The organism is Mesorhizobium sp. WSM3224 (assembly GCF_000427725.1).
Classification (GTDB): Bacteria; Pseudomonadota; Alphaproteobacteria; order Rhizobiales; family Rhizobiaceae; genus Mesorhizobium.
Map to the genome: position 1 here is coordinate 455885 of NZ_ATYO01000002.1, position 56443 is coordinate 512327.

51 protein-coding genes (2 of these 51 cut by a window edge) are annotated in these 56443 nt (G+C 64.3%); 19 read left to right on the forward strand and 32 right to left on the reverse strand.

All coding sequences use genetic code 11. From position 1 onward, the window contains the following. The 5 genes from YU3_RS0105890 to YU3_RS0105910 form a co-directional block, all read left to right on the forward strand. Positions 1 to 636: the 3' portion of an RNA methyltransferase gene (locus YU3_RS0105890; protein ID WP_027165375.1), read on the forward strand. 219 nt of this gene lie to the left of the window's left edge; only the last 636 of its 855 coding nucleotides appear in the window; its start codon lies beyond the left edge, outside the window; the stop codon is at positions 634 to 636. A gap of 10 nt (positions 637 to 646) precedes the next feature. After that, positions 647 to 1135 (forward strand): signal peptidase II, encoded by a 489-nt coding sequence (gene lspA, locus YU3_RS0105895; RefSeq protein ID WP_027165376.1) that lies wholly within the window; start codon positions 647 to 649, stop codon positions 1133 to 1135. A 54-nt stretch (positions 1136 to 1189) separates the two neighbouring features. After that, positions 1190 to 2179, forward strand: a complete 990-nt coding sequence (locus YU3_RS0105900; RefSeq protein WP_027165377.1) for an MDR family oxidoreductase — start codon at positions 1190 to 1192, stop codon at positions 2177 to 2179. Between the two features lie 122 nt (positions 2180 to 2301). Beyond that, positions 2302 to 4581, forward strand: coding sequence for a PAS domain-containing sensor histidine kinase (locus YU3_RS0105905; protein WP_027165378.1), 2280 nt, complete (start codon positions 2302 to 2304; stop codon positions 4579 to 4581). Positions 4582 to 4776: 195 nt separating this feature from the next. After that, complete coding sequence (locus tag YU3_RS0105910; protein WP_036257925.1) at positions 4777 to 5652, forward strand: GNAT family N-acetyltransferase; 876 nt, start codon at positions 4777 to 4779, stop codon at positions 5650 to 5652. 117 nt (positions 5653 to 5769) lie between these two features. Here the strand turns inward: YU3_RS0105910 and YU3_RS0105915 are convergent, their stop codons facing one another. Beyond that, positions 5770 to 6402 (reverse strand): trimeric intracellular cation channel family protein, encoded by a 633-nt coding sequence (locus YU3_RS0105915; RefSeq protein ID WP_027165380.1) that lies wholly within the window; start codon positions 6400 to 6402, stop codon positions 5770 to 5772. A gap of 107 nt (positions 6403 to 6509) precedes the next feature. Continuing rightward, positions 6510 to 7142 carry a nucleotide exchange factor GrpE gene (gene grpE, locus YU3_RS0105920; protein ID WP_027165381.1) on the reverse strand — a complete coding sequence of 211 codons (633 nt, stop codon included), beginning with the start codon at positions 7140 to 7142 and terminating at the stop codon, positions 6510 to 6512. 217 nt (positions 7143 to 7359) lie between these two features. Between grpE and YU3_RS0105925 the strand changes: the two genes are divergently transcribed. Further along, the gene (locus YU3_RS0105925) at positions 7360 to 7569 is read left to right on the forward strand and encodes a hypothetical protein (protein WP_027165382.1); all 210 of its coding nucleotides are present in this window, start codon (positions 7360 to 7362) and stop codon (positions 7567 to 7569) included. Between the two features lie 126 nt (positions 7570 to 7695). Here YU3_RS0105925 and YU3_RS0105930 read toward each other — a convergent pair whose 3' ends face one another. The 6 genes from YU3_RS0105930 to cysG form a co-directional block, all read right to left on the reverse strand. Beyond that, positions 7696 to 8316 carry a DJ-1/PfpI family protein gene (locus YU3_RS0105930; protein ID WP_027165383.1) on the reverse strand — a complete coding sequence of 207 codons (621 nt, stop codon included), beginning with the start codon at positions 8314 to 8316 and terminating at the stop codon, positions 7696 to 7698. Between the two features lie 112 nt (positions 8317 to 8428). Then, complete coding sequence (locus YU3_RS0105935) at positions 8429 to 8962, reverse strand: DUF934 domain-containing protein (protein ID WP_027165384.1); 534 nt, start codon at positions 8960 to 8962, stop codon at positions 8429 to 8431. Positions 8963 to 9056: 94 nt separating this feature from the next. Next, positions 9057 to 9821 carry a phosphoadenylyl-sulfate reductase gene (locus YU3_RS0105940; RefSeq protein ID WP_027165385.1) on the reverse strand — a complete coding sequence of 255 codons (765 nt, stop codon included), beginning with the start codon at positions 9819 to 9821 and terminating at the stop codon, positions 9057 to 9059. Then, the gene (locus tag YU3_RS0105945; RefSeq protein ID WP_027165386.1) at positions 9796 to 11466 is read right to left on the reverse strand and encodes a nitrite/sulfite reductase; all 1671 of its coding nucleotides are present in this window, start codon (positions 11464 to 11466) and stop codon (positions 9796 to 9798) included. Before YU3_RS0105945 ends, YU3_RS0105940 begins: the two co-directional genes overlap by 26 nt. Positions 11467 to 11506: 40 nt before the next feature. Further along, the gene (locus tag YU3_RS0105950) at positions 11507 to 11812 is read right to left on the reverse strand and encodes a DUF2849 domain-containing protein (protein WP_027165387.1); all 306 of its coding nucleotides are present in this window, start codon (positions 11810 to 11812) and stop codon (positions 11507 to 11509) included. Then, complete coding sequence (gene cysG / locus YU3_RS0105955) at positions 11809 to 13257, reverse strand: siroheme synthase CysG (protein ID WP_027165388.1); 1449 nt, start codon at positions 13255 to 13257, stop codon at positions 11809 to 11811. The genes YU3_RS0105950 and cysG overlap by 4 nt, the downstream gene beginning before the upstream one ends. Positions 13258 to 13675: 418 nt before the next feature. On the opposite strand from cysG, the gene YU3_RS0105960 reads away from it, so the two are divergent. Both YU3_RS0105960 and YU3_RS0105965 read left to right on the forward strand, forming a co-directional pair. Beyond that, positions 13676 to 14116, forward strand: coding sequence for a host attachment family protein (locus YU3_RS0105960; RefSeq protein ID WP_027165389.1), 441 nt, complete (start codon positions 13676 to 13678; stop codon positions 14114 to 14116). Positions 14117 to 14320: 204 nt separating this feature from the next. Beyond that, positions 14321 to 16123, forward strand: coding sequence for a cation:proton antiporter (locus tag YU3_RS0105965; RefSeq protein ID WP_027165390.1), 1803 nt, complete (start codon positions 14321 to 14323; stop codon positions 16121 to 16123). Between the two features lie 6 nt (positions 16124 to 16129). Here the strand turns inward: YU3_RS0105965 and YU3_RS0105970 are convergent, their stop codons facing one another. Further along, positions 16130 to 16936 carry a helix-turn-helix transcriptional regulator gene (locus tag YU3_RS0105970; RefSeq protein WP_027165391.1) on the reverse strand — a complete coding sequence of 269 codons (807 nt, stop codon included), beginning with the start codon at positions 16934 to 16936 and terminating at the stop codon, positions 16130 to 16132. 135 nt (positions 16937 to 17071) lie between these two features. Here YU3_RS0105970 and YU3_RS0105975 point away from each other — a divergent pair, with 135 nt between their 5' ends. Next, a complete protein-coding gene (locus YU3_RS0105975; protein WP_027165392.1) occupies positions 17072 to 17989 on the forward strand; it encodes a zinc-binding dehydrogenase in 918 nt (305 codons plus the stop codon). 113 nt (positions 17990 to 18102) lie between these two features. Here YU3_RS0105975 and YU3_RS0105980 read toward each other — a convergent pair whose 3' ends face one another. The 7 genes from YU3_RS0105980 to YU3_RS0106010 all read right to left on the reverse strand — a co-directional run bounded on the left by YU3_RS0105980 (position 18103) and on the right by YU3_RS0106010 (position 26075). After that, a complete protein-coding gene (locus YU3_RS0105980; RefSeq protein WP_027165393.1) occupies positions 18103 to 18852 on the reverse strand; it encodes an SDR family oxidoreductase in 750 nt (249 codons plus the stop codon). Between the two features lie 159 nt (positions 18853 to 19011). After that, entirely contained in the window at positions 19012 to 21270 is a 2259-nt protein-coding gene (locus YU3_RS0105985) for a transglycosylase domain-containing protein (RefSeq protein ID WP_027165394.1), read from the reverse strand. Positions 21271 to 21420: 150 nt separating this feature from the next. Further along, the gene (locus YU3_RS0105990; protein ID WP_280795287.1) at positions 21421 to 23388 is read right to left on the reverse strand and encodes an acyltransferase family protein; all 1968 of its coding nucleotides are present in this window, start codon (positions 23386 to 23388) and stop codon (positions 21421 to 21423) included. Positions 23389 to 23438: 50 nt separating this feature from the next. Beyond that, complete coding sequence (locus tag YU3_RS40400) at positions 23439 to 23585, reverse strand: hypothetical protein (protein ID WP_027165396.1); 147 nt, start codon at positions 23583 to 23585, stop codon at positions 23439 to 23441. 60 nt (positions 23586 to 23645) lie between these two features. Then, on the reverse strand, positions 23646 to 23849 hold the full coding sequence (locus YU3_RS0106000) for a hypothetical protein (protein ID WP_027165397.1): 204 nt from the start codon (positions 23847 to 23849) through the stop codon (positions 23646 to 23648). A 73-nt stretch (positions 23850 to 23922) separates the two neighbouring features. Continuing rightward, positions 23923 to 24543 (reverse strand): ribonuclease D, encoded by a 621-nt coding sequence (locus YU3_RS0106005; RefSeq protein WP_027165398.1) that lies wholly within the window; start codon positions 24541 to 24543, stop codon positions 23923 to 23925. A gap of 146 nt (positions 24544 to 24689) precedes the next feature. Beyond that, positions 24690 to 26075, reverse strand: a complete 1386-nt coding sequence (locus YU3_RS0106010) for a M20/M25/M40 family metallo-hydrolase (protein ID WP_027165399.1) — start codon at positions 26073 to 26075, stop codon at positions 24690 to 24692. 538 nt (positions 26076 to 26613) lie between these two features. Here YU3_RS0106010 and polA point away from each other — a divergent pair. Next, on the forward strand, positions 26614 to 29577 hold the full coding sequence (gene polA, locus YU3_RS0106015) for a DNA polymerase I (RefSeq protein ID WP_027165400.1): 2964 nt from the start codon (positions 26614 to 26616) through the stop codon (positions 29575 to 29577). Positions 29578 to 29813: 236 nt separating this feature from the next. On the opposite strand, the gene YU3_RS0106020 is transcribed toward polA, so the two are convergent. The 8 genes from YU3_RS0106020 to YU3_RS0106055 all read right to left on the reverse strand — a co-directional run bounded on the left by YU3_RS0106020 (position 29814) and on the right by YU3_RS0106055 (position 37769). Then, positions 29814 to 30218, reverse strand: coding sequence for a Fur family transcriptional regulator (locus YU3_RS0106020; RefSeq protein WP_027165401.1), 405 nt, complete (start codon positions 30216 to 30218; stop codon positions 29814 to 29816). Positions 30219 to 30373: 155 nt separating this feature from the next. Further along, a complete protein-coding gene (gene mgrA / locus YU3_RS0106025) occupies positions 30374 to 31420 on the reverse strand; it encodes an L-glyceraldehyde 3-phosphate reductase (protein WP_027165402.1) in 1047 nt (348 codons plus the stop codon). Positions 31421 to 31588: 168 nt separating this feature from the next. Then, positions 31589 to 32731, reverse strand: a complete 1143-nt coding sequence (locus YU3_RS0106030; protein WP_027165403.1) for a Gfo/Idh/MocA family oxidoreductase — start codon at positions 32729 to 32731, stop codon at positions 31589 to 31591. 6 nt (positions 32732 to 32737) lie between these two features. Further along, positions 32738 to 33490: a sugar phosphate isomerase/epimerase gene (locus YU3_RS0106035; protein WP_027165404.1), complete on the reverse strand. Its 753-nt coding sequence runs from the start codon at positions 33488 to 33490 to the stop codon at positions 32738 to 32740. 39 nt (positions 33491 to 33529) lie between these two features. Further along, on the reverse strand, positions 33530 to 34630 hold the full coding sequence (gene ugpC, locus YU3_RS0106040) for a sn-glycerol-3-phosphate ABC transporter ATP-binding protein UgpC (protein ID WP_156913385.1): 1101 nt from the start codon (positions 34628 to 34630) through the stop codon (positions 33530 to 33532). A 2-nt stretch (positions 34631 to 34632) separates the two neighbouring features. Further along, the gene (locus tag YU3_RS0106045; protein ID WP_027165406.1) at positions 34633 to 35565 is read right to left on the reverse strand and encodes a carbohydrate ABC transporter permease; all 933 of its coding nucleotides are present in this window, start codon (positions 35563 to 35565) and stop codon (positions 34633 to 34635) included. Continuing rightward, positions 35558 to 36451, reverse strand: a complete 894-nt coding sequence (locus tag YU3_RS0106050; protein ID WP_027165407.1) for a sugar ABC transporter permease — start codon at positions 36449 to 36451, stop codon at positions 35558 to 35560. The genes YU3_RS0106045 and YU3_RS0106050 overlap by 8 nt, the downstream gene beginning before the upstream one ends. A gap of 79 nt (positions 36452 to 36530) precedes the next feature. Continuing rightward, a complete protein-coding gene (locus tag YU3_RS0106055) occupies positions 36531 to 37769 on the reverse strand; it encodes an ABC transporter substrate-binding protein (RefSeq protein ID WP_027165408.1) in 1239 nt (412 codons plus the stop codon). A gap of 383 nt (positions 37770 to 38152) precedes the next feature. Between YU3_RS0106055 and YU3_RS0106060 the strand changes: the two genes are divergently transcribed. Continuing rightward, positions 38153 to 39196, forward strand: a complete 1044-nt coding sequence (locus tag YU3_RS0106060) for a LacI family transcriptional regulator (RefSeq protein ID WP_027165409.1) — start codon at positions 38153 to 38155, stop codon at positions 39194 to 39196. Here YU3_RS0106060 and gndA read toward each other — a convergent pair. The 7 genes from gndA to YU3_RS0106095 form a co-directional block, all read right to left on the reverse strand. Next, positions 39193 to 40620, reverse strand: coding sequence for an NADP-dependent phosphogluconate dehydrogenase (gene gndA, locus YU3_RS0106065; RefSeq protein ID WP_027165410.1), 1428 nt, complete (start codon positions 40618 to 40620; stop codon positions 39193 to 39195). The genes YU3_RS0106060 and gndA overlap by 4 nt on opposite strands. Positions 40621 to 41066: 446 nt before the next feature. Further along, positions 41067 to 42149, reverse strand: coding sequence for an acetylserotonin O-methyltransferase (locus YU3_RS0106070; RefSeq protein ID WP_245273433.1), 1083 nt, complete (start codon positions 42147 to 42149; stop codon positions 41067 to 41069). A gap of 179 nt (positions 42150 to 42328) precedes the next feature. Further along, on the reverse strand, positions 42329 to 43957 hold the full coding sequence (locus tag YU3_RS0106075) for a copper resistance CopC/CopD family protein (protein WP_027165412.1): 1629 nt from the start codon (positions 43955 to 43957) through the stop codon (positions 42329 to 42331). 54 nt (positions 43958 to 44011) lie between these two features. Continuing rightward, complete coding sequence (locus YU3_RS0106080) at positions 44012 to 44530, reverse strand: YcnI family protein (RefSeq protein ID WP_027165413.1); 519 nt, start codon at positions 44528 to 44530, stop codon at positions 44012 to 44014. 31 nt (positions 44531 to 44561) lie between these two features. Then, positions 44562 to 45122 (reverse strand): copper chaperone PCu(A)C, encoded by a 561-nt coding sequence (locus YU3_RS0106085; RefSeq protein ID WP_027165414.1) that lies wholly within the window; start codon positions 45120 to 45122, stop codon positions 44562 to 44564. A gap of 90 nt (positions 45123 to 45212) precedes the next feature. After that, complete coding sequence (locus YU3_RS0106090; protein WP_027165415.1) at positions 45213 to 45560, reverse strand: DUF2946 family protein; 348 nt, start codon at positions 45558 to 45560, stop codon at positions 45213 to 45215. 147 nt (positions 45561 to 45707) lie between these two features. Then, entirely contained in the window at positions 45708 to 46610 is a 903-nt protein-coding gene (locus YU3_RS0106095; protein WP_027165416.1) for a GntR family transcriptional regulator, read from the reverse strand. 255 nt (positions 46611 to 46865) lie between these two features. Here YU3_RS0106095 and YU3_RS0106100 point away from each other — a divergent pair, with 255 nt between their 5' ends. From YU3_RS0106100 to YU3_RS0106120, 5 genes are all read left to right on the forward strand, one after another. Beyond that, positions 46866 to 48371 (forward strand): altronate dehydratase family protein, encoded by a 1506-nt coding sequence (locus tag YU3_RS0106100; RefSeq protein WP_027165417.1) that lies wholly within the window; start codon positions 46866 to 46868, stop codon positions 48369 to 48371. A 346-nt stretch (positions 48372 to 48717) separates the two neighbouring features. Continuing rightward, the gene (locus YU3_RS0106105; RefSeq protein WP_027165418.1) at positions 48718 to 49713 is read left to right on the forward strand and encodes an ABC transporter substrate-binding protein; all 996 of its coding nucleotides are present in this window, start codon (positions 48718 to 48720) and stop codon (positions 49711 to 49713) included. A 160-nt stretch (positions 49714 to 49873) separates the two neighbouring features. Beyond that, the gene (locus YU3_RS0106110) at positions 49874 to 51427 is read left to right on the forward strand and encodes a sugar ABC transporter ATP-binding protein (protein WP_027165419.1); all 1554 of its coding nucleotides are present in this window, start codon (positions 49874 to 49876) and stop codon (positions 51425 to 51427) included. Beyond that, entirely contained in the window at positions 51424 to 52389 is a 966-nt protein-coding gene (locus YU3_RS0106115; RefSeq protein WP_027165420.1) for an ABC transporter permease, read from the forward strand. Before YU3_RS0106110 ends, YU3_RS0106115 begins: the two co-directional genes overlap by 4 nt. Positions 52390 to 52460: 71 nt before the next feature. Then, positions 52461 to 53477: a zinc-binding alcohol dehydrogenase family protein gene (locus YU3_RS0106120; protein ID WP_027165421.1), complete on the forward strand. Its 1017-nt coding sequence runs from the start codon at positions 52461 to 52463 to the stop codon at positions 53475 to 53477. A 73-nt stretch (positions 53478 to 53550) separates the two neighbouring features. Here the strand turns inward: YU3_RS0106120 and phnF are convergent, their stop codons facing one another. After that, entirely contained in the window at positions 53551 to 54294 is a 744-nt protein-coding gene (gene phnF / locus YU3_RS0106125; protein WP_027165422.1) for a phosphonate metabolism transcriptional regulator PhnF, read from the reverse strand. Positions 54295 to 54418: 124 nt separating this feature from the next. On the opposite strand from phnF, the gene phnG reads away from it, so the two are divergent. The 3 genes in view from phnG to YU3_RS0106140 are tightly spaced (at most 1 nt apart) and all read left to right on the forward strand, a layout consistent with a single transcriptional unit that may run on beyond the window. Further along, entirely contained in the window at positions 54419 to 54880 is a 462-nt protein-coding gene (phnG, locus tag YU3_RS0106130) for a phosphonate C-P lyase system protein PhnG (RefSeq protein ID WP_027165423.1), read from the forward strand. Next, the gene (gene phnH, locus YU3_RS0106135) at positions 54880 to 55491 is read left to right on the forward strand and encodes a phosphonate C-P lyase system protein PhnH (protein WP_027165424.1); all 612 of its coding nucleotides are present in this window, start codon (positions 54880 to 54882) and stop codon (positions 55489 to 55491) included. Before phnG ends, phnH begins: the two co-directional genes overlap by 1 nt. 1 nt (position 55492) lies before the next feature. Continuing rightward, on the forward strand, positions 55493 to 56443 hold the 5' portion of the coding sequence (locus tag YU3_RS0106140) for a carbon-phosphorus lyase complex subunit PhnI (protein WP_027165425.1). The gene runs 165 nt beyond the window's last position; only the first 951 of its 1116 coding nucleotides appear in the window; its start codon is at positions 55493 to 55495; the stop codon falls past the right edge of the window.

The following is a 56443-nucleotide window of genomic DNA, read 5'->3' on the forward strand; positions in this document are numbered from 1 at the left end:
GCGGTCGAAAAGGTCGCCGCGCGCACCGTCGCCGCCGGCGGCACCGTGCTCGAAGTTTCGGAAAAGGTGCTGGCGGCAATCACCCGCCGCGAAAACCCGCAAATGGTGGTCGGTGTCTTTGCGCAGCGGACCGTGCCGCTGAAGGACATCCGCGCCAAGGACGGCGACGTCTGGGTCGCACTCGACAGGGTGCGTGACCCCGGCAACCTCGGCACCGTGATCCGCACCGTCGACGCCGTCGGCGCCAAGGGCGTCATCCTGGTCGGCGACACCACCGACCCGTTTTCGCTGGAAACGGTGCGCGCCACGATGGGCTCGATCTTCGCCGTGCCGGTCGCCAAGGCAACCGAGCCGGCCTTCCTCGCCTGGCGGCGCGATTTTGCGGGTCTCGTCGTTGGAACGCATCTCAAAGGCGCAGTCGACTATCGCTCGGTCGATTTTTCCAGGGGGCCGGTCCTGCTGCTGATGGGCAACGAGCAGCAGGGGCTGCCGGACAGCCTCGCCGAAAGCTGCGATCGCCTGCTCCGGATACCCCAAGCCGGCCGCGCCGATTCGCTCAATCTGGCGGTCGCCACCGGCGTGATGCTGTTCGAAATCCGGCGCGGCGCGTTGAAGCTCGAGCCCGACACACGATGAGGACCGCCAAGTGAAATCCTGGTCCCCCTACATCGTCCTGGTCGTCATCGCCATTGCGCTCGACCAGTGGATCAAGCAGCTGGTCGAGAACGGTCTCGCCTTCCAGGAAAAGGTCGATCTCCTGCCGTTCCTGGCGCTGTTTCGCACCTACAACACCGGCATCGCCTTCTCGATGTTCTCGTCCTTCGGCGATATCGGCCTGGTGGTCATCGCCGTGCTGGTCGTCGCCTTCGTGCTCTATCTCGCCACGCGCACGCCGGCCGGCCATTTCATCGCCCGAACCGGCTTTGCCCTGATCATCGGCGGCGCGCTCGGCAATCTCATCGACCGCGCCATCTACGGCCACGTCATCGACTACATCCTGTTCCACACGCCGGTCTGGTCCTTCGCGGTGTTCAACCTCGCCGACGCCTTCATTTCGATCGGCGCAGCGCTTGTCGTCTTCGACGAGCTGATCGGCTGGCGGCGCGAGGTGAAACCCCAGGATCCCGGCAATTGACCTCACGCGGTTGAAACCGCAGACTTCTCACCAGCCAGAACCGAGGAGAAAAACATGCCCGACACCTTCAAAGCCATCCTCGTTTCGCGCGATGCGGAGAAGAAGCAGTCGGTCGACGTCGTCGACCTCACCGAGGCCGATCTGATGGAAGGCGATGTCACCGTCGCCGTCGAGGCGACGACGGTGAACTACAAGGACGGGCTCGCCATCACCGGCAAGGCGCCGGTCGTGCGTCGCTGGCCGCTGGTTCCGGGCATCGATTTTGCCGGCACGGTGATCTCCTCTTCGCATGCCGACTGGCGCAAGGGCGATAAGGTGATCCTCAACGGCTGGGGCGTCGGCGAGACGCATTACGGCGCCTATGCGGGCCGCGCACGCGTCAAGGGCGACTGGCTGGTGCCGCTGCCCGAAGGCATGAGCGCGCATGACGCGATGGCCGTTGGCACCGCGGGCTACACGGCAATGCTCTGCGTCATGGCGCTGGAGCGGCATGGCATCGTGCCGGACCGCGGCCCGGTGGTGGTGACGGGTGCTGCCGGCGGCGTCGGCTCGGTCGCCATCTCGATCCTCTCCAGCCTCGGCTACCATGTCGTCGCCTCGACCGGCCGCAACGCCGAGAGCCCCTATCTGATCGACCTCGGCGCGGCGGAGGTGATCTCGCGCGAGGAACTCAGCCAGCCGGCAAAGCCGCTTGCCAAGGAGCGCTGGGCGGGCGGCGTCGACTCGGTCGGAAGCCATACCTTGGCCAATGTGCTGTCGATGACCTCCTATGGCGGCGCGATCGCGGCCTGCGGCCTGGCCGGCGGCATGGACCTGCCGTCGAGCGTGGCGCCCTTCATCCTGCGTGGCGTCTCGCTGCTCGGCATCGATTCGGTGATGGCGCCGAAGCCGGTCCGGCTCGAAGCATGGCGCCGCATCGGCGCCGACCTCGACCTCAAGAAGCTGTCGACATTGTCACGCACGATCGGTTTCGACGGCATTGTCGGTGCCGCGCGCGACATCGTCGAAGGCAAGGTCCGGGGCCGCGTGGTCGTCGATATGTAGCTGAAAGCGACGTCACAAAGCGACTGCCGTCCGCGACCGCGGCCGACCGGAATGCGCGCAATCGCTAAAATTCGAACGATCCGTCCCAGTCTTCCATAATTTCTGTCTGGCATGGTTCGCGCATGGTCGCGGACTCCGACATCAGGCAGGACAGCAAAGCCGCGGGTGCTGACGGGCTCGGCCCCGATGCGTCGAAGCGGCAGGTGCTCGTCGCGCCACCGCTGGCTCCTGAATTGCCGGCGGCCAGCCACGAAGGTTTGCCGTTCCTGACGATCGTCGCTATCGCCGTCCTGGCCGGGTTGGCGCATCTCACAGGAGCGCCGATCATCATTACCGTCGGCCTCGCCGCCGCGGCGCTTGCCGGCCTTGCCATGTATCTGCGCAGCCGGCGCGACGAGCGGCGCACCGCCGCCCTGCTCGACGAGACCGCCGCCCGCAGCCGTGCCGAGATCGAGACCCTCGCCGACCGCATGTGGGAGATGCAGGAGAGCGAGGAGCGCTTCCGCGGCCTGATCGACGCGCTCGGCGATCTCGTGGTCCATCGCGATCGCGATGGCCATATCGTTTATGCCAACAGTGTCTTTGCCTCGCTTGTCGAGATCGACCCGCGCGATCTCGCAGGCAAGACCCTGTCCGAGCTCGGCATCGATGTCGGCATCGTTCCCGACGCCGCCTTCTCCGACCATGAATGCCTGAGCTCCACCGATGTCGCGATCCGCACGCCGAACGGGCCGCGCTGGTTCTCCTGGATCGAATTGTCGGTGCGCGACAAGGACACGGGCGCGGTCTCGCACCGGGCGATCGCCCGCGACATCACCGCCCGCAAGCGCGCCGAATCCTCGCTGATCACCGCGCGTGAACGAGCCGAATATGCGAGCCAGGCCAAGTCGCGCTTCCTCGCCACCGTCAGCCACGAGATCCGCACGCCGATGAACGGCATCATGGGCATGGCGAAGCTGCTTGCCGATACCGACCTGTCGCCCGAACAGCGCACCTATGTCGGCGCTGTCTCCACCTCGGCCAGCGCGCTGCTCGCGCTCATCGAGGACCTGCTCGACTATTCCAAGATCGAGGCCGGCCGTTTCGAACCCGAGCCGCAGCCGACTTCGCTGCGCGAAATCGCCGACAACATCATCGAGCTTCTGGCCGCGAAGGCCTTCGCCAAGAACATCGGCCTCGGCTGCCATGTCGAACCCGACGTGCCGCAGATGATCACCGCCGACCCCGGCCGCGTGCGCCAGGTGCTGCTCAACCTCATCGGCAACGCGGTGAAGTTCACCGATACGGGCGGCGTGCTGCTCACCGTGGCGCGCGCCCGCACCGAAACCACCGACACCATCTGCTTCACTGTCGCCGACACCGGCCCGGGACTGCGTGAAGAGGACATGGAGCGCATCTTCGAGGAGTTCGAGCAGTCCGACGGCACCTCGACCAGGGTGCATGGCGGCGCTGGCCTCGGCCTTGCGATCTCGAAGCGGCTGGCGGCGGCGATGGGCGGCACGATCTCGGTTTCGAGCCGGCTCGGCGAAGGATCCGAATTCGTCCTCGAGATCCCGGCGGTCGCGGCCACCGAACCGCCGCCGCACCGGCACAATATCCTTGCCGACCGGCGGGCGGTGATCGTGTCGAAAAACGCCATCGAGGCCGATGCCATCGCCCGCACGATCAGGGCCCATGGCGGTACCGTCGAGGTCGCGGCGACGCCAAGCCAGGCCGCTCCGTTCGCCGCCGGCTGCAACGTGCTACTGATCGACGCCGCGCTCGAAAACAGCGACGGGAGGCTGCTCAGGCGGCTGCGCGACTCAGGCTTTGTGGATTGTGAAGCCATCACCCTGATTGCGCCGACGGACCGCGGCATGCTCGGCGAATTCCGCGCCAGCGGCTACGCCACCTTCCTCGCCCGGCCGGTGCGCGGCGAGACCCTTTTGCGGGTGCTGTTGACCAGCCATGGCTCCCCGCTCGCTCAGCCGCAGCCGGCGCCGCGCGGCGCCTCCTCGGCGCGCAGGCGCGAGCAGGGCCTGTCGGTGCTGATCGCCGAGGACAATGACATCAACGCCATGCTCGCCCGCGCCACGCTGCTCAAGGCCGGGCATCGCGTCAAGATCGTCGGCAACGGCAAGGCCGCGGTCGAGGCCGTTACCGACGCCGGCCTCAAGTTCCGCTTCGATGTGGTGCTGATGGACCTGCATATGCCTGTCATGGACGGCCTGGATGCGATCGCCGCCATCCGCCGCCATGAAGAGTCTCTCGCGATGCCGCCGATCCCGATCATGGTGCTTTCGGCCGACAGCCAGGAAAAGACCCGGCATGCCGTGCTCGCCCATGGCGCCAGCGGCTTCGTGACCAAACCGCTCGATCCCGAAGCGCTCGTCCAGGCGGTTGAGGGCCAGGTTGCCGCCTGATGAAATTTTTACCCCTTGAAAACCTGGGGTTGCCTGGCTTTCGCGGCCGTAAGATAGCCGGTTGAGGGTATTGTCCAGCCGACAAAGTATTGCCCGCCACGTCGTATCACGGTACTGTCACAATCCTGTTGCACCTACACCGTATCCCCGTGCCAAGAGGGATGGCTCGAAGGAGAATCACTCGTGCATACAGTCATGCCTGAATGTGACACTCGGCCGAATGCCGGCGGCGCCCTTCTCGCCGCCCGTAGCGCCGACGCCGTCGCAAGCGGTGCTCCGCTGGGCCGCATCGGCAACCTTGAAGTGCGGCTCGCCCGCAACGAGGCTGAGATCGCCGCCGCCCAGGAAGTCCGCTATCGGGTGTTCTATGACGAGCTTGGCGCGAGGAAGGACCTGTTCCAGGCGCAGGATCGGCGCGACGCCGACCGTTTCGACCCGCTCTGCGATCACCTTCTTGTGCTCGACACTTCCCTTCCCGGCCCCGAGCACCGCCGCATCGTCGGCACCTACCGTTTGCTGCGGCAGGAGATCGCCGCGACTGCCGGCGGCTTCTATTCCGAGGGCGAGTTCGAGCTCACCAAGCTGATCGCGCGGCATCCCGGCCAGCGCTTCCTCGAGCTCGGCCGTTCCTGCGTTTTGCCGGAATACCGCTCCAAGCGCACCATCGAGGCGCTCTGGCAGGGCATCTGGGCCTATATCAACCACTACAGCATCGGCGTGATGACCGGCTGCGCCTCTTTCCATGGCATCGTGCCGGCGGCGCATGCCGAGGCGCTGACCTATCTCGCCCATCATTGCCGCACCAACTCCGCCTGGGATGTTCGCGCAGTTCCGGGACGCTACTGTTCCATGGACCTGATGCCGATCGAGGCGGTGAACACCAAGGCGGCGATCGCCGCCATGCCGCCGCTGGTCAAGGGCTATCTGCGCGTCGGCGCCCGCATCGGCGATGGCTGTGTCATTGACCACGAATTCTCGACCGTCGACGTCTTCGTGGTCATGCCGGTCAAGGAGATCGGCGCCCGCTACGTCAACTACTATGGCGGCGAAGGCCAGCGTTTCGCTGCGTGAGTAGTGAGTAGTGAGTAGTGAGTAGTGAGTAGTGAGTAGTGAGTAGTGGTGAATACCAAGACCGCGCTCTTGTTACTACTGACTACTCACTAACCCTACTCCCTGACCCCTACTCCCTCACGGAATATCCTCCGGCCTTCGCCCCGGCCGGCTCTTATAGGCTGGAAACGACCAGCCGAACTTAAGCGCACCGCCACGCACGATGAATGCGCCAGCAAAGCCGAGCAGGCTGGACGCCAGCGCCGGCAGGCCGGCAAGATCGCCAAGGGTGAAGATGGTGGCGCCGGCAAGGGCGGCCGTGACATAGATTTCAGGCCTGAGCAGAACCGAAGGCTCGCCGGCAAGCAGGTCGCGCAAAATGCCGCCGAAGGTCGCCGTCAACACGCCCGTGATGACCGACACGACTGGCGAGCCGGTGATCGCCAACCCCTTCGCCGCGCCCATCACCGCGAAGGCGGCGAGGCCGACGGCGTCGAGCCACAGCAACAGCTTGTAGCGGGATTCGACGCGGTGGGCGCCGAAGAAGACCAGCACCGCGACGACGGCGCAGATCAGCACATAGCCGCTGTTGGCGACCCAGAACACCGGCAGGTTGAGGATAACGTCGCGCAGCGTTCCGCCGCCGATGCCTGTGACGCTGGCCAGGAACAGGAAACCGATAATGTCGAGCTGCTTGCGCGATGCGGCAAGCGCGCCCGTCGCCGCGAAGACGGCGACGCCGGCATAGTCGAGCAGCGCGATGGGGTTCATGAGTGAGCGAATAGTGAGTAGCGAACAGCGAGTAGCGAGTAGTAGTGAATACCACGAAGCTGTGCGGTTGGTAGCCAGCTTCCCTATTCGCTACTCACTACTCGCTATCAAGCATCCTTTTCGGCCTGCTCGTTCACCGGGCCCGGCTCGACCTTCGCCTCTGCGGCCGCCTTCGGGCCACCCTTGGCGACACCGACCATCGCCGGCCGCAGCACGCGCTCGCCGATCGAATAGCCGGGCTGCACCACCTGGACGACGGTGCCGGCCGGAACCTCCGGATTGGGCACCTCGTACATCGCCTGGTGGAAATTCGGATCGAACTTCTCGCCTTCTGGCGCGAGTTTCTTCACGCCGTGACGCTCCAGCGCGGCAAGCATGGCGCGCTCGGTAAGGTCGACACCTTCGATCAGTGACTTGAAGCCGGCGTCGCCGCCGGTCTTCGCATCGGCCGGGATCGCGTCCAGCGCCCGACGCAGATTGTCGGACACCGACAGCATGTCACGTGCGAAATTGGCGACAGCGTAGGCACGGGCGTCCTGCACGTCGCGCGCGGTGCGCCGCCGCAAATTCTCCATTTCGGCCGCGACGCGCAGCGCGCGGTCCTTCAATTCCTCGTTTTCCTTCAGCAGCCGCACAAGCGCCTCGTAGTCGCCATCGACGCCACCTTCCGCACGCTCCGCGGACGCCTCGGTTGCTTCCATATCTTCGGGCGTGCGTTCGTCTTTTGTCTGGTCGCTCATCGCGTTTCCCGTCATTCGGATTGGTCTGGATTTGCGCCCGATATCGAGGTTTGGAGGCCAAAAATCAAGGGGTAAGCGCTGGTGGTCGATGCAAGACTATCGTTTCAAGTTAATTCAAATTTTACCGTACCGGGCAGCTTTGCTTGCACTTGAGCGCTCGTGCGGGAACCATGGACGGGCTGCGGGAGTTTCGAAGCCGACACAGGATTTTGGGACGATGACCGGCAACAACGGCAAACGGCGCGCCGACCTCGCCAACGATATTAGGCGGCAGGCGGGCAGCGAAGCGACAAAGCGCTTGCTGCGCACCTTGCCGGCATTTCGCCTGGAAAAAGATGTGCCCAAGCGGTTGCGCGACCTGCTTGACCGCCTGGACCGCGCCGAGGCGAAGACTGCGGGCGGCATCGGCAGCCGCACGCCGCGATAGAGCAATTCCAGGAAAATGCGTAGCGGCTGGGCTCGGCGACTTCGCCGAAGCCTTCCGTCCGGAATTGCGTAGACACAAAGAGCTGGAGCAAGCCAGCGATCAAACACCGGACTGCTCCAGCGAAGCCTAAGCCGCCTTCCTGTCGTCGCGCATCAGCGCCTCGCCGTGGCGGATTTCGGTGCCGAGCACCTTCAGGCATTCCCGCATGAAGCCGGCAAGGCCAGGCCAGCCCTTGGCTGAAACCAGATTGCCGTCGACATGCGCACCGGTCGGGGCGACATCGATATAGATGCCGCCGGCAAGCGTCACTTCCGGCTCGCAATAATGCAGCGCCGCGACTTCCCTGCCGCGCACCACGCCATCGACCGCGATCAGGATCTGCACGCCGTGGCAGATGGTGAAGATCGGCTTGCCGGTCTCATGGAAATGCCTGACCAGCGCCTGCACGCGCTTGTCGATGCGGATATATTCCGGCCCGCGCCCGCCGGCCGCGTAGACCGCGTCGTAGTCGGCCGGATTCACTTCGGCGAAGGTCTTGTTGAGGATGTAATCGTGGCCGGGCTTTTCGGTATAGGTCTGGTGACCCTCGAAGTCGTGCAACGAGGTCTTCAGCACATCGCCCGCTTTCTTGTCGGGACACACGACATGGACTGTGTGGCCGACCGCATGCATGGCCTGCTCAAAGACGAAAATCTCGTATTCCTCGCTGAACTCGCCAACGAGCATCAGTATTTTCTTGCCTGCCATGCCGATTTCCTCCCTTAGCTGTTTATTTATTTCGGGGCGCGAAATAATAATCCTATCCTAAGGGCAAGATGGCCGGAGGGGAAGTGCAAACCGCCTAAGTGGTCTGACCAGATCAGCCGGGGCGCTTGCGCCGCCAGGAATATTTCGGCCCCTTGGGCTCCGGCTCCACGGCCGGCTGGTAATAGACCGGCAGGCCGCCGGTGCGGCCTTCCTCCAGGCGCTTCAACAGCACCGGATTGGAGACCTCGAACTCGTCGAAGCCAAGCCGCAGCATATGCGGCAGCTGATCGACCAGCACTTGGCCGGTGGCCCGCACCGCACCCTTGAAATTATGCCGGGCGCGCAGCAATTCACCCTTGGAAAAAGAACGGCCGTCATTAAAAGCCGGGAAGGCGAGCGCGACCAGCGACAGCTGATCCAACAGGCCGGTTATCTTGTCCAGCTCATCGCCGGGCTGCAGCAGCACGCCGATGCGCTCGCGCGCCGACTTGCGGACCTCTTCATCGAGCCCGAGAAAAGCCTGCAGCGGCAGGATGAAGCGGCCATTGCCGGCAAGCGCCTCGGCGCCTTCGGCGTGGATCCACTCATCCTCGCGAAAGCCGTCCGGAGTCCAGAGGCGGGTCCCCGCTGTCGTCGATCCAGTCATCAAAGATCCTAAAGTTCCAAAGAGTCCCAAGCGAGCCGGCAAGCGGCCAGCAGCCGTCGCTTGCCGGCCGGCATCACGTGAATAGCGATATACCCTAAAGCGAGGCGTCGGTCAGCGACTTCTCCAGCCCCGACAAGTGAATGCCGCACTCGGTCTTGGCGTGCCCTGCCCAGCGGCCGCTGCGTGCATCCTCGCCGGGCTGCACCGGCTGCGTGCAGGGGAAGCAGCCGATCGACAGATAACCGTAGGCGACCAGCGGATTTTCGCGCAACGCATGCCCGCGCATGTAGGCGGCCTGGTCCGATGTCGTCCAATGCGCCAGCGGATTGATGCGGATGCGCGAGCCGACCGCCTCGAAGACCGGCAGTGCCTGGCGCGTCGAAGCCTGGAAGCGCTTGCGCCCGGTGAACCAGGCGCGGAACGGTTCGACGCCGCGTGCCAGCGGCTCGACCTTGCGCACGTTGCAGCAGGCGTCGGTGTCGGTTTCGTGCAGCCTGCCGGTCGGGTCGACGCGTTCGAGCGCCGCTTCCTCCGGCTTGATCACCCTGACGTCCGTCAGGCCGAAATCGGCCACCAGCGCGTCGCGGTAGCCCAGCGTTTCCTCGAAATGCTTGCCGGTGTCGAGGAAGATAACCGGCAGCGAGCGGTCGATCTCCGAAATCATGTGCAAGAGCACCGCCGAGTCCGCGCCGAAGGACGACACGGCGGCAACCTCGCCGCGGAAGGATTCGCGTGCCGCGCGTTCGATGATCTCGATCGGCTTCAGATGGCCGAGCAGCGCGTCGAGCCCCGCCGCTTCGGCGGCAACGCCGGCTTCGACGTCGTCAATACGGTCAAGCGGCCTTGGTTTCGCCAGCATAGAGCGCCTCCTTGAACGGCGCGGGACCGACACGGCGGTAGGCGTCGATAAAACGTTCATCGGGATTGAGCCGAAGGCCGAGATAGGTATCGACGATCTGCTCGATGGCATCGGTGATCTCTTCCGAGGAAAAGCCGCGGCCGATGATCTCGCCCACGGACGTGTTCTCGTCGGCCGAGCCGCCGAGCGTCACCTGGTAGAGTTCGGTGCCCTTCTTCTCGACGCCGAGGATGCCGATATGGCCGACATGATGGTGGCCGCAGGCGTTGATGCAGCCGGAGATCTTGAGCTTCAATTCGCCGATCTCGCGTTGCCGCTCCAGCGAAGCGAAACGGCGCGAGATTTCCTGCGCCACGGGGATGGAACGCGCCGTGGCCAGCGCGCAATAGTCGAGGCCCGGGCAAGAGATGATGTCGCTGATCAGGTTGGAATTGGCCGTCGCCAGCCCGATCTCGACCAACGCGTCGTAGACCGTCTTGAGGTCGGCGCGCGCCACATGCGGCAGGATCAGGTTCTGTTCGTGGCTGACGCGCAGCTCGTCGAAGGCGTATTTCTCGGCGATGTCGGCGACCGCTTCCATCTGGCTGTCGGAGGCGTCGCCCGGCACCTCGCCGATGCCCTTGAGCGAGATCGTCACCGCCGCATAGTCGGGATGGCGGTGCGTCTCCACGTTCTGGTCTAGCCATTCCGAGAAGCTTTTGGAATCGAGCCGCGCCTGCTTCACCGCCGCATCGCCTTCCGGCCGGTCGCGCAGCGCTGGCGGCGCGAAATAGGCATTGATCGCCTGGATGTCGGCTTCCGGCAGCTTCAGCTCGGCGTCCTTCAGTTCCTGCCACTCGGCTTCGACCTGGCGCGTGATCTCCTCGACGCCGGTCTCATGGACCAGGATCTTGATGCGTGCCTTGAACTTGTTGTCGCGGCGGCCATAGAGGTTGTACACGCGCAGGATCGCCGTGCAGTAGGACAGAAGGTCTGCTTCCGGCAGGAAGTCGCGGATTTTTTTCGCCACCATCGGCGTACGACCCTGGCCGCCGCCGACATAGACGGCGAAGCCAAGCTCGCCGGCGGCGTTCTTCTTCAGATGCAGGCCGATATCGTGCGTCTGGATGGCGGCGCGGTCGCGCTCGGCGCCGGTCACCGCGATCTTGAACTTGCGGGGCAGGTACGAAAACTCCGGATGCACCGACGACCACTGGCGCAGGATTTCCGCATAGGGGCGAGGATCTGCGACCTCGTCGGCGGCCGCCCCGGCGAAATGGTCGGCGGTGACGTTGCGGATGCAGTTGCCGCTGGTCTGGATGGCGTGCATCTCGACGCTGGCGAGATCGGCCAGGATCGCCGGAATGTCGGACAGCGCCGGCCAGTTGAACTGGATGTTCTGGCGCGTGGTGAAGTGACCGTAGCCCTTGTCGTATTTGCGCGCGATATGGCCGAGCATGCGCAGTTGCCGGCTGTTCAGCGTGCCGTAGGGCACGGCGATGCGCAGCATATAGGCATGCAATTGCAGGTAGACGCCGTTCATCAGCCTGAGCGGCCGGAACTGGTCCTCGGTGATCTCGCCGGCAAGCCGGCGCTGCACCTGGTCGCTGAACTCGGCGACACGGGCCTTCACGAAATCCTGGTCGAACTCGTCGTAACGGTACATGCTTCGTCTTTCCGGGCGCGTCCGCCCGTTTTCCTGTGTTCTATGCCGCGCGGGCGGGTTGCGGGTTCGCCTGCTTGCCGATGTCGGTGCGGATGGTGGGACCTGCGGCGCGGATCTTCTCGCGCAGCCGCACCGGTTCGGCCAAACCATCGACCACTGTGACGTCGATCAGGTTGACGTCGACCACCTCATTGTTGGCGCCGGCCGCGGCGCCGATCGCTTCCAGCCGGTCCTCCGCCGCCTTGTCATGGGCAATGTCGGCATGGCCGACCGTTTCCGCCCAGCCGCCATCGGCGTACCAGACGGCGATGCCGTCGGAGAGCCTGTTCGCGGTCAGAACCTTCATTGCTCAACTCCTTCGGCGACGGCCGAAGCCGCGCCCTCATGCTTACGTGCCGCGAGCGGCTCGGATTGTTCGAAGTTCGCGCCGGCGACGGCGTCGCCGATGATGGTCATCACCGGACCGGTGAGGTCGGCGCGCTCCTCCAGCGACGGCAGGTCGGCAAGCGTGCCGTGGAAACGGCGGCGGCTGCCGAGGCTGGCATTCTCGACGACGGCGACCGCGGTGTCCGGCGACAGCCCCGCTTCGATCAGCCGGCCGGCGACTTCGGCAGCGACCGAACGGCCCATATAGACGGCGACGGTCGCGCCCGAGATAGCGAGCTTGGCCCAGTCAGGCAGCGAGTTGCCCTTGAGGTCGTGGCCGGTGGTGAACACCATCGAGGACGAAACACCGCGCAGCGTCAGCGGCAGTTCGAAATCGGCGGCGGCGGCAAAGGCGGCGGTGACGCCTGGAACCACCTCATAGGCGATCCCTGCCTCGCGCAGTGCGGCCATTTCCTCGCCGGCGCGGCCGAACACCAGCGGATCGCCGGACTTGAGCCTCACCACGCGCTTGCCGGCGCGGCCAAGCTCGATGAGCAGTGCGTTGATCTCTTCCTGGCTCTTGGTTTGGCAACCTTTGCGCTTGCCGACTGGCAGGCGCTCGGCGTCGCGACGGCCCATGGCGACGATCGCCTCCGGCACCAACGCATCGTAGACGATGGCATCGGCTTCCATCAGCAGGCGATGCGCGCGCAGCGTCAAAAGATCCTCGGCGCCCGGACCGGCGCCGACCAGCGCGATGTGGCCCTCGGCCGGTGCATTGGCATTCAGAAGATCGAGCGCGGCACCGTGCGCCTCGGCGAATTCCCCTGCTTCGATTGCCTTGGCCGGCGCACCGGCGAAGAAATCGCTCCAGAACCGCCGGCGGCGATTGCCCCTCGGCAGCGTCTCGGCAGCGGCGCGGAAGGACGCGGCAAGGGCTGCCAGCCGGCCGAGCGAGGGTGACAGCATGCGGTCGATACGCCCGCGCAGCATCTGCGCCAGGACTGGCCCGGCCCCTTCGGTGCCGATCGCGATGGCGACTGGCGCCCGGTTGACCAGCGCCGGCGTGAAGAAATCGCAGAGTTCCGGCCGGTCAACTGCATTGACCGGGATGCCGAGCCGGCGCGCATCCTCGACGACGCGGCGATCGAGTGCCTCATCAGCGCTGGCTGCAAACACGAGCGCCGAACCTTGGAGATGTGCGGCCTCGTAGGGAGCCTCGATATGAACGGCGCCGGTCGACGCGATGAAATCCAGCAGGCCGCGGTCGGCATTGTCGGCCACGATGCGCAGCACCGCGCTCGATTGCGAAAGCAGCCGCGCCTTGGCAAGCGCTTCCTCGCCATTGCCGACGATGGCCACGGCTTCGCCGTCGACCCGCATGAAGACGGGAAAGGCATTGAGCTTGGCGTTGGCTGGCGACATGACAATAAGCAATAGTGGAACAGTTTGGCAGTTTTACGCGTGCGCGCCAAAAACCAGAAGGCAAGCACTCGCGCGTCCTTCGGGGGCAGGCAATCGCTTTTTCGCAACTGCGAAAGGCGGGAGAAAAAAATTCTATTTTGTGGCAAAGACCGCCGGGGCGCCTCGTGTAAGCGCCTTGATCCGTCGCAATTTTTAGCGCAATGCCCAACAGGTGGCAAAATAGTTTTTTCTAAATTCTACTAAGTTAGTAGATTAAAGCCGCCTCCGGTTGAATCGCGGATCAATGAGCCTGCGCGCGGGGGGGCAAGTGGCCCTTTGCCGTTATCTGGAACAATCACGCTTCGCGGCACGTTGGGCTACCGATCTATTCTGTCGATCGAGCCTCGATCGACAGCCAGGCAAGCAAAGGAGGAGCGCCATGAGCATCAAGCTGAAACGCGGATTGTGGGTCGTAGTGGCCGATGGCGAAAAGGCGCTCTTCCTGCGCAACCAGGGCGGCAACAAGTTCCCGAATTTGGAAGTGGTGCAGGAGATGGAGCAGGACAATCCTGCCACGCGCGAGCAAGGCACGGACAAGCCGGGCCGATACGGCAACGAGGGACCTCGCAGCGCCATCGAGGAGACCGATTGGCATCGCCTGAACAAGGAACGTTTCGCTGTCGACATTGCCGACCGGCTCTACAAGCTCGCGCATCGCGGCGAGTTCGACGCGGTCGTGCTGATTGCGCCGCCGCAGGTTCTTGGCGAGATGCGCCAGAAACTGCACAAGGAGGTCGGCGAGAAAGTGCAGGCCGAAATCCCCAAGACGCTCACCAACCACACGATTTCGGATATCGAGAACCTGCTGCAGACGGCGTAAGCGACAAGCCGCGCCCCAGGCTGGATCGTGTCTCGCGGCCATCCCTTTGGCGGGGCGCCGATTCTCCGTTGCGCGCCACCGGCAGCGTCGATTTCTGCACGACCGCGGTTGCATCATCGCCGCCCCCTCCACCATATTGCCGAAGGCGACAGCCTCGGCAGGCGCCCATCCGACATCCCGATTTGGAAAGGCGCTCCATAGACAATGCCGCATGACACGCCCCTTATCGCCACCATTGTCGCCGGTCTGGGGCTGGCTTTCGTCTTCGGAGCCTTAGCCAACCGCTTCCGCATCCCGCCGCTTGTCGGTTATCTTGTCGCCGGCGTGCTTGTCGGCCCGAACACGCCGGGCTTCGTCGCCGACACCGGCCTTGCCAATGAGCTCGCGGAAATCGGCGTCATCCTGTTGATGTTTGGCGTCGGCCTGCATTTTTCGCTGAAGGACCTGCTGTCCGTGCGTGCCATCGCCGTGCCGGGCGCCATCGTCCAGATCGGCTTTGCGACGCTGCTGGGCGTCGGGCTTGCCTGGTTGCTCGGCTGGTCGCCGGGCGCCGGCCTGGTCTTCGGCCTGGCGCTTTCGGTTGCCTCGACCGTGGTGCTTTTGCGCGCCTTGCAGGAGCGGCGGCTGATCGAGACAGAACGCGGCCGCATCGCCGTCGGCTGGCTGATCGTCGAGGATCTCGCCATGGTGCTGGCGCTGGTGCTTTTGCCGGCGCTCGCCGGTGTGCTCGGCGGCCAGCCGCAGGTCGATGACCATGCGAGCCTGCTCTCGCTGCCAGCCAGCTACGGCATATGGGGCGTGGTCGGCATCACGCTCGCCAAAGTCGCCGCCTTCGTCGTCGTCATGCTGGTGGTCGGCCGCAGGGTCATTCCGTGGATCCTGCATTACGTCGCCCACACAGGCTCCCGGGAACTGTTCCGGCTGGCGGTGCTGGCCATCGCGCTCGGCGTCGCCTTCGGCGCGGCAAAGCTGTTCGGCGTCTCGCTGGCGCTGGGCGCCTTCTTCGCCGGCATGATCATGAGCGAGTCTGAGCTCAGCCACCGCGCGGCGGAGGAATCGCTGCCGCTGCGCGATGCCTTCTCGGTACTGTTCTTCGTCTCCGTCGGTATGCTGTTCGACCCGTTCAGCCTGATCAGCAATAGTTGGCCGATCCTGGCGACGCTGGCCATCATCGTCATCGGCAAGTCGATCGCGGCTTTCATCATCGTCGTCACCTTCCGCTATCCGATCGCGACGGCGCTGATGATTTCGGCGAGCCTTGCCCAGATTGGCGAATTCTCCTTCATCCTGGCCGAGCTTGGCGTCGGCCTGAAACTGCTGCCCGAGCAGGGCCGCGACCTGATCCTCGCGGGCGCCATCCTGTCGATCCTGCTCAATCCGCTGATGTTCCTGATCGTCGACTGGATGAAGCCGTGGCTCGAAACACGCGCCGGCAAGGCAGTGCCGGTCGAAGAGGCAAGGCCTATCGGCCCAGCGACCGAGCCCGGCCAGGTCGCGTCGGTCCAGGCCGTTCCGGGAAAGGAAGACGGACCGCCGCCAAAGACGGCGCTTGCCGGCCATTCCATCCTGATCGGTTATGGCCGCGTCGGCAGCCTCGTAGGCGCCGCGCTGAAGGAAGCCGCCCTGCCCTTCCTGGTCATCGAGGATGCCGACAAGACGCTGGCGAAGCTGAAGGCCGATGGCGTGGAAACCGTCGCCGGCAACGCCGCCAATGCGGACGTCTTCTCGGCCGCGAATCCGGAAGGCGCGAAGCGGCTGATCCTCGCCATCCCCAACGCCTTCGAGGCGGGGCAGGTCGTGCTCAGGGCCCGCGCGGCCAATCCGGGGATCAATGTCATTGCGCGCGCCCATTCCGACGCCGAGGTCGACCACCTGAAAGGCCTGGGGGCCGACACCGTGATCATGGGCGAGCGCGAGATCGCCCGCGGCATCGTCGAGGTGGTGACCGGCAAACCCAACGATCCTCCGGCCGAGCCTGCCATGGCGATCGGTCCGCAGCCCGCCTGATGTTTGTCAAGCGACGAAGGCGGAACCGCCGTTTTGCGAGATGTCGCTGAGATATCTTGCCGGCGGCTTGCCCAGCGCTTTTTTGAACATGGTGATGAAGGCGGTGACGGATTCATAGCCGAGATCGCCCGACACCTGCTGCACGCTGGCGCCGGCGGACAGTTCCCTAAGCGCGACGATCAGATGCAGTTGCTGGCGCCAGCGCCCGAAGCTCAAGCCGGTCTCTTTCACGACAAGGCGCGCCAGGCTGCTCTCGCTGAGCGCGACACGGTCTGCCCATTGCGCCAGGGTGCTGCGATTGGCGGGATCGTCGGCCAGCGCCTCGGCGATCCGCCTTAGCCGCGGCTCGGCCGAAAGCGGCAGGTGCAATTGCTGAACAGGCATAAGCGGCAGCTCGGCGAGCACGACCTTTCCCAGGAACTCGCACCTGGCATCATCCGGCGCGCAATCCGACAGTTCGATGATGAGTTCGCGCAACAGCGGCGAGATCGACAGCGTGCAGCACCGATCCGGCAGGTCGGCCGCGCCCGGCTCGATGTAGACGAAGAAAATCCGGGCATTGGCCGTTGCGACGTTGCTGTGTTGCATGCCGCCGGGAATCCACACGCCGCAATGCGGCGGCACCATCCAAAGCCCGCTCGGAACGCGGCAGGTGACGCCGCCGCCGAGCGCGAAGACGAGCTGCCCTTTGCGATGCCAGTGCTCGGGCACTTCTGCCCTGGTCTCGGTCACGTCGACGCCAACGGCGATCGCCGGCGACAGCACGTCATCGACATCGAAGTCCAGCCAGGGCCAGCGGAGCGGTTGTCTCATGATTGACTGCCTTTAGCTATTGAATGCCATGATAGCTAAATTCTTCGGTCTGGGAAGTCGATAGTCTCCGGCTTGCGCAATGGCGGCGCCAGCCGATCGCGTTGCCGGCTGCGCAAGCAACAAGAGGTACGATCCATGCTCGCCCTGGTCACATCTCCCGATAGCGCCGCCGGTCTGAGGCTCACCGAGTTCGAGGAACCTCGACCCATGGCCAACGAGGCGCTTGTCTCGGTTCACGCAACGTCGCTGAACCGCGGCGAACTGCGCCTGCTCGCCATCCGTCCGGATGGCTTCGTACCCGGCCAGGACATCGTCGGCATTGTCGAACGCGCGGCAGCCGATGGTTCCGGCCCGGCCGCAGGCGCCCGTGTTGCGGCCTTGGTCGACCAGGCCGGCTGGGCCGAACGTGTTGCCGTTCCGACCGACCGCCTTGCCGCAATACCCGACGGAGTCAGCTTCGCCTCCGCCGCCACGCTTCCGGTGGCGGGCACGACGGCGCTGAGAACCTTGCGCCATGGCGGAGACCTGGCCGGCCAGCGGGTCCTGATCACCGGCGCGAGCGGCGCGGTCGGCCGCTTCCAGATCCAGATCGCCCGCGAGCAGGGCGCTTCGGTGACGGCGGTCGCATCAGCCCGGCACCACGATGATCTTCGCAATCTGGGCGCCGGCCAGGTCGCCGAGTCGATCGAACTGGCCGAGGGGCCGTTTTCGCTGATCACGGAGTCGGTCGGCGGCAAAAGCCTCGCTGAGGCGATTGAACATGTCGCGCCCGGCGGAACCATCGTCATGTTCGGCTCGAGCAGCGGCGAGCTCACGCCGATCGGATTCCGTCAGTTTGTTCCGGGTCACGAGGGCGCGAGGCTTCAGACCTTCGCCTACTACACGTCCGGTTTAGCCATCGGCACCGACATTGCCTGGCTGCTTGGCTTAGTCGCGGCCGGCCGGCTGGAAACCCGTGTGGCGATGACCATGCCATGGACGAGCATCGGACAAGCCCTGGACGCGCTGCGGCAGCGCAGCTTCAGCGGCAAGGCTGTTCTCACCTTGGCCTGAAGCTAATGCATGTCGCCCAAAAGTGCGCAGCGGTTTTGGGACAACGACATGCACAAACAAAGAGCTAAAGCGCGTCGCCCTGAATCCCGTTCAGCGCGACGCGCTTTAGCCGCTCACACGTGCTGGCCGCCATTGATGTGGATTTCCGAGCCGGTCACGTAGGACGCCTGGCCGGAGCACAGGAAGAAGATGATGTCGGCGACTTCCGAAGTGGCGCCGAGCCGCCGCAGCGGGATCGTTTCGACGATTTTGTCGGTGCCGGGCGACAGGATCGCGGTGTCGATCTCGCCCGGCGCGATCGCGTTGACCCGGATGCCGTGCGGGCCGAAGTCATGCGCCATCTCGCGCGTCAGCGAGCCGAGCGCCGCCTTCGATGTCGCATAGGCCGTGCCGGCGAAGGGATGCACTCTGGTGCCGGCGATCGAGGTGACGTTGACGATCGAACCCTTGGCGGCGGCGAGTTCCTTGAACAGCCCCCTCGCCAGCATGATCGGCGCGAAGAAATTGACCTGGAAGACATCGCGCCAGACATGCATCGGCGTCTCGATCGAATCCATGCGGCTGCCGGTCCTGAGCTTCGGCGAGATACCGGCATTGTTGACCAGCGCGTGCAATTGCCCGCCATGCGCCTCCAGCCGATGGCGGATTTCCGAAACGGCAATCCCGACATCCTCCTGGTCGGCGAGATCGACCTTGATGTGGTCTTCCGGTCCGGCCGGCCACGGGCAGTCCTCGGCGAAAGCCTGGCGTGAGCAGGTGATGACGCGCCAGCCCTCGCGCGAAAAACGCTTCACGGTGGCATGGCCGATGCCACGGCTGGCGCCGGTGAGCACGATGGTTTTTCTGCTGTCGGTTTCGGCCATGGGCTTGGTCTCCGGCCGGACATGTAGCCGAAGGCGCTTGCCATTACGAGAGGTGAAGTTGCCGCCGCAACCATGATCCCGGAAAGTGGGTTCCGGTTTCCGGAAAAGATCATGGTCAAAAAAGAAGCTGAAACCATTCCTATCCCATCGGAATGGGCGTCAGCCGCCGCCGAGGATATCGAGGATCGAGGTCTGCCGCTTTTTCGCCGGGCCGCCGACATTGCCGGGCGGCACAGGATGCTTGATCGAGCCGGTTTCCCCGCTGTCGCTCGGCATGCCAAAGCCGCCGGCATCGACCGTTTCGGCCGGGGCCCGCACCTGGCGCGGCGCCGGCGCCTGGGCGACAGGCCGTGACTGGCCAACGGCGGCCGGCGGCGCTGGCGGCGGCTGCGAGGCGTCCGCAGACGGGATCTCGTCCGGCACGATCGTATCGGACGGCGTCGACTTCCACGTGCCGGGCAGCGGCCGCACAGGCACGCCCTCATGCGCCGCGACCATGAATTCGTGCCAGGCTTGCGCCGGCAACGCGCCGCCGGTGACCTTCTTCATCGGGCTGCCGTCGTCATTGCCGAACCACACGCCCGTGGTGAGGTTGGCGGTGTAGCCGACAAACCAGGCGTCGCGCGAGTTCTGGCTGGTGCCGGTCTTGCCGGCCGAGGGCCAGTTGAACGCCGCCTTCTTGGCGGTGCCGACCTCGACGGTGCCCGTCATCATCGAATTCATCATGCCGACGATGTCCGCCTTGACGACGCGCGGCGCGCCGCCGCCACTGTTCTCGTAGAGCACCTTGCCGCTGGCGGTGGTGATGCGCTGGATGAAGTGGATATCCGGCTTGTAGCCGCCATTGGCGAAAGGCACATAGGCCGAGGTCAATTCCAGCGGCGTCACTTCCGAAGTGCCGAGGGCGATCGAGGTGTTGGACTGGAGATCCGACTGGATGCCCATGCGGTGCGCTGCTTCCACCACGGCGTCGGGCCCGACCTCCATGGTGAGCTGCGCCGCCACCGAGTTGAGCGACTTGGCCAGGGCCGTCGCCAACGTGACCTTGCCGTAGTACTTGCCGCCGTAATTGTCGGGCGTCCATTTGCCTATTTTGATCGGAGCGTCGTTGCGCACGCTGTCCGGCGTGCGTCCGGCTTCGAGCGCCGCCATGTAGACGAAGGGTTTGAAGGCCGAACCGGGCTGCCGGCGCGCTTCGGACGCGCGGTCGAACTGGCTGGTCGAATAGTCGTAGCCGCCGACCATGGCGCGCACCGCCCCGGAATCGTCGATCGATACCAGCGCCCCTTGCGTGACGTTGAGCTTCTTACCGCTCTCGTCGATCAGCCGGCGGATCGACTGTTCGGCAAGCTTCTGCAGGTTCAGGTCCACGGTGGTGTCGATGACGATGTCGCCGCGCACATCGCCGATAAGATCGGGCAGTTCCTCCATGACCGTGTCGGCGACATAGTTTTCGGAACCGGTCCAGTAGGAAGGCGCGCGCGTCGCCGGCGCGCTCAGCGCCACCTTGTATTCCTTGTCGCTGATCTTGCCTTCCCCGCGCATGGCCGCGAGCACGAGCTGCGCGCGTTCCTCGGCCGCCTTCGGGTCGCGCGCCGGCGAAAGCTTGGACGGCGCCTTGAGCAGGCCCGCCAGAAGTGCAGCCTCCGACAGGGTCACGTCGCGCGAGCTCTTGCCGAAATAGCGCCGCGAAGCCGCCTCCACGCCATAGGCGCCCGAACCGAAATAAACCCGGTTGAGGTACATTTCGAGGATCTGGTCCTTGCTGTGCTTATGCTCCAGCCACAGCGCCAGGAGCACTTCCTGCACCTTGCGCTCCAGCGTGCGGTCCGGCGTCAGGAACAGGTTCTTCGCCAGCTGCTGGGTCAGCGTCGAGCCGCCCTGCGAGAAATGCCGGCCGATGAGGTTGGTGACCATGGCGCGCGACAGCCCGATCGGATCGATGCCGAAATGCGAATAGAAGCGGCGGTCCTCGATGGCCACGACGGCCTCGGGGATATAGGGCGACATTTCATGCAGGCCGACGGCCTCGCCGCCCGACATGCCGCGATTGGCGATCAGCCCGCCATCGACCGAGACGATCTTGATGTTGGGCGCGCGGTCCGGGATCGACCATGTGGTGGCCGCCGGCATCTTGGCGCCGTAATAGACGACGATGCCGGCCGCCGCGATGCCGCCCCAGATGCACAGCACGAAGCACCAATAGACCAGACGGGTGGCAACACCGAGCAGCCCCCGCCGGTTGCGATCGCGGCCACGACCGCGTGATTTCGCCTTGGCGGACTTGCCTTTTGCAGGGGATTTACGGGCACGCGGCACGACGCGATCCTCCTCGCTCACCGAAAAGCCATCGGAGGATTTCGCCCGCGGCGAGCCCTCGAAGCTCGGTTCGATGCGACTGTCTCTGCGGTTCGCCATGCGCTCTTGCTTGCCTGCCCCGGTGCCGATGGCGTTCGGGTTGCAGAGTAGATGCGGCAGTTTAAAGGCGCGTTAAAGCAGGGTTTATGCAGCCTTTTGAAATTCCTTACGATTTTCTGAATCCGCTAGGTTGGCGGCGGCCGGCGCGGCTCAAAGGCCCGCGGCCTTGGCGAGATAGGGTGCAAGCGCCAACGCATAGGTGGCCGTAAGATGATGATTGTCGCGCAGGACGACGACGTTGCCGACCACCGCGGAGCAGCTGTCCTTGCCGCATAGCGCATCGTTCATGTCGACCATGGTCACCCCCGCTACGGACCGGGCGGCGAGCGCGTAGATGTTTTCCCGTTCGACCTCGCTGCGTGGATTGACACATTTGCCGGGATCGGTTCCGAGGCAATTGCGTGGATCGAACAGGCTGAAGGGCGTGTTGCGGATCGCGATGACGCGCACGCCCTGCCCGGCCAGCTCGTTCCAGACGCTGCGCAACCCCTCGATCATCGCATCCTGTGTAACGCTGGCGTAGTTGCTCTGGCTGGTGATCGCGAAATCGGGCTTCAACTTCGCGATTTCGGCGAGAACCCTCTCCCGCCATATCGCGCATTGCTCATACGGCTTGCCGTCGTCAAGGAAGGCAACTCGGGTTACCGGGCATGCCGCCTTGGTGAAGGTGACGAGCTTCCACTTCCTGTCTTTGGCGATTTTGTCCACTGCCGGTATCCATTGCGCCGCGTGGGAGTCGCCCATCACGACAATGGTCCTCGTGCCCGCCGGGTCCCCGAGCAGGCAACCGGTCGCGTCGGTCCCCTTCTGCTCCTGATGACACTTCATCCGGTAGATGACGGGCACGTCGGCGCCGATCTTGCTGAGGGGAGGCAGTGGTTTGACGCCCTCGGGGACGGCAGCGTTGGCCAGCAAGGCGGCAGGTCCCGGATAATTGATCGTTCCGATCAGGCTGACGTCGATGGGCTGCTGGTCGATCGCGTAGACCAGCCCGCCGGCCACCGCCACGCACAGCCCCACCGCCACCGTGCCGTCGATCAGCGGCCGCCATTCCGTGGATGAACGCGAATGGCGATAGGGCTGTTCGACGAAGCGATAGGAAAGACCGGAAACGAGCAGGGTGGCGCTGATCAGCAGAAGACCATCGACCAGGCCGATCGAGCCTCGCTGCGCCACATAGAATATGATCAGCGGCCAATGCCACAGATAGATCGAATAGGAGCGGTCGCCGATATAGCGCAGCGCGGCCGTATCCGGGCCGCGGAAGCGACCGATGCGTATGCCGCCGGCCGCAATGATCAGGGCCGTGCCGAGCGTCGGCAGCAGCGCATTGAAGCCCGGGAAGTCGGTCGACCTTGAAAACAGGATCGCCGATGCAAATACCGCCAACAAGCCGGCGATAGCCATCGCTGTGCGCACACGCCGGTTCGGCTGGAACCGGTCGAGGGTCAGCGCCAGGAGTCCGCCAAGGGCCAATTCCCACATCCGAGTGTGGGTGACGAAATAGGCCCATGCCGGATCGGATCGGGTGAGAGCGACGGAAGCCGCGAGCGAACCGGCCAAGACCAAGCCGAGCACGGTAATGAGCGTCTGGATTGGTGAATACCCGCGACGCCTGGCCCTCCAAAGCGCCCCGATCATCAGCACCGGCCAGACGATGTAGAACTGCTCCTCGATCGACAGCGACCAGAAGTGCTGCACGGGGCTCGGCGCGTCCTCGGCGCCGAGATAATCCACGGCCTGCTCGGCAAGCCGCCAGTTCTGCACGTAGAGCGCGCTCGCCATCACCTGTTTGGCGGTTTCTTCCCACCATGCGTCCGACACGAACAGCAGCGTTCCCGCGAGCGTGACCAAGAGCGCGACGATCGCCGCCGGCAGCAACCGCCTGACCCGGCGGCTGTAAAAGCCGACAAGCGAGATGCCGCCATCGCTGAGCGCCATGCGGGCGAGCATACCGGTGATGAGGAAGCCGGATATGACGAAGAAGATATCGACGCCGACATAGCCGCCGGGAAGCGCTGCCGGCCAGATGTGGAAGATCACCACAAAAGCCACGGCGAGCCCGCGCAGTCCCTGTATCTCCGGCCGAAATCCCCCCGGCGCAGTATCGTCTCGCAAAGCCAGTCTAGCCCCTCACAGCACCAGCCTGTCCCGGCCGGCCACCGTGCTCAATTCTGCTGGATCGAAATACCCTTGTCGTCGATCTTGAGCTCGACGCCTTTCGGCCTGGTCTGCTCGCGATAGACGTAGATGCCGAGCGCGATGACAACCACGATCAGCGCCCCGATGATGAGATAGAGCGTGTTCTGCCTCATTGCGCCCCCTTGTTGCGGCCGAGCCTAACACCCGCTTTGAAACGACCAGGCAGCGGATCGCTACTGGTCGTCATTGCCATCCGATGCGGGACGCCAGCTCGTCGGATCGACCTTCTTTTGCGTATCGCTGTCGGTATAGACCCACCAGCCGCCGTCGCGATACTGGCCGATGGATTCGTTGACGACGCCGTCGCCGTCCTTCCATAGGATGCTGACCTTCGAGCCGTCCTTCGGCGCGCTTTCTATCGATTTGCGCTCTGCCATCTCATTCCCTCCATGAACCGGCCCCTTCGTGAACCGGCCCCTCCATGAACCGGCAAGAACGCACCGGGTTCCGTCAGCTATGCGCGAAGATGTCTTCCTCAGCCCAGCCCATCAGGTCGAGCTTGGCGCGCGTCGGCAGGAAACGGAAGCAGGCGTCGGCCTCCTTGATACGGTTTTCGCGCGCCAGCCGCGCGGCCAGCACCTCGCGCAGCCGGTGCAGGTAAAGCACGTCGGAGGCGGCATATTCGAGCTGTTCGGGCGAGAGCGTCTCCGCCGCCCAGTCCGAGGATTGCTGCGCCTTGGACAGGCCGATGCCGAGCAGCTCGTTGCACAGATCCTTCAGCCCATGCCGGTCGGTGTAGGTGCGGGTCAATCGAGAGGCGATCTTGGTGCAGAACACCGGCTCCGCCATCACCCCGAAGGCGTTGTAGAGCACGGCGATGTCGAAGCGGCCGTAATGGAACAGCTTGGTGATCGCGCGGTTCCGGAGCAGGCTGACGAGGTTCGGCGCCTTCTTCTGGCCAGGCGCGATCTGGATGACATCGGCGCTGCCGTCGCCAGGCGAAATCTGCACCACGCAAAGCCGGTCGCGATGCGGGTTGAGCCCCAGCGTTTCCGTGTCGATGGCCACCGCCCCGACATTGTAGCGGGACAGGTCAGGCAAGTCGTTTTTATGGAAACGAATATCGGTCATTCTCTTCTCCGGATCGCGGCCTGCAGCGCCACGCATCCCTAGGGATGCGTAAGGACGCTGCATATTGCGCTAGAAAGCTCGTCCTCGCCGCGATCCGGAGAAAAATCAACAGAAAGTTGAATCTCACGTCTTTCGTGATTTTCGGCTCAGCGGGTCAGCGCGTCGAGAATGCGCGCCCAGGACCGCTGCCCCTTGTGGAAGGAGGTCAGCTCGTATTTCTCGTTCGGCGAATGGATGCGGTCGTCGTCGAGGCCGAAACCGACCAGGAGCGATTCCATGCCGAGATAGGTCTGGAAGTCGCCGACCACGGGAATGGAGCCGCCGCCGCCGGTGGTGACGGCCTGCTTTTCCCATTCGTCGGATAATGCGTCCTTTGCCTTGGTCAGGAACGGCGAGTCGTAGGAAAGCTGGATCGCCGGCGAGCCGCCATGCGGGTGGAATTCGACCGAGCAGTCGCCGGGGATGCGTTCGCGCACGAAGGCCTGGAAGGCGGCGCGGATCTTCTTCGGATCCTGCTTGTGAACGAGCCGGAACGACACTTTCGCCGACGCTTCCGCGGCGATCACCGTCTTGAAACCCTTGCCGGTATAGCCGCCGATGATGCCGTTGAATTCCGCGGTCGGCCGCGCCCAGGTGAGCTCGAGCACCGAGCGCCCCTTTTCGCCGGCCGGAATGGAAAGCCCGACCGTTCCGAGGAAGGTCTCGGCCGTCTCGCCGAGCCCTTCCCAGGACTTCAGCACCTGCGAAGGCGTCTCTTCGACGCCGTCATAGAAACCCGGAATGGTGACGTGGCCATCCTTGTCGTGAATATCGGCGAGCACCTTGGCCAGGATGCGGATCGGATTGGCGGCCGCGCCGCCATAGAGGCCCGAATGCAGGTCGCGGTTGGCGGCCTTGACGGTGACCTCCTCGCCGACCATGCCGCGCAGCGAAACGCAGATCGATGGCGTCTCGCGGTTCCACATGCTGGTGTCGCAGACCAAAGCGAAATCCGCCTTCAGCTCGGCGGCGTTCGCTTCGAGGAAGGGCTTGAGCGAGGGCGAGCCGGATTCCTCCTCGCCTTCGAACAGGATGGTGATGCGGCACGGCAGATTGCCATGCACCTGTTTCCACGCCCGGCAGGCCTCGACGAAGGTCATCAACTGCCCCTTGTCGTCGGCCGAGCCGCGGCCGGTGATCACCTTGCGGCCGGGCTCGATCTCCTTGATCGACGGCGCGAACGGGTCGTTTTCCCACAGCTCGATCGGGTCGACCGGCTGCACGTCGTAGTGGCCGTAGAACAGCACATGCGGCGCGCCCGCCGGTCCCTCGTGATGCGCCACCACCATCGGATGTCCGGGCGTGTCCCGGATGCTGGCGTCGAAGCCGATCAGCTTGAGCTCCGCGACCAGCCATTCGGCCCCCTTGCGGCAATCGGCGGCAAAGGCGGGATCGGTGGAAATAGACTTGATGCCGAGCAGGCCGAAAAGCCGCTCCAGGCTTTGGTCGAGATTCTGGTCGAGACGATCGAGGACGGGGGAAATTCTGGACATTTTTGCAGCCTTTCGATTCTCGCCCGAGCCTAAAGCATGTCTCCCGAAGGTGGGAACCGGTTTCGGGATAAGACATGCGTAAAATCAGAACCCTAAAGCGCATAGAGCGAATCTGAAGGATCGCGAACGCTTTAAAGGGACGAGCGGAAAACGGGAAGTCGTGATCGTTGGACCACAGACTTCGGCGCAGGCGACACGCGGGCTGCGGGGCAAAAGAAAACCGCCGTGGTGGAGGGGGAACCACGGCGGTCTTTACTCGAAATGATGCGGCAGCCCGGAGAGGGGGATAGGCTGCCGCAGTTTGCCCGGGATAGGCGGGGGACGGGCCTTACTCCGGACTTCGGCGAAAAATTGCCGATGCTCGGTATTTGGGTCTGTGAACGTGGCGATTCAAGGGCACGAAGATTACACTTTTGTAACATGCCCGTGAGCGGCGCGATTTGCCCGAGACAGTGTCTGTCAGGGGTGTTGCCGGAACTGGTGGTTTGCGCAGCCTTTGGCATGGACCGCGAAGCTTGGCCGCGCTATCCCTGCCGGCATGAAAAAAGGCGATCACCTCTTCCTCGTCGACGGCTCCGGCTACATTTTCCGCGCCTACCACGCGCTGCCGCCGCTCAGCCGCAAGTCCGATGGCCTGCCGACCAGCGCCGTGCTCGGCTTCTGCAACATGGTGTGGAAGCTGATGCAGGATGCCCGCAACACCGATGTCGGCATCGCGCCGACGCATTTCGCCGTCATCTTCGACTATTCCTCGAGAACCTTCCGCAACGAGCTCTATCCCGAATACAAGGCCAACCGCTCAGCGCCGCCGGAAGACCTTATCCCGCAATTCGGTCTGATCCGCCAGGCGACCGCGGCTTTCAATGTTCCTTGCATCGAGACGGAAGGATTTGAGGCCGACGACATCATCGCCACCTATAGCCGGTTGGCCAGCGAAGTCGGCGCCGACACCACCATCGTCTCTTCCGACAAGGACCTGATGCAGCTGGTCGGCGCCATGGTCAGCATGTACGACCCGATGAAGGATCGCCATATCGGCATTCCCCAGGTGGTCGAGAAATGGGGCGTGCCGCCAGAAAAGATGATCGACCTGCAGGCGCTGACCGGCGACTCGGTCGACAACGTGCCCGGCGTGCCCGGCATCGGCCCTAAGACCGCGGCGCAGCTTTTGGAGCAGTTCGGCGACCTTGACGGGCTGCTCGCGCGCGCCTCCGAGATCAAGCAGGACAAGCGGCGCGAATCGATCATCGCCAACGCCGACAAGGCGCGCATCTCGCGCGAGCTGGTGACGCTGAAGAACGACGTGCCGCTGAAAGAGGGGCTGGACGAGCTCGTCCTGCATGCGCCGGACGGGCCGAAGCTCATCGGCTTCCTCAAAACGATGGAATTCACCACGCTGACCCGCCGCGTCGCCGAGGCGACCGGAACCGACATTGGCGACGTCCAGGCGACCGCCGTCGCCATCGAGCGCGCCGATACTGCGCATGGCCCCGACGTCGGCGCCGGCGCGCCATCGGCGCCGAGGCCGGCCGGCACACCGAACGACGGCGCAAAACCGGCTGTGCCGGTCAGGGGCGAGGACACGCCGCCACAAGGCGACACCCCTTCCCTGCTCTCAGCGCTTCGCCTGGAACAGGCGTCGGCGCGCAAGATCGACCCTTCGGCCTATGCCGCCATTCGCGATGCGGCGGCGCTCAAAGCCTGGATTGCCGAAGCCCGCGAAGCCGGCATTCTTGCGCTGGACGCCGAGACCACCTCGTCCGACCCGATGCAGGCCGACCTGATCGGATTTTCCATGGCAGTCGCGCCCGGCCGCGCCGTTTATGTGCCGCTCGTCCACAAGAGCGGCAATGGCGACCTGCTTGGCGGCGGCCCGGTGGCGGACCAGATCCCGGTCCGCGAGGTGCTGGCGCTGCTCAAGCCGCTGCTCGAGGACCGGTCGGTCCTCAAGATCGTGCAGGACACGAAATACGACATCGTCGTGCTGAGCCGGCACGGCATCGAGGTCGCCCCGTTCGACGACACGATGCTGATCTCCTATGTGCTCGATGCGGGCACGTCGGGCGGCCATGACCTCGTCTCGCTGTCGGAGAAGTGGCTGGGCCACGCGCCTGCATCGAAGAAGGAGCTTGCCGGCTCGGGAAGGAACGCCGTCGGTTTCGACCAGGTCGATATCGAGCGCGCGACCGCCTATGCCGGCGAGCAGGCCGACATCACGCTGCGGCTCTGGCAGGTGCTGAAGCCGAGGCTCGCGGCCAAGGGCCTCGTTTCCGTCTACGAGCGGCTTGAAAGGCCGCTGGTGCCGGTGCTTGCCCGCATGGAGCAGCGTGGCATCTCGGTCGACCGCCAGATCCTGTCGCGGCTGTCGGGCGAATTAGCGCAGGGCGCCGCCCGCGTCGAGGAGGAAATCTACGGGATCGTCGGCGAGCGCATCAACATCGGCTCGCCGAAACAGCTCGGCGACATCCTGTTCGGCAAGATGGGGCTGCCGGGTGGTTCGAAGACCAAGACCGGCCAATGGTCGACGTCGGCGCAGCTTTTGGAAGATCTCGCCGCCGAAGGCCACGAGCTGCCGCGCAAGATCGTCGACTGGCGTCAGCTCACCAAGCTGAAATCGACCTACACCGACGCGCTGCCCGGCTTCATCAACCCCGGCACCAACCGCGTCCATACCTCATACGCGCTCGCCGCGACCACGACCGGACGGCTGTCGTCTTCCGATCCCAACCTGCAGAACATCCCGGTGCGCACGGCCGAGGGCCGCAAGATCAGAACCGCATTCATCGCCGAAAAGGGCCACAAGCTGGTCTCGGCCGACTACAGCCAGATCGAGCTGCGCGTGCTGGCCCATGTCGCCGAGATCCCGCAGCTCAAGCAGGCTTTCGCCGACGGCGCCGACATCCATGCCATCACCGCGTCGGAAATGTTCAACGTGCCGGTCGAGGGCATGCCCTCGGAGGTGCGCCGGCGCGCCAAGGCGATCAATTTCGGCATCATCTACGGCATCTCGGCCTTCGGCCTCGCCAACCAGCTGTCGATCCCGCGCGACGAGGCCGGCGCCTACATCAAGCGCTATTTCGAGCGCTTCCCGGGCATCCGCGACTATATCGAGGAAACCAAGGCCTACGCGCGCGAGCACGGCTTCGTCGAAACCATCTTCGGCCGCCGCATCCACTATCCGGAGATAAGGGCCTCCAACCCCTCGGTCCGCGCCTTCAACGAGCGCGCCTCGATCAACGCCAGGCTGCAAGGCACCGCAGCCGACATCATCCGCCGCGCCATGGTGCATATGGAAGAGGCGCTGGACAAGGCAAAGCTGTCCGCTCGCATGCTGTTGCAGGTGCATGACGAGCTGATCTTCGAAACGGTGGAAGCGGAGGTCGAGGCGACTATTCCCGTCGTGCGCCGCGTGATGGAAAACGCGCCGATGCCGGCGGTCTCGATGTCGGTGCCGCTGCATGTCGACGCTCGGGCCGCCAACAACTGGGACGAGGCGCATTAAGCTAAAAAACTAACATCCAGCCGTCGCGATCCTTCACACCCCCCTCTGCCCTGCCGGGCATCTCCCCCGCATGGGGGGAGATTGGCAGCTTCAGCGCTCCGCTCATTCCTGCAACGCTGAAAATTGGCGAAATCCGATATGACGGCCAATCTCCCCCCATGCGGGGGAGATGTCCGGCAGGACAGAGGGGGGTGCTGTCCCGCCAGCATCAACTGGTTAGCTGGCCTAGCCTACCCTCAGGCAGCTTCCGCCCGGCATTTGGCACACACCCCCCGAAACTCGATCACCGCCTTCTTGGCCGCGAATCCCGTCGAGCGCACCCACTCGTCCAGACGATGGTCGACATCATGGTCGGACATCTCGGTCACCTGGCCGCAATTGTCGCAGATGGCGAAGGCCGTCATCGAATGGCTGTGGTCGTGGGGCTCGGCGCAGGCGACGAAGGAGTTGAGGCTTTCCAGCCGATGCACGAAGCCGGACTTCACCAGCGTGTCCAGCGCGCGATAGACCTGCAGCGGCGCGCGAAAACCGCGCTCGCGCAGCTGGTCGAGCAGCGTATAGGCGCTGAGCGGCCCGCTGGACGCCTCGAGCTTCTCGAGCACGCAGAGCTGGTTCTTGGTCAGCGTATCCCTTGCCGTCATGTTGCCGGTCCATTCATGGCGCAGTTCGCATGCGGTGGTTTGCACATGCGAACGATCTCAAGGCACTGAGATAGCGACGAATGAACGCTTTTGCCACTGTTTCCGCTTCGCCCTTCGCGCGCGCCTGAGCACCGTTCGTGCCGCGCCGCCAATCGCTACTTGCGCGGCGGCCCCCGGCGTTCGGCCGAAGCGGCCCACAGGTTGATGTCGGACTCGCGTGCGTAGCTGTCGATCTCGGCAAGCTCGGCGTCGCTGAACTCGAGCGCCTTGAGCGCGCCGACGCAATCCTCGACCTGTTCCGGCCGGCTGGCGCCGATCAGCGCCGTTGTCACCCTGCCCTTGCGCAGCACCCAGGCCAGCGCCATCTGCGCCAGAGTCTGGCCGCGGCGGCCGGCGATGGCATTGAGCGCCTTGATGTTGGCGATCGACTGGTCGTTGATGAAGGCTGGCCTCAGCGACTTGCCCTGGCTGGCTCGGCTGCCTTCGGGAATGCCGCCGAGATATTTGTCGCTCAGCATGCCTTGCGCCAGCGGCGAGAACACGATCGAGCCGATGCCCAGCCCCTCCAGCGTGTCGAGCAGCCCGTCTTCCTCGACCCAGCGGTTGAGCATCGAATAACTCGGCTGGTGGATAAGGCAGGGCGTGCCGAGCCGCCTCAATATATCGGCGGCCTCGCGCGTGCGCTGCGAATTGTAGGAAGAAATGCCGGCATAGAGCGCCTTGCCGGAGCGCACGGCGTGGTCGAGCGCGCCCATCGTCTCTTCCAACGGCGTCTCGGGGTCGAAGCGGTGGGAATAGAAGATGTCGACATAATCGAGCCCCATGCGCTTCAGGCTCTGGTCGAGGCTCGCCAGCATGTATTTGCGGCTGCCCCATTCGCCGTAGGGGCCGGCCCACATCTCGTAGCCCGCCTTGGTCGAGATGATCATCTCGTCGCGGTAGCCGGCAAAATCGGTGCGCATGATCTCGCCGAACGCGGTCTCGGCCGAGCCGGGCGGCGGACCGTAATTGTTGGCGAGGTCGAAATGCGTGATGCCGAGGTCAAGGGCCTTGCGCACGATCGCCTGCTTGGTCCGGTGCGGCGTATCGTTGCCGAAATTGTGCCACAGCCCGAGCGAGATCGCCGGCAGCTTCAGGCCGGACGTTCCGCAGCGGTTGTAGATCATCTTCTCGTAGCGGTTCTCGGCGGCGACATAGGGCATGGGAATCCTCGGGATCGGAGCGGCGCGGCGATCGCCGCTAGAGCATGATGCCGAAAAGTGTGGAGCGGTTTTCGGTCGACATCATGCTCTGCTCTCGTGTGAAATTGAATCGATGCTTGCCCCATATCCTTACCCTCTCCCCGCCGAAACGGGGAGAGGGGTTGCCACCTAGTTTTTCTTGGCCAGCAGCGCCTTCGCGTCCTTGACGCCGAGTGCGGCCGGCCGCTCGCAGGTTGTCTGCATGGCGACATATTCGCCGCTTGCGCCGGAGCGCAGGATGCCGGTCATGACGTCGACGGCATGCAGCGCCAGTTCCATCGAGCAGCGATGCGGCCGCCCCTCGGCGATCGCGATCGCCATGTCGGCAAGGCCGGCGGTGCGGTAATTGGCCATCATGCCTTGACCATGCATTTCGTTCGGCACGCCGAACGGATGGTTCCACTTGGGCAGCTTCTTCACCGGCTTGGCGCTGTTGGTGAAGCGCACCTCGCCGCCGAAGAAGTTCGGGTCCGGCACGAAGACGGTGCCCAGTTCGCCATAGAGTTCCATCGGCGCGTGGCCATGGCTCCAGACGTCCCAGGAGGTGTTGAGCGTGATCACCGCGCCATTGGCGAATTCGAGCAGCGCATGGATCGTGGTCGGCGTATTCACCGGGATCTTTTCGCCCGCCCGCGGCTTCGACGAGATCGTCCGCTCCTTCGCCGGCGTCGTCGCGAAAGCCGCCACCTGTTTCACCGGCCCGATCAGCTGGATCAGGTTGGTGACATAGTAAGGCCCGATGTCGAGCACCGGACCGGCGCCCGGCTGGAAGAAGAAATCCGGGTTGGGATGCCAATGCTCCATGCCGTGGCCCATCACGTGGCAGGTGCCGCTGGTGATCTGGCCGAGCTTGCCGCTGTCGATCAGATCGCGGACCAGCTGGTGCGCGCCGCCGAGGAAGGTGTCCGGCGCCGAACCGATGCGCAGGCCCTTTTTCTCGGCCCGCTTCTTCAGGTCGAGCCCTTCCTCGATCGACAGCACGAACGGCTTTTCCGAATAGACATGCTTGCCGGCGTCGAGCACCGCTTTCGAGATTTCATAGTGCACGGCCGGGATGGTCAGGTTGACGATGATGTCGATCTCGTCGTCCTTGAGCAGCTCGTCGACCGTCGCGGCGCGAAGCTTGAACTCCTTTGCCCGCGCTTTCGCCGCATCCATGTTGATATCGGCGCAGGCGCGCATCTTGATGCCGCGGAACAGCGGCGCCAGCGAGAAATACGCCTTCGAGATGTTGCCGCAGCCGATGACGCCGACGCCAAGCTTGTTTGCCATTTTCGATTACTCCTGCCAGCTCTTGGCTGCCGCGATCGAGCGCCGGGCATAGCGTTCGATGTCGTTCGGGTTGTCCTGTTCCATGATGAAATACTGCGCCGAGCTCTTGGCGCGCAATGTCTTGAACAGGCCCGCCCAGTCGATTGTGCCGTGACCGACGTCGGACCAGCCGTCCTCGTCCAGCCCTTCGCCCGGCTTGGCCATGTCCTTCACGTGGACGGCGCTGATGCGCTTGCCGTGCTTTTCGATCCAGGGCAGCGGATCGGCGCCGCCGCGCACGACCCAGGCGACGTCCATCTCCCAGCCGATGTCCGGCGCCGAGGACATGATGTGGTCCTGCGGCAGCGAGCCGTCGGCAAGCGCCTTGAACTCGAAATCATGGTTGTGCCAGGCAAAGCCGTATCCGGCGTTCTTCGCGGTCTCGCCGACCTTGGCCAGGCGCTCGCCGAAGCCGCGCCAGCCGGCGGCATCGCCCGGCCGCGCATCGGGCATCAGGTAGGGGCAGATCAAGAGCGTGATGCCTAGTGTGTCGGCGATTTTGCGCACGCCGTCGAAATCATTTTCCAGCGCGTCTATCGAGAAATGCCCTGTCGGCATGGCAAGCCCGTTCTTGTCGAGCTCGGCGCGGAAGGCTTTAGGGTCGTCATAGACGCCGCCAAAGCCTTCGACCTGGCTGTAGCCGAGCTCGCCGAGCATTTTCACCACGCCGTTCCAAGGTTGGAAATTGCGGGCGCTGTAGAGTTGGAATGACCAGTTCATCTGTCCTGTCCGTTCTGCTTGGGGAATGGTCTTTCGGGGTTAGATGCGGCTGCCGTTTTCGGCATCGAAGAGCGAAGCGCGCATCGGGTCGAAGCCCACCGTCACCGCGTCATCGTTTTTAGGTGTACGTTCCGAGGTGACCCGGACGCTGAATTTCTGCTGCGCAAGCTGCAGCCATACCAGCGTGTCGGAACCCATCGGTTCGACCACCTCGACATTGGCCGCTGTCGAGAACGGCCAGCCCGTGCCGCTGTTCAGGCTGACATGCTCAGGCCTGATGCCGAACACGGCTGGGCCGGCTTCCGGTTGCCCGTCGAACTGATACGTGCCGAGCGGAATCTTGAGATCGTCGGCCACAAAGGACCAGCCATCGCCGTTCTTCTCCAGCCGCCCCTTGAGGAAATTCATCGCCGGCGAACCGAGGAAGCCGGCGACAAACCGGTTGACCGGCCGGTTATAGATGGTCTGCGGCGCATCGAGCTGCTGGATCACGCCGCCCTTCATCACCGCGATGCGGTCGGCCAGCGTCATCGCCTCGATCTGGTCGTGGGTGACGTAGATCATGGTGTTCTCGAGCCTGCGGTGCAGCAGCTTGATCTCGACGCGCAGTTCCGCGCGCAGCTTGGCGTCGAGATTGGAGAGCGGCTCGTCGAACAGGAAGACATCGACATCGCGCACCAGCGCGCGCCCGATCGCCACGCGCTGGCGCTGGCCGCCCGAAAGCGCCGACGGCTTCCTCTGCAACAGCGGCTCGATCTGCAGGATCTCGGCGGCGCGCGCGATGCGTTTGGCGATCTCGTCCTTCGGCACGCCGGCCACACGCAAGCCGAAGGAGAGGTTCTTCTCCACCGTCATCTGCGGGTAGAGCGCGTAGGACTGGAACACCATGCCGATGCCGCGATCCTTCGGCTCCTCCCAGGTGACGTTCTTGCCCTTGATGAAGATACGGCCTTCCGAGATGTCGAGCAGGCCGGCGATGCAGTTGAGCAAGGTCGACTTGCCGCAGCCGGACGGTCCGAGCAGCACGATGAACTCGCCCTCGGCGACATCCAGATTGAGCGTCTGCAGCACCGAGACGGCGCCGAAATTGAGCGACAGGTCCTGGATCGAAACGCTGGGTTTGGCGATTTCAGCTGCCATCATCATCCTTTCACCGCACCGGCGGCGATGCCGCGCACGAAGAGCTTGCCGGAAATGAAGTAGACGATAAGCGGAACGAGGCCAGTCAGGATGGTCGCTGCCATGTTGACGTTGTATTCCTTCACGCCTTGCACCGAGTTGACGATGTTGTTGAGCTGAACCGTCATCGGATAGGTGTCGGGTCGCGTGTAGACGACGCCGAACAGGAAGTCGTTCCAGATGCCGGTCACCTGCAGGATGATCGCGACGACGAAGATCGGCAGCGACATCGGCAGCATGATGCGCAGGTAAATTCCCCAGAAGCCGGCGCCGTCGACGCGCGCGGCGCGGAACAGCTCCTCCGGCATCGATGTGAAATAGTTGCGGAAGAGCAGCGTCAGGATCGGCATGCCGAAGATCGAATGGACGATCACCAGGCCGGTCAGCGTGCCGTAGATGCCGATTTCGCGCAGGATGATGACGATCGGATAGATCATCACCTGATAGGGAATGAAGGCGCCGACGATCAGGATGACGAAGAAGGTGTCGGCGCCCTTGAAGCGCCAGTTGGCCAAAGCGTAGCCGTTCACCGAGGCGATGGCGATCGACAACAGCACCGACGGCACGGTGATGCGCACCGAGTTCCAGAAGCCGCGCGAGAGCCCGTCGCAATTAAGCCCGGTGCAGGCGGTCGCCCATGCCTTCACCCAGGGCTCGAAGGTGATTTCCACCGGCGGCGAGAAAATGTTGCCGAGGCGGATTTCCGGCATGCCCTTCAACGACGTGACGATCATCACATAGAGCGGCAAAAGGTAATAGACCGCCATAACGATCAGCGTGCCGTAAAGGAAGATATTGCGGCGCGACAGCACGTGCCGCGGCCTCGGCCCGCTCGGGCCGGCGGCATCGCGCCGCCGTGCTTCGGTGCCGGCGGACAGGGAGGCGACGTCAACCACGCTTGCGGCCTCCGAATTCGAGATAGGCCCACGGCACGATGACGATCACCACCGACAGCAGCATCATGGTCGAGGCGGCGAAACCCTGGCCGAGATTCTGGGCGAAGAACATGTAGTCGTAGACATATTTCGCCGGCACTTCCGAGGCGATGCCCGGCCCGCCGCTGGTCTGCGCCACGACCAGGTCATAGACCTTGACGATGCCGGCGGCGATGATCACCAGCGTGGTGATGAAGACCGGCCGCATCATCGGGATGACGATAAAGAGATAGGTTTTCCACATCGGTATCCCGTCCACCCGCGCCGCCTTCCAGATGTCCTCGTCGATGCCGCGCAGGCCGGCGAGCATCAGGCACATGATCAGTCCTGTGCCTTGCCAGAGCGCCGCGATCGAGATGCCGTAGATGACGATGCTGGAATTGTAGAGCGGATCGAAGCTGAAACTCGTCCAGCCGAGATCGCGCACGACGCGCTGGATGCCGAAATCCGGATTGAGCAGCCATTGCCACACCAGCCCGGTGACGATGAAGGACAGCGCGAAGGGATAGAGGAAGATGGTGCGGAACGTATCCTCGAAGCGGATCTTCTGGTCGAGAAGGGCGGCAAGCAGGAAACCGATGACCAGCGAGAAAACCAGCGAGATCGCGCCGTAGATCAAAAGGTTCTCGATCGACACCAGCCATCGCGATGTCGACCAGAGCCGGTGATACTGGTCTAGCCCGACGAAGTGGAGCCGCGGCAAGAGCTTCGAATTGGTGAAGGAGTAGAGCACCGTCCACGCCGTGCCGCCGACGAACACCACAAGCGCGGTCAGGATCATCGGGATCGATGCGACCTTGGCGTTGAGGTTGCGGAAAAGCTTACTCGGGCGTTGGCTGCTGCTCATCTCGGCCGGTCGGGGAAGAGGACATCGAGCTCCCGACCCCGGATAGGCGGGGGTCGGGAACTGGCGGGGGCGCCGGCAGTCAGTCGGCCGAAGCGATGATGTCGGCGAAGCGCTTCTGCGCCTCTTCGAGCGACATGTCCGGCTTGGCGAAGAATTCGGAGAACAAGTCCTCCTTCTGCTTCTGGGTGTCCTGCGAGAGCAGCTGATCCGTCCACGGCATCACGGCGCCCTTGGCAAGGATGGCGAGACCCTTCTTCATGCAGTCGTTCGCCGCGTTGAGGTCGACGTCGCCGCGCACCGGCAGCGAGCCTTTCTTGAGGTTGAAGGCGACCTGCGTCTTGGGATCGAGCAGCGTCTCGGCCAGGACACCCTGCGCCTTGGACTTCGCCTCGTCCTTGAGCAACGGGAAGTAGAAGGCGTCGCCGCCGGTGGCGATGACCTCGTTCAGGCCGAGGCCGGGCAGGCAGGTATAGTCCTTGCCGGCGGTCTTGCCGGCGACCTGGAACTCGCCCTGCGCCCAGTCGCCCATGATCTGGCCGCCGGCCTTGCCGGTGATGACCAGATTGGTCGCCTGGTTCCAGTCCTGCACATTGGTGTTCTTGGCCATCTTGCGGGCATCGTCCGCCGCCTTGAACACCTTGGCGACTTCCGGGCCGCCTGCGAATTTCGCGTCCTTGTCCTTGTAGACCTTGAGGAAGGTGTCGGTGCCGCCGACAGCGGCCATCAGCACGTCGAAGGCGCCGGAAGCCTGCCAGGGCTGCCCGCCGACGGCCAGCGGGATGATGCCCGCTTTTTCAAGCGCGGGAGCAGCGGCCACGTATTCGTTCCAGTCCTTCGGCAACGGCACGCCGGCCTTCTGGAAGGCCTCGTTCGACAGCCACAGCCACTGCCAGGAATGGATGTTGACCGGCACGCAATAGATCTTGCCGTCGATGGTGCAACTGTCGAGCAGGCTCTTCGGCCGCACGACCTCCGTCCACTTGTCCTTGGTGGCGATGTCGGTGAGGTCGCGCATCAGCCCGGCCTGCACCAGTTCCTCCGCCTGGCGCCCGTGGTTGAACTGGGTAGCGCCCATCGGATCGCCGCCGGTGATGCGGCTGATCATGATCGGTCGTGCCGTGCCGCCGGAACCGGCAATGGCGCCGTCGACCCAGTGATTGCCGGTCGCGTCGAACGCCTTGGCGAGTTCCGCCACCGCCGCCGCCTCGCCGCCCGAAGTCCACCAATGGGTGACTTCCAGGTCGGTCGCGGACGCCGGGCCGGCGAAGTTCAGTGCAGCCGTCACGGCCAACGCGGCGGTCAGGAATTTATATCGCATTTCGGTTCCTCCCAGAATCTGAAACGTTACAGATTTTCGATACGGCAAATGATCCGCGTAGGCAACCCCTCGCCTCAAAGCCGATGGAAATTTTTTCGAGGCGCGAACAAAACCTTTCTTCCTCGGCGGCGATATCGGCGCCGGAGCGGGCGATTGATGCCAAAACTGGACCTAAACCAATATTTCTTTGTGATTTCAGTGGCTTTCGGCGCAGATCCACACCCGGAACACGGAGGTCGTGCTTCGCCGGCCAATCACGAATATTGGCAATCTGTAACGTTTCAGTATAGTGAACCATTCGCACGCTGAAGTTCGCGCGAATGTCAACGCCGCACGATTGCCGGTCAGCCCTGCGGCTGCTATGCGCCTGATGGGCGGGACGAATGGATAGACGGGTAACGAAGAAAGACGACGGCACGTCGGGCAAGGAGCGGCCGACGCTGAAGACGCTTGCCTTCATGACCGGGCTTGGCGTCACGACAGTGTCGCGCGCCCTGAAGGACGCGCCTGAGATCGGCGCCGAGACCAGGCGCCGCGTGCAGCTCGTCGCCAAGCAGATCGGCTACCGTCCGAACCGCGCCGGCGTACGCCTGAGAACAGGCAAGACCAACGTCATCTCCCTTGTGCTGAACACCGAGCACGAGCTGATGAGCTTCGTTTCCGACATCATCTACGGCGTCACCGAGGTGATCGCCGACACGCCCTACCATTTGATCGTTACACCCTATTCGCGCTCGCAGGACCCGCTGGACCCGGTGCGCTATCTGGTCGAGACGGGCTCGGCCGACGGGGTGATCATCTCGCGAGCGCAGCCCAACGATCCGCGGGCGCGCTACATGCTGGAGCGCGGCATTCCCTTTGCCACGCATGGCCGCACCGACATGGGGCTGGTGCATCCCTATCACGACTTCGACAATTACGCCTTTGCCGGTGAGGCCGTCCGCTATCTCGCCGGCAGGGGCCGTAGCCGGCTTGCCCTTGTGACGCCGCCGGTTGGCCTCACCTATCACGGCCATACCGTGAACGGCTTTGCCGATGCGCTGAGCGAGGTGGGCGCCAGCGAGGTGCCGTTCAACACCGTCTCCATCGATCAGTCGATCGAGCAGATCAGGATGCGGACCGCGCAACTGATGCGGCGTAAGGACCGCCCTGACGGTTTTGTCAGCAGCGCCGCCGCCGCGACGCTCGCCATCGTGGCCGGCATCGAGGATGCCGGGCTGAAGCTCGGCCGCGACGTCGACGTGGTGTCGAAACAGTCCTCGGAGCTGCTGCATTTGTTCCGGCGGGAACTGCTCGTCGTCAACGAAGACTTCCGGCTGGCCGGCTCCGAGCTCGCCCGCGCGGTGCTCGGCTGGATCGGCGGCGCCGACCCAGGCTCGCTGCAGTCGCTCAGCACGCCGAGCGAGGTTTTGGCCTATCGCGGTTAATGCCCTGAACCGCTGCCCCAGGGTCCGTGGAAGGCACCCTGCTCGCCGATCCGCTCAAAACCGTGCGCGCCGAAGAAGTCGCGCTGCGCCTGGATGAGGTTCGAGGTGCCACGCCCCTGGCGGTAGCTGTCGAAATAGGCGAGTGCCGAAGACAGCGCCGGCACCGGCGAGCCGGCTTCGGAGGCGCGCGCAACGATACGCCTGAGCGACGGATGCGCTTCCTTCATCATGGCGATGAAGGCCGGCGCCATCAGGAGATTGCTCGAAGCGCCGCCAGAACCGAAAGCCTCGGCCATCGTGTCCAGCATTTGCGAGCGGATGATACAGCCGGCGCGCCAGATCTTGGCGATGGTCGGCATCGGCAGGTTCCAGTTGAATTCCTTGGAGGCGCCACTCATCACCGCGAACCCTTGCGCGTAAGCCGCGATCTTGCCGGCGAACAGCGCCAGCTCCAGATCCTTGAGCAGCGCGGCCTTGTCGCCGGAGATCTTCTCGACACCGATATTGCCGTAGGCTTTTTCCGCCGCCTGCCGCTCATCCTTGATCGAGGACAGCACGCGCGCCGCCACCGCCGCCTCGATGGCGGTCGCCGGAATGCCGAGCTGCTGCGCCTCGATGACCGACCATTTGCCGGTGCCCTTCTGTCCGGCGCGGTCGAGGATGATGTCGACCACCGGCTTGCCGGTCTTCGGATCGTCGGCGGCCAGAACCTTGGCGGTGATCTCGATCAAATAGGAGTTGAGCCGGCCTCTATTCCAGGTTTCGAAGACCTTGCCGATCTCCTTCGGCGCCATGCCGAGGCCGTCGCGCAGGATGCCGTATATCTCGGCGATCATCTGCATGTCGGCGTATTCGATGCCGTTGTGGATGGTCTTGACGAAATGGCCGGCGCCGTCGGTGCCGAGCCAGGCGGCGCAAGGCTCGTCCTTGAACTTGGCCGAGATCGCCGTCAGCACCTTCTCGACGCGCTTCCAGGACTCTTCGATGCCGCCGACCATGATCGACGGACCGTGGCGCGCGCCCTCCTCGCCACCGGACACACCCATGCCGATGAAGGTCAGCCCGGAGCCGGAGAGCTCGGAGAAACGCCGCATCGTGTCGCGGAAATTGGCGTTGCCGGCGTCGATGACGATGTCGTTGTCGGAGAGCACGCCGCGCAGTGCCGCGATCTGCTCGTCCACCGGCTTGCCGGCCAGCACCATGATGATGATCGGCCTTGGCGGCCGGATCGCCGCGGCGAGTTCCTCCAGGCTGTAGCAGGGAACGACCATGTCCTTCAGCGAACCGGCGCTCTCGACAAAGGCGTCGGTGCGCGCCCTGGTGCGGTTGAAGACGGCGATGCGGTGCCCGTGCTCTGCGATGTTGAGCGCCAGGTTGGAACCCATCGTGCCAAGGCCGATCAGGCCGATTTCGGCTCTTTCCATCGTTTCTTCCCTGCTTTCGGATCTTTTGTTGGGGCCGCGTTCTGCTGGGATGCCCCATTTCTTCCCAAGATGGCATTTGTTCCGGAGATGAATGACGGGCCTTCGCGACGGCGTCAACCGCCTCGCCGAATTGTGTCACTGAGAGAACGGCGGACTAAAGCATGTCGCCCAGAACTGCGCTGCGGTTCTGGGACAACGACATGCATCAAAACAATGACTTAAAAGCGCGTCGCCTGAATCCGTTTCAGCGCAACGCGCCTTAAGGCCTGTTGAGACGGCTGCTGCGAGATGGATGATGGCATGGATCTTTGGTCGATTTGTCGGCGCGCATGGCGATGCGCTTGAACTCCTTGAGAAGAAGTTCTCAATGAGATGACGCCATTTCGTATATCTCGTTGTATATCTCGGCGTCGACCGCAGGGCGCCTATTCCACTCCGCTTGCGCCTTATGGCTTGCGGCCGATCACGGCGCCGTTCGCGGCGGGTGCGTCGAACCAGATCGTCTCGATGTGCCGGAATCCGGCTTCCTCGAGCCACGCCGAATATTCGGCCGGCGTGTAGTTTCGCCCTTCCGTCTCGATCAGCATGTTGAGGCTCATCAGCGCGGCCGGCGCCGGTCCGGTCTTTTCGTCATTGACGAGAAGCTCGCTGATGACGACCGCGCCGCCGCTCGGCAAAGCCTCGAACGACCGGCGCAGCAGGGCGCGGTCCTTCGCCTCGTCCCAATCGTGCATGATCATCGACAGGAGGTGCACGTCGTGATCCCCGGGAAGCTGCTCGAAGAAGTCGCCGCCGGCGGTTTCGATGCGGTCGGTCAAGCCGGCCTCGGCAATCTTTCCCACGGCGATCGCGGCCACATGCGGCAATTCAAACACGGTCGCACGCAGCGTCCCATACTGTTTGCAGAGCTCGATGTCGTACGCGCCCGATCCGCCGCCGATGTCCAGGAGGCGGCGGAAACGGCTGAGATCGACGGCTTCGCCGAGCTTGCGCGCGGTCATCGTGGAGAGCGAATGCATCGCCTCCCAGAAAAGTGCCAGCACCAACGGATCCTCGCCGTCGAACATCGAGGGTTGCACTGCCGGGTCCCATGTGGTTGGCCGGTTCGTGCGCAGCGCTTCGGCAAGTTTGCCCCAGCCCGCGTAGAGCCGCTTGTCGGCCATCTGCACGAAGCCGCCGAAGTAATACGGCTTGCCCTTCACGAGATAGGCTTCGCTTAAGGGCGTATTGCGATAACGGCCGTCCGTTTTCTCCAGAAGGCCGAGTGCGGCGCAGCCGGTCAACAGCATCTCGGCCGGGCGTGGATACAGGCCGAGCGCTTCCGCCATCTCCGCAACCGTAGTGCCGGCGCCGCCCGCAAGGTGACTGAACAGGCCCAGTTCGTGTGCTGCAGCAAGGGTCTTGAAAGCCCAGAAGCCCGTCGAAAGCGCCATCAGCGGGACGGCGGAAGGAAGCTCCTGCGTGGTGACGATCGGCTGGACGCTTGCATGCTTGGCCCGAGACACTGTCTGCGAAAGCTGACTAGTCATGATCACCTCTCTTTCACGGCAAGCCACAACCGCAAACCGGCTGGCTTGTGGCCATCCACCGGCGCGTTGTGGCTACCCGTCTGCTGAGGTGCGAATCTGGCGGTGCAGGGTTACGCTACGATTTCAGAAGGAGAAAATTCGGTTACAGTTGAAACTTGTATTATTTGGCCGGAGCCGGCCTACTCGGACCGAATTTCGATCGGCGCTTCGATCTTCACCACCTCGAAATCCGAAACCAGGATGTCGAGCCTGGCGTTCCATCGGCCGGGCAGCGGGATGACGAGATTGTCGATGCGCCATGTGCCGTCGCCAGGTTTCGTCGCCGGCCGCTTGATCGACTCGATGCCGGAATCCGGCTTCGACAGCACCAGCGTCACCTGCTTGGCGTCCAGCGGACCGAAATCGCCCGTCATGATCATCATCGAAGCGGCGACCTCGCCGGCATGGCCCGGCGTGATGCTGAGATCGGCCATCGCCTTCAGCGTGTGGATATGGATCGACACCGGCTGCGCGGCGGCGATGGCCAGCGCGCGCGGCGGCGGGGTGAAGCGCCAGCCGGCGGCGACGCCGAAGATGGCGAGCGCGATCAGCATCTCGATGCCGATCGAGCGCACCATCCGCCGTTGCACCTCGGTATCGCCGGCCTTGGCCGGCGCTGTCAGCGTCCAGCGGTTGACCGCGGCAAGCGTGAACAGGAAAAGCAGCAAAGCCAGCTTGAGCAGCAGCAAGCGGCCATAGGCCGTGTGGACGAGTGCTGCCGGCTGCCGCACCTGGATGATCGCCAGCACGATGCCGCTGGCGGCAAGCACGGCGACGACCGGCAGGATCGCGCGCGAAAACCGGCCGAGGAACGCACGCGCATCGGCCGGCTGCTGCCGCAGCGCAAGGCCGAGCGGTGCCAGCGCCCCGACCCAAAAGGCGATTGCGGCGCTGTGCGCAAACACCAGTGGCCGCGTCAGCCATAGCGGTTCGGCGGCACTGGCGTGGCCGCTCGCGGCGAGGGCGGCGCCGACACCGAGCAGCGCGGCACTTGCCGACAGCTTGCGAAGACTGGGCGGCCCGGCAAGCGACAGCAGACCCAGACCAAGCGCGATCAGGCCGATCAGCACCGTCCAGACGAAGCTCGTCTCCAGCGCGGTCTTCCACACCGTCGGCGCCGCAAACCGGGCGAGCGGCGCGCCAAGCCCATCCAAGCCCTGCAGGCCGAGCGACACCGGTGCCCCGACGAGGCCGAGAAGCAGAGCTGAGGCAACAAAGCGTTGGCCACAGCGCCGGTCGTCGGCCAGCCAGGCGAGCGCGAACGCGCCGCCGACGCCGAGAAAGAGGCCGGCATAAAGAAACAGCTTGGCTGCCCAGATCGCCGCGCGCAGCGTCCAATCGACGGCTTCGCCCGCCACCGGCGCAGCACTTGGCGCGCCTATGGAAAACAGCGCCGAACCGCCGACCGGATGACCGTCGACCGACACCACCCGCCAACTCAGCACATGCGTGCCGGATTTGAGCGTTTCGGGATTGTCGATCTCGACCGTCTGGTCCTTGAGACGGAAAGATGTCAGCGCAAGCTGCGAGCCGTCGGGCCGCACAAGCGTCAGGACCAGCGGCGAGACCGGTTCGCTGAAGGTCAGCGAAAATCGCGCGGGACTTTGCGTCAGCACGGCGCCATCGGCCGGGTCGGTCGCGACGAGCGCCGCGTGCGCGAAAGCACGGCCCGGCAGGACCAGCACGGCGACCAGCACCAAAGCGGCCAAGAGGCGGCTGATGCGGGGACCGTTCACGAAAGCGGTCGATGGCAAGGATGCTGCGTTCATACCCGTTGTGTCGAATGGAAGTGGCGCGCCCCGTCGGAGCGCGCCACCAGGAGATCATTTCTTCGGCAGCAATTTGATGCCGGGCGCCGGAGTTTCCAAGGCGTCCTCGTCCTGGCCGGCCGCTGGAATCTCGATCCAGCGGTCGGTGGCGTCGCCGCATTCCTGCACCACCGGGAAATAGAGCATCTGGCCGGCCGGCAGATCGGCCGCCAGCGACGCTCGGAAGACGAACTCGTCATAGAACTCGTCGGGCAGGTTGCCGCCGCTCCAGTCCACTTCCTTCACGCCGGTGGCCAGCGTCTCGCCATAGAGCTGGTAGGATTTCTCGTACCTGCCCTTCTTGGTCTGCAGCGTCCAGCCGGGCTTGGGCATCGGCTTCACCGCAATGACGCCTTCGGGGATCTGCACGCGTACGGCGGTGGTCGCCTTGCCTTCGCAGCCGTGCGGCACGCGCAGGACGGCCTTGTAGGTGGAGCCGACAGCCGCTTCCTGCGTTTCGAGCGTGATGTGGGCGAGCGCGGCATTGGTCCCGAGCGCGCAAAGCGCGCCCGCCGCCAAAAGATACGTCTTCATGGATTGTCCCTCTGATTTCGATTTTGGCGGATTACTCGGCGTGATCCATGTCCATGTCGCCCATTTCGCCACCGCCCGTCTCGCCCATGCCTTCGACGAGGAACTCGACTTTGACGCTGCCGGCCTTCTCGAAGGTCAGCGTCGCGGGGAATTTCTCGCCTTGCTTCGGCTGCCGCTTCAGGCCGGTGAACATCAGGTGGTAGGCGCCCGGCTTCAGCGCGACCTTGCCGCCGGCCGGGATCTCCAGCCCGCCGCTGACCGGCCGCATGGTCATGACGCCGTCCTTGACGCCCATCGCATGCAGTTCGGCCTTGTCGGAGATATCGGAGGAAATCGACAGCAGTCGGTCCGGCGCGCTGCCCTTGTTGGTCACGGTGAAGTAGCCGCCGGCCACCTTGGCGCCGGGCGGCGTCGCCCGCGACCAGGGATGCTCGATCTCGAGATCGCCGACCTTGAATTCATGCGCGCGGGCGCCGGGAATGCAGGCAAGCAGGAGAAGGAGAACGAACACGGCGAGGCCGAGACGTTGCAGGCCGAGCGGCGGCGCGTCGCGAAAAGCACAGGCCCGCGCTCTGGGGAAAAGATTGGACATGGTTGCTCCATGAAGTTGAGGATCGCGCCGCTTTGCGGCCGCGAGCAGTCTAGTCTTTGGATGAATGCGCCTGCGAAAAGTTTCCGCGGATCAGACTATCGTCGGCGGCGCACGCGGATTCGCCGGAGAACGATCGCGGGCGAAGTCCTGGTGCCTAAAGGCCGGAAGCTGGAAGGCGACGGCCTCAAAAGCCTGGATTCTGGTGATCGCGCCGGCAACCGGCGGCGGCAGATGCGCCGTCGAAACCATGTTGCAGCCGAGCGAACAGCAGGCCGGCATATGCTGTTGGTGCGGATCGCCGCCCGGGGGTTTTGCGGCTCCTTCATGCGTGCAGATGACGTTGCCGAATGCATCGAGCTGCGACGGCGCGCCGAAGGCAAAGGCGCCGAGAGAAGACTGAAGCAACAACAGCAGCGCCGCGACGAACGCGGCCGGCATGCTCCATCGTCTCAGCCTGATATCCAACGGAAGCCTCTCACAGAACGCATCGACCGTAACACGGACGATGCGGCCGGAAAATCGGCAAAACCGCGCTGCGGCAACGCGGCGCTATATCCGCCAAACACGTCCTGGCAAAATGTGCCGTCAGGCGGGCTGCGCCTGCCGTCCTTCGGGAATGGAGCTCAGCAGCGTCTGTCGTGCCGACTTCAGGTGCTTGCGGCAGGCAGCGTCCACCTTGGCGGGATCGCGCGACTTCAGCGCCGCGATATAGGCGAGATGTTCCTGGACCGCGACCTCGTTGCGCTGGCGCTCCTCGGCCTTGTTCCATTGATAGTGGTAATGGAAGATCATCGCGATCACGTCATAGAAATCGACGATGAAGCGGTTGTGCGAAGCGCGATGGATCAGCCGGTGGAAGCGCTCGTCGAGCTCGGAGAATTCGTTGAAGCGCGTGGCGATTTCGCTGGCGAGCTGGCGATGTTCGGCCTCCAGCCGGTCGAGATCGACCCACACCGCGCTATCCTGCGGCAGTGCGGCGAAAGCCGCCGCCGAGCGCAGCTCGAACATCTCGCGGATCTCGGTCAGCTCCAGCGCGAAGGCGCGCGTGAAACCTTTCAGTACCCAGTGGCTGTTGCGCCGCTTCTCGATCAGCCCGAAGCGCGAGAAGCGGATCAGGAATTCGCGCACGCTGGTGGTGCCGACGCCGATCTCGCGCGCCAGCTCCAGCTCGTTGATCTGCATGCCGGCCTCGGCCCCCCCGGCAAGCAGCCGGCGCATGAAGGAGCGCTCGATGATCTCGGCCAGCGAGTCGGTTTCCTCCTCCGGGAAGAAATCCTCCGGCCGCGGTTCCCGCAGCACCGTCTTGCTGCGCTTGTTCCAGGCGATCAGCCCGGTCTCTTCCATGCGCGAAAGGATGCTGCGCACCGTGGTGCGGCTGACGCGTAGCAGCGTGCCGAGCTCAGGTTCCGAGGGCAGGCTCTTGGATTCGTCGAGCAGCCTGAGGCAGCGATTGAAGGCATCCTTGTAGACATTGTTGCTCTTCGACATGCCCCGTATCCCCCAACGCTTGCGGCGGCCAGCCGAAAGCGCGATATGATGGGTGTACCTAGCGCAAGCCTCCAAAAAGCGGAACGCTTTTCGCCGGCTTGCCAAAACGGCAATCGCGCGCATCCGAGCGGCACGCATTGCCCGTGACGAAAAAACAATTGACGCAAAAATGTTTTTTCACGATAAAAGACATTACCTTTTAACGGGCGCAAGTCAATCCGCCCGCACTCCCAGGATCACCCAGGACAGCCGCCCGTGAACGTTGCAAACACCATCCTTCTTTCTCCCGCCGACAATGTCGCCGTCGCCAACGGCCGCATCGATATCGGCACCACATTGCCGGGCGGCGCCGTCGCGACTGCCGTGATCGAGCCGGGCCACAAGGTGGCGGTCAAGCCGATCGCGGAGGGCGAAGCGGTGGTGAAATACGCGCAGGCGATCGGCCGCGCTACCCAGGATATCGCGGCCGGCGAACACGTCCATTCGCACAATCTGGTTTTCGAGAGCGGCCGCTTGCCGGTGGTGCCGCCGAGCGAGGCCGAGCACGCCACCGAGGCCGACCGCAAGCGCACCTTCATGGGCTATCGCCGCGCCGACGGCCGCGCCGGCACGCGCAACTTCATCGGCGTCATCGCCAGCGTCAATTGCTCGTCGACCGTCTGCCATGCCATTGCCGCCGAAGCCAACCGCACGCTGCTGCCGAAATATCCGGGCATCGATGGCTTCGTGCCGATCGTGCATGGCCAGGGCTGCGGCATGAGCGCCACCGGCGATGGCATGATGGTCCTGCACCGCACGCTCGCGGGCTATGCGCGCCACCCGAATTTTGGCGGCGTGCTGATGGTCGGGCTCGGCTGCGAGGTCAACCAGCTCACCCTTTACGGCCAGAAGGGCGTCGCTGCGGGCAAGCGTCACTTCAACATCCAGGAGGCTGGCGGCTCGCGCAAATCGGTCGAAAAGGCGATGGGCGTGCTGGCCGAGATCGCCGAGGAGGTCGGCCGGTTGCAGCGCGAACCGATCCCGGTCTCAGAAATCGTCGTCGGCCTGCAATGCGGCGGCTCGGACGGCATGTCCGGTATCACGGCGAACCCGGCGCTGGGCGCGGCCGTCGACATCCTGGCCGGCTGCGGCGGCGTCGGCATCCTGTCCGAGACCACCGAGATCTACGGCGCCGAGCATCTGCTGGCCTATCGCGCGGCAAGTCCCGAGATCGCCGCCAAGCTCGACGGCTATGTGAAATGGTGGGAGGACCATACCGCCAAGCACGGCGCCTCGATCGACAACAACCCCTCGCCCGGCAACAAGCGTGGCGGCCTGACCACCATTCTCGAGAAATCGCTGGGCGCGGTCGCCAAGGGCGGCCAGACGCCGCTCAACGGCGTCTTCGGCTATGCCGAGAAGGTCTCAGGCAGCGGCCTGGTGTTTATGGACACGCCCGGCTACGACCCGGTCTCGGCCACCGGCCAGGTCGCCGGCGGCGCCAACGTCATCGTCTTCACCACCGGCCGCGGCTCCTGTTTCGGCTGCCGGCCGACGCCTTCGATCAAGGTCGCCACCAACTCGACCATGTATCACCAGATGGAAGAGGACATGGACGTCAATTGCGGCGTCATCGCCTCGGGCGAGAAGACCATTGCCGGCATGGGCCGCGAGCTCTTCGAGCTGATCATCGAGACGGCGTCCGGCCGCAAGACCAAGAGCGAGGCGTTCGGCTATGGCGACAACGAGTTCGTGCCCTGGCATCTTGGCGCGACGCTCTAGTCCAGGCAGCCGACACCTCGGCGCAAGCGATGCCGACACGAGCCAACCTTCACGGTTCTGCGATTTTACGAGGGAATGAATATTCCATATTGACAGAGTTGTGGAATTATTGTTCCATCCTGACAAGGAGGAACGGAAGCGCCCGCGTGCTGCCCGGGAGGAGCCGGCAGAGCCCAATAACCTCATTCCGCTTCACGCAAACGGCACCAGACACCGCTTGCATCGACCATGGCGATGCTCTATCAAAAAACGGCATCTGTTTTTTATTGATAAAGTTCTGTTTGGCCGCGCCTACCCAGATGGAGCTTCCGCAACCTTCAACCGGGCGACTTTAGGGAGGAACCTAATGAAATTCGTGACCAGCCTTCTCAACCGCCGTGCCTTCGTGGCTCTGGCCGCTGCCTCGATGCTCGCCGGCGTGCTGCATTCAGCACCCGCTTCGGCCGCCGACGCGACCATTCCGATCATCGTCAAGGACACCACCTCCTTCTACTGGCAGATCGTGCTGGCCGGCGCCCGCAAGGCCGGCAAGGATCTCGGCGTCAACGTGCCGGAACTCGGCGCCCAGGCCGAGACCGACGTCAACGGCCAGATCTCGATCCTCGAAAACGCCGTCGCCGGCAACCCGGCCGCTATCGTCATTTCGCCGACCGAGTTCAAGGCGCTCGGCAAGCCGATCGACGAGGCGGCTTCCAAGGTCAAGGTTATCGGCATCGACTCCGGCGCCGACTCCAAGGCCTTCACCTCCTTCCTGACCACCGACAACGTCCAGGGCGGCCGCGTCGCCGCTGACGGTCTCGCCGCCGCGATCGGCGCCGCCAATGGCGGCAAGGTCGAGGGCAAGGTTGCGCTGATCACAGCACTTCCGGGCGCCGGCTCGCTCGAGCAGCGCGCGCAAGGGTTCAAGGAGCAGCTCAAGGCCAAGTATCCGGGTCTCGAGCTGGTCGCCGACAAATATGCCGACGGTCAGGCAACGACCGGCCTCAACATCGCAACCGACCTGATCACCGCCAATCCGGACCTCAAGGGCATCTTCGCCTCCAACCTGATCATGGCGCAGGGCGTCGGCCAGGCGATCGCCGAGAACAACCTTGCCGGCAAGGTGGGGCTGATCGGCTTCGACAGCGACGAGAAGCTGATCAAGTTCCTCAATGACGGCGTCATCTCCGGCCTCGTCGTCCAGGACCCGTACCGGATGGGTTACGACGGCATCAAGACCGCCTTGGCCGCCTCGAAGGGCGAAAAGGTCGAGGCCAATGTCGACACCGGCGCGAACCTCGTCACCAAGGACAACATGAAGGATCCGAAGATCGACGCGCTGCTCAACCCGAAGCTCAACTGAGCACGGTTGCTTATCCGTTTCCGGGGCGGCGTCGCCCCGGAAACACCCGCCGCGGGCGGCTTGGAAATCCGCCGGCTTGCTTTACCTTGCCAATCAAGATGCGCGTTTGAAGACGTATCGCTGCATACCCAACGGTTGAGACCAATCTGGGAGGATTGTCATGACGTCGACGGCGCAGGAACTGCACCCGGCCCCCACACTGGAGCCGGGCAGGACGATCCTCGAACTCAACGGGCTGGAAAAGCGCTACCCCGGCACGCATGCGCTGAAGCCTGTACAACTCGCCTTCAAGGCGGGTGAGATCCACGCCATCGTCGGCGAGAACGGCGCCGGCAAATCCACCCTCATCAAGCTTCTGACCGGCGTCATGCCGCGCACCTCGGGCGAGGTCGTCTGGGAAGGCAAGCCGGCGGCTTTGGCCACCCCGCATGAGGCGATGGCGCTGGGCATCAATGCCGTCCACCAGGAGGTGGTGCTGTGCCGCCATCTCACCGTCGCCGCCAACATGTTCCTCGGCGAGGAGGAGTCCCGCTTCGGCCTGCTGCAGCAGCGCGCCATGGTCAAGGAAGCGCAGAAGATCATCGACGGACTGGGCTTCGACCTGCCGGCGCATGTCGTGCTCGGCGACCTCACCATCGGCCAGCAGCAGCTGATCGCCGCCGCCCGCGCCACCGTGCGTGGCACCAAATTCCTGATCTTCGACGAGCCGACGGCCTACCTCACCCGCAAGGAAGCCGACCAGCTCTTCAAGCTGATACGCCGGCTCAAGGGCGAAGGCGTCACCATCATCTATATCAGCCACCGCATGGAGGAAGTGTTCGAGCTCGCCGACCGCGTTTCCGTGCTGCGCGACGGGACGCTCGTCGGCACCAGGAACATCGCTGAGACAAACGACGCCGAGCTGGTCAAGATGATGATCAACCGCTCGATCGAGCAGATCTACCACAAGGAGCATTTCACCCCCGGGGCCATGATCGTCGAGACGAAGAACCTCTCGGGCAAAGGCTTCGAGAATGTCTCGATGACCGTCCGCGCCGGCGAGATCGTCGGCCTCTACGGCCTGATCGGCGCCGGCCGCAGCGAGTTCGTCACCACGCTCTACGGCCGCCACCGGAAATCGGCCGGCCAGATCCTGTGGGAGGGCAAGGAGGTCCAGGTCAATTCCGAGCACGATGCGATCCGGCTCGGCATGGCGCTGGCGCCGGAAAGCCGCCGCGATCAGGGCCTGTGCCTCAATTTGCCGGTCGGCATGAACCTCAACCTGCCGATCTACAAACGCATATCGAGCAACCTTTTGATCTCCGGTGCCAAGGAGAAAGCCGAGGCCGACCGCCAGATCGCCGGCTTGCGCATCAAGACGCCGACGCGCAATGCGCTCGCCTCCAGCCTGTCCGGCGGCAACCAGCAGAAGATCGTCATCGGCAAATGGCTGGCGCATGGCGCCAAGCTGTTCATCTTCGACGAGCCGACGGTGGGCGTCGATGTCGGCACCAAGGCCGAGATCTACCGGCTGTTCAGCGCGCTTTTGTCGAAAGGCGCCGGCATCATCCTGATCTCGTCCTATCTGCCGGAAGTTTATGAACTGGCCGACACGCTGCATGTGTTCCGGCGCGGCAAGCTGGTCGCCACGCATGGCTTCCGGACCGCCGATCACGAGGAAATTCTCACGCAGGCGCTTGCCGAGAAACAAGAAAAGCAGGGAGGTCAGACATGAGCACCGAGGCCATCGCCGTCGAAAAACCCAAGCGAAATTACAACGCCCTGTTCGGGCTGACGCTGCTGGCGCTGCTGGTTCTGCTGTGGGTCATCCTGTCGCTGGCGACGACGAGCTTCGCCTCGGCCAACAACATCTCGAACCTTTTGCGTCAAGGTTCGATGATCGCCATCCTGGCGGTCGGCCAGACCTTCGTCATCATCACCGGCGGCATCGATCTTTCCGTCGGCGCGGTGGTCGGCTTCACCACCGTCATCGCCGCCATGTTGATCAATGCCGGCCTGCCGGTCTTTCTCGCCATCCTGATCACTCTTCTGGTCGGCGTCGCCATCGGCCTGTTCCACGGTTTCGGCATCGTCAAGATGGGCTTGCCGCCTTTCATCATCACGCTGGCGACCCTGACATCCCTGCGCGGCATCGGCTTGTTGATGACCAACGGCAATTCGATCTCGATCAACAACGACGCCTTCCAGGAGTTCTCGCGCAATTCCTTTGTCGGCGTCCCCAATCTGTTCTGGATGGTGATCCTGGTTGGTATTCCGGCCTACGTGTTCCTGCACCACAGCCGCTGGGGCCGCTATCTGTTCTCGGTCGGCTCCAATGCAGAGGCCTCGCGCCTGTCCGGCGTCAACGTGCAGCGCACCATCTACATGGCCTATACGCTGTCCGGCCTGTGCGCGGCCTTCGTCGGCGTGCTGCTTGCCTCGCGCATCGGCATCGGCAACCCGACGCAGGCCGAAGGCTGGGAGTTGCAGGCGATTGCCTCGTCGGTGATCGGCGGCACCTCGCTGTTCGGCGCGGTGGGTTCGGTGCATGGGCCGCTGCTCGGCGCCTTCATCCTCGCCACCATCAACAACGGCGCCAACCTGCTCAACGTCAACGCCTTCTGGCAGCGGATCATCACCGGCCTGCTGATCATCGTCATCGTCTACTTCGACGGTCTGCGCCGTCGCGGCAAATGAATCCTCCCTGAAACTTCCGCGCCGGCCCCGCCAGACCGAGGCCGGCGCGCTTTTTTTGCTTCGGATTGCCCATGAAAGCCGTTGTCTGCCGATCGCCCGGCGAGCTTGTCCTCGAAGACCGCGCCGATCCCGGTGCGCCTCCACCCGGCTGGGCGCGCGTCGCGGTCAGCCATGTCGGTATCTGCGGCACCGACTACCACATCTTCGAAGGCAAGCACCCCTTCCTGGCCTATCCGCGCATCATGGGCCACGAGGTTTCCGGCACGATCGTCGAGACGGGTGAAGGCGTCGAAATCAGCGTCGGCGAACCGGTGATCATCAATCCCTATCTGGCCTGCGGCAAATGCATTGCCTGCCGGCATGGCAAACCGAATTGCTGCGTCAAGATCGAAGTGCTGGGCGTGCACCGCGACGGCGCCATGTGCGACGAGATCCTGGTGCCGGCGCAAAACCTTTATCCGGCAAACGGCCTGTCTCTGGCCGACGCCGCCGCGGTGGAATTCCTGGCCATCGGCGCGCACGCGGTGCGCCGATCGCTTGGCATGCCCGGTGCGCGCACGCTGGTGATCGGCGCCGGCCCGATCGGTCTCGGCACGGCGATCTTCGCGCGCATCGCCGGGCTCGATGTCAGCCTGCTCGACATGAGCGCCGAGCGTCTCGGCTTCGCCGAAAAGGAACTCGGCTTTGCCGCGCTCGACAGTTCGAAGGCAACGGCTGCCGAACTGGTACGGCAGGCAACCGCCGGCGAAGGTTTCGACCTTGTGTTCGACGCGACCGGCAACACCCAGTCTGTGCAGTCGGCTTTCGCGCATGTCGCGCATGGCGGCACGCTGGTGCTGGTCAGCGTCGTCAAGGACGACATCGCCTTCTCCGACCCCGAATTCCACAAGCGCGAGATGACGCTGGTCGGCAGCCGCAACGCGCTGAAGGCGGATTTCGAGCATGTGGCCGCCTCGATCCGCAACGGCGCCGTGCCGTTGAGCAAGCTCGTCACCCATCGAACCACGCTCGCCGGGACGCCGCGGGATCTCGCCAGATGGACGCATGAGAAGTCGGGATTGATCAAGGCCGTCATCGAGGTCGGGTGAAGCCGAGACGGAGTGGGGGAAGACGGTCCTCAAACGCCAAGCCGCTGACAAGTAAGCGCGATCGAGATCGGCTCTACAACGCCGACAGCCTCAGCTCCACCCGCTCCGCGGGAAAGCGCGACTCCGCGAACTGGATCGGCTGGCCGTCGAGCGTGACGTTGACCGCGACGGTGACCAGCACGATGGCGCCGGGCTGCAAATCGAGCGCGGCAAGGTCGTCGGCATCGGCATGACGTGCCGACAGCACCGTCGAGTGTCTCAGATAGTCGTTGATGCCGAAGCGCTTGAGCGAGGCGGTGATCGACCCCGTCTCGGCCATGGCGGAGTCGATGCCGGTGAAGCGCTCGGCATCGAACCAGGTCGTCGCGCGCGACACCGGGTGACCGTCGGCCTCGCCGCGTGTCTCCAGGCGGATGACGGCCGCGCCCTTCGCAATGCCCAGCGCCTCGGCGATACGCCGGCTGGCCGGCTCTGTCGATGACGACAACAGCGCGATATGCCGCTCGGTCGTCTGCCCCTGCAGCCCGGTCGAGAAGCGCGTGCGCGCGCCGATCGGATAGGACAGCCGCTTGCGCGACAAGACGAAGGTGCCGCGCCCCTGCTCGGCCTTCAGCACGCCTTCCTGCACAAGTGCTGCAATGGCACTGCGCACCGTATGGCGATTGACGCCGTAGCGCGCCGCCAACATGACTTCAGGCGGCAGCGCCGCGTTCTCGAGGAAATCGCCACTCGCGATCCCCTGCAAGATCCTGTCGGCGATCTGCCGCCACAGCGACACGCCGTTGCGTCTTTCGATGCTGCCCGCCAGTCCGATCACTCACCGCCCCCAAGCAATTTCCCGCGCCTGTCATCCACCCGTCATGGACTCTCGTTACGAAATAAGTATAATTTGTATAGTTGTCTATATCAATAGACAAATTTCGATATGCAGGAGCGATGCCATGCGAGGACAGGAAGCGCGCGAGCAGGCGGGGCGGAAGGCCTTGATGGCGACGCTGGCGCATGCCTCGGCCGATGAGATCGCCCGCCTGTGGAACGAGTCCGGCCTGCCTTCCGAGGCCGAGCTGTTGCGCGGCCCGGAGACCGGACTGGTGACGGTGCGCGGTCGGATCGGCGGCGGCGGCGCGCCCTTCAATGTCGGCGAGGCGACCGTCACCCGCGCCACGGTGCGGCTGCCGACCGGGCAGGTCGGCCATTCCTATGCGCTCGGCGGCGACAAGGGCAAGGCCAAGCTGGCAGCCATTGCCGACGCGCTGTGGCAGGACCCGGCGCACCGCGAGGCGGTCGAGACGAAGCTGGCCGCGCCCTTGCGCACGGCGCTCGATGCGGCGCGCGAGACGCGGCGTGTCGAGACGGCTGCCACGAAAGTGGATTTCTTCACCATGGTGCGCGGAGAGGACTGATGGATATCGCCACGCAATCGATCGACGGCGGTTTCGCCGAGCCGGTCTTCAACGCGCAAGTCGTCTTCCGCGCCATCATGGACGCGATGGCGCGCCCTGGCACGGTCCAGACCCTGCAGCAGCTCGCCCATCCGCCGGCGCCGTTGTCGGCAACGGCCGGCGCCGTGGCATTGGCGCTCTGCGACAACGACACGCCGCTTTGGCTCGATTCGCCGCTGCAGGCCGAAGCTTCCGTCAAGGCCTGGCTCGGCTTTCACACCGGCGCGCCCCTGGCCAACACGCCGGCCGACGCGCATTTCGCCTTGATCGCCAAACCGGCGGAAATGGTGGCGCTCGACGGTTTCTCGCAAGGCACGCAGGAATATCCCGACCGCTCGACGACGCTGATCCTGCTCACCAGCGATCTCGGTTCCGGCCCGACGCTGCTGCTCGAAGGCCCCGGCATCGAAAAGACGTCGATGATCGCGCCGACCGGCATGCCGCGCCATTTCGTCGAGCAATGGAAACAGAACAACCAGCGTTTCCCGCGCGGCGTCGACATCATCCTGGCGGCGCCAGGCCAACTCGCCTGCCTGCCGCGCACCACCCGCATCAAGACGATGGAGGCATGACATGTATGTCGCGGTGAAAGGCGGCGAAGCCGCCATTGCCAACGCCCATCGCCTGCTGGCCGATCGCCGCCGCGGCGATCGTTCAGTGCCGGCGCTGCGCCTCGACCAGATCGTCGAGCAGTTGGCGCTCGGCGTCGACCGGGTGATGAGCGAAGGCTCGCTCTATGATCGCGAGTTGGCTGCTTTAGCCATCGTCCAGGCGCGCGGCGACATGATCGAGGCGATCTTCCTGGTGCGCGCCTACCGCACCACGCTGCCCCGTTTCGGTTATACCAATCCGGTCGATACCGGCGCGATGCAACTCGAGCGGCGAGTGTCGGCCACCTACAAGGACCTCCCCGGCGGGCAAGTGCTCGGCCCGACCTTCGACTACACCCACCGCCTGCTCGATCCTGAGCTTGCCGCTGGTGCCAAGGTCGAAACACCGGCGCAGCGTCCGGTCGAGGCCGAAGCGATGCCGCGTGTCTCCGCGATCCTCGCCCATGAAGGCCTGATCGAAGCCGACGGCGACATGCCGCTCGACCATGTGCCCGGAGACATCACGCGCGAGCCGCTGCAATTCCCGATGGCGCGCGACATCCGCCTGCAGGCGCTGTCGCGTGGCGACGAGGGTTTTCTCCTGGCGCTCGGCTATTCGACGCAGCGCGGCTACGCTCGCAACCATCCTTTCGTCGGCGAGGTGCGCTTCGGCGAAGTCGAGTTGGAGCTGGAGGTTCCGGAACTGCCTTTCGCCGTGCCGCTCGGCTCGATCCGCGTCACCGAATGCCAGATGGTCAACCAGTTCAAGGGTTCGGCCAAGGCGCCGCCGCAATTCACCCGCGGCTACGGCCTGGTCTTCGGCCAGAGCGAGCGCAAGGCGATGGCGATGGCGCTGTGCGATCGCGCGCTGCGCGCCGGCGAGCTCGGCGAGGATGTGATTGCCGCCGCGCAGGACGAGGAGTTCGTCATCTCG

What these genes read in the sequence shown, in the direction of transcription:
- YU3_RS0105900 (WP_027165377.1), top strand. Translation starts at nt 1,190, where the DNA reads ATGCCCGACACCTTCAAAGCCATCCTCGTTTCGCGCGATGCGGAGAAG.
- YU3_RS0105905 (WP_027165378.1), top strand. Translation starts at nt 2,302, where the DNA reads ATGGTCGCGGACTCCGACATCAGGCAGGACAGCAAAGCCGCGGGTGCT.
- YU3_RS0105910 (WP_036257925.1), top strand. Translation starts at nt 4,777, where the DNA reads ATGCCTGAATGTGACACTCGGCCGAATGCCGGCGGCGCCCTTCTCGCC.
- YU3_RS0105915 (WP_027165380.1), bottom strand. Translation starts at nt 6,402, where the DNA reads ATGAACCCCATCGCGCTGCTCGACTATGCCGGCGTCGCCGTCTTCGCG.
- grpE (WP_027165381.1), bottom strand. Translation starts at nt 7,142, where the DNA reads ATGAGCGACCAGACAAAAGACGAACGCACGCCCGAAGATATGGAAGCA.
- YU3_RS0105925 (WP_027165382.1), top strand. Translation starts at nt 7,360, where the DNA reads ATGACCGGCAACAACGGCAAACGGCGCGCCGACCTCGCCAACGATATT.
- YU3_RS0105930 (WP_027165383.1), bottom strand. Translation starts at nt 8,316, where the DNA reads ATGGCAGGCAAGAAAATACTGATGCTCGTTGGCGAGTTCAGCGAGGAA.
- YU3_RS0105935 (WP_027165384.1), bottom strand. Translation starts at nt 8,962, where the DNA reads ATGACTGGATCGACGACAGCGGGGACCCGCCTCTGGACTCCGGACGGC.
- YU3_RS0105940 (WP_027165385.1), bottom strand. Translation starts at nt 9,821, where the DNA reads ATGCTGGCGAAACCAAGGCCGCTTGACCGTATTGACGACGTCGAAGCC.
- YU3_RS0105945 (WP_027165386.1), bottom strand. Translation starts at nt 11,466, where the DNA reads ATGTACCGTTACGACGAGTTCGACCAGGATTTCGTGAAGGCCCGTGTC.
- YU3_RS0105950 (WP_027165387.1), bottom strand. Translation starts at nt 11,812, where the DNA reads ATGAAGGTTCTGACCGCGAACAGGCTCTCCGACGGCATCGCCGTCTGG.
- cysG (WP_027165388.1), bottom strand. Translation starts at nt 13,257, where the DNA reads ATGTCGCCAGCCAACGCCAAGCTCAATGCCTTTCCCGTCTTCATGCGG.
- YU3_RS0105960 (WP_027165389.1), top strand. Translation starts at nt 13,676, where the DNA reads ATGAGCATCAAGCTGAAACGCGGATTGTGGGTCGTAGTGGCCGATGGC.
- YU3_RS0105965 (WP_027165390.1), top strand. Translation starts at nt 14,321, where the DNA reads ATGCCGCATGACACGCCCCTTATCGCCACCATTGTCGCCGGTCTGGGG.
- YU3_RS0105970 (WP_027165391.1), bottom strand. Translation starts at nt 16,936, where the DNA reads ATGAGACAACCGCTCCGCTGGCCCTGGCTGGACTTCGATGTCGATGAC.
- YU3_RS0105975 (WP_027165392.1), top strand. Translation starts at nt 17,072, where the DNA reads ATGCTCGCCCTGGTCACATCTCCCGATAGCGCCGCCGGTCTGAGGCTC.
- YU3_RS0105980 (WP_027165393.1), bottom strand. Translation starts at nt 18,852, where the DNA reads ATGGCCGAAACCGACAGCAGAAAAACCATCGTGCTCACCGGCGCCAGC.
- YU3_RS0105985 (WP_027165394.1), bottom strand. Translation starts at nt 21,270, where the DNA reads ATGGCGAACCGCAGAGACAGTCGCATCGAACCGAGCTTCGAGGGCTCG.
- YU3_RS40400 (WP_027165396.1), bottom strand. Translation starts at nt 23,585, where the DNA reads ATGAGGCAGAACACGCTCTATCTCATCATCGGGGCGCTGATCGTGGTT.
- YU3_RS0106000 (WP_027165397.1), bottom strand. Translation starts at nt 23,849, where the DNA reads ATGGCAGAGCGCAAATCGATAGAAAGCGCGCCGAAGGACGGCTCGAAG.
- YU3_RS0106005 (WP_027165398.1), bottom strand. Translation starts at nt 24,543, where the DNA reads ATGACCGATATTCGTTTCCATAAAAACGACTTGCCTGACCTGTCCCGC.
- YU3_RS0106010 (WP_027165399.1), bottom strand. Translation starts at nt 26,075, where the DNA reads ATGTCCAGAATTTCCCCCGTCCTCGATCGTCTCGACCAGAATCTCGAC.
- polA (WP_027165400.1), top strand. Translation starts at nt 26,614, where the DNA reads ATGAAAAAAGGCGATCACCTCTTCCTCGTCGACGGCTCCGGCTACATT.
- YU3_RS0106020 (WP_027165401.1), bottom strand. Translation starts at nt 30,218, where the DNA reads ATGACGGCAAGGGATACGCTGACCAAGAACCAGCTCTGCGTGCTCGAG.
- mgrA (WP_027165402.1), bottom strand. Translation starts at nt 31,420, where the DNA reads ATGCCCTATGTCGCCGCCGAGAACCGCTACGAGAAGATGATCTACAAC.
- YU3_RS0106030 (WP_027165403.1), bottom strand. Translation starts at nt 32,731, where the DNA reads ATGGCAAACAAGCTTGGCGTCGGCGTCATCGGCTGCGGCAACATCTCG.
- YU3_RS0106035 (WP_027165404.1), bottom strand. Translation starts at nt 33,490, where the DNA reads ATGAACTGGTCATTCCAACTCTACAGCGCCCGCAATTTCCAACCTTGG.
- ugpC (WP_156913385.1), bottom strand. Translation starts at nt 34,630, where the DNA reads ATGGCAGCTGAAATCGCCAAACCCAGCGTTTCGATCCAGGACCTGTCG.
- YU3_RS0106050 (WP_027165407.1), bottom strand. Translation starts at nt 36,451, where the DNA reads ATGAGCAGCAGCCAACGCCCGAGTAAGCTTTTCCGCAACCTCAACGCC.
- YU3_RS0106055 (WP_027165408.1), bottom strand. Translation starts at nt 37,769, where the DNA reads ATGCGATATAAATTCCTGACCGCCGCGTTGGCCGTGACGGCTGCACTG.
- YU3_RS0106060 (WP_027165409.1), top strand. Translation starts at nt 38,153, where the DNA reads ATGGATAGACGGGTAACGAAGAAAGACGACGGCACGTCGGGCAAGGAG.
- gndA (WP_027165410.1), bottom strand. Translation starts at nt 40,620, where the DNA reads ATGGAAAGAGCCGAAATCGGCCTGATCGGCCTTGGCACGATGGGTTCC.
- YU3_RS0106070 (WP_245273433.1), bottom strand. Translation starts at nt 42,149, where the DNA reads ATGACTAGTCAGCTTTCGCAGACAGTGTCTCGGGCCAAGCATGCAAGC.
- YU3_RS0106075 (WP_027165412.1), bottom strand. Translation starts at nt 43,957, where the DNA reads ATGAACGCAGCATCCTTGCCATCGACCGCTTTCGTGAACGGTCCCCGC.
- YU3_RS0106080 (WP_027165413.1), bottom strand. Translation starts at nt 44,530, where the DNA reads ATGAAGACGTATCTTTTGGCGGCGGGCGCGCTTTGCGCGCTCGGGACC.
- YU3_RS0106085 (WP_027165414.1), bottom strand. Translation starts at nt 45,122, where the DNA reads ATGTCCAATCTTTTCCCCAGAGCGCGGGCCTGTGCTTTTCGCGACGCG.
- YU3_RS0106090 (WP_027165415.1), bottom strand. Translation starts at nt 45,560, where the DNA reads ATGCCGGCCGCGTTCGTCGCGGCGCTGCTGTTGTTGCTTCAGTCTTCT.
- YU3_RS0106095 (WP_027165416.1), bottom strand. Translation starts at nt 46,610, where the DNA reads ATGTCGAAGAGCAACAATGTCTACAAGGATGCCTTCAATCGCTGCCTC.
- YU3_RS0106105 (WP_027165418.1), top strand. Translation starts at nt 48,718, where the DNA reads ATGAAATTCGTGACCAGCCTTCTCAACCGCCGTGCCTTCGTGGCTCTG.
- YU3_RS0106110 (WP_027165419.1), top strand. Translation starts at nt 49,874, where the DNA reads ATGACGTCGACGGCGCAGGAACTGCACCCGGCCCCCACACTGGAGCCG.
- YU3_RS0106115 (WP_027165420.1), top strand. Translation starts at nt 51,424, where the DNA reads ATGAGCACCGAGGCCATCGCCGTCGAAAAACCCAAGCGAAATTACAAC.
- YU3_RS0106120 (WP_027165421.1), top strand. Translation starts at nt 52,461, where the DNA reads ATGAAAGCCGTTGTCTGCCGATCGCCCGGCGAGCTTGTCCTCGAAGAC.
- phnG (WP_027165423.1), top strand. Translation starts at nt 54,419, where the DNA reads ATGCGAGGACAGGAAGCGCGCGAGCAGGCGGGGCGGAAGGCCTTGATG.
- phnH (WP_027165424.1), top strand. Translation starts at nt 54,880, where the DNA reads ATGGATATCGCCACGCAATCGATCGACGGCGGTTTCGCCGAGCCGGTC.